Raw genomic sequence first — 56,569 nt, forward strand, 5'->3', positions numbered from 1 at the left:
AATTGGATTATCATCAACGAGTGCCCACACAGATTGATAGGTCTATATTGTTAAAGAGCTTTTCCTGATGAGCTTTGCTCAAAACAGGACGGCCATTCTAGCGAGTTAAAGTTTAGTGTCAATCACTTTTTTCAAACTTTCTTCAAGCGTTTCCGCTTGGCTAATTTGGCTTGCTAACCTCGACTTCGTTTCTTTCGAAGCGTTGCCGTGTCAGCGAGGTGGCATTATAGAGATTGCGATCACATTGGCAAGCCCTTTTTCACGTTTTTTTTGATTTTTTTATCGTTTGGGTGTTTTTTATTCTAAAAGGCGAGTTTTCACTACTATTCTACCTCCATGTCCCCTGTAATCGCCCCTAATAAGGAGAAAAGATGAGCTCAATTAGAAGCTACAAAGGTATAAAGCCTCAACTTGGTGAGCGTGTTTACGTTGACTCAACCTCAGTGTTAGTCGGAGATATCCGTATTGGGGACGATTCTAGCATTTGGCCATTAGTAGCGGCACGAGGCGATGTGAACCACATTCACATTGGTGATCGAACGAATATTCAAGATGGCAGTGTTTTGCATGTCACCCATAAGAACTCTGAAAACCCAAACGGCTATCCACTTATTATCGGCAATGACGTTACGATTGGCCACAAAGTGATGCTGCACGGTTGTGAGATACACGATCGTGTATTGGTTGGTATGGGGGCGATTGTTTTAGATGCTGTCGTTATTGAATCAGAGGTGATGATTGGAGCGGGCAGTTTAGTACCGCCAGGAAAGAGATTAGAAAGCGGTTATCTTTATGTCGGTAGTCCAGTGAAACAAGCTCGCCCTCTATCAGAAACAGAACGAGCTTTTTTACAAAAGTCAGCCAATAACTATGTTCAAAACAAAAACGACTACTTACATGAAGTAGAAGACTTGAACTAAAGGTCTGTTAGCCGATGATAATATGGCCTTCTTCGTTGAAGGCTTCATCTTCTATTAACTCTTCTGCTATTTCTTCCAGATCAAATCGGTAGTCAATAAAAGCGGCGATCACGGCCTGTTCCGTATCTAACTCTGAGCCAGATAACTTTTCTAACTTTTGTTTCGTCACAAAGCATTCTATTAGCGCACCAGATTGTTGCGCCGCAAAGTTTACTGATTGTGATACTTCATCCCATGATTGCATGTCTGGGAATAAGATGGATTGATTCATCGCTTATTGACCTTCAAGGTTCTTTCTTAATTCACGCAAAATCTGTTTGGCTCCAGGACGAAGACCGCGCCATAACATAAAACTCTCAGCAGCTTGGCCAACTAACATACCTAAACCATCATAAGCATGTGCCGCACCGTGTTGCTTAGCCCATTGGTTAAATGTGGTATCACCTTTGCCATACATCATGTCGTAGCTTGTACTATTGGCGGCGAACACCGAGGAAGAGATCGCAGGTAACTCACCACTCAATGATGCAGACGTAGAGTTGATTATGACATCGAACTCTTCAGCAATGGTATTCATCTCTTTTGCTGTAACAGGGCCATACGCAGAAAACAATTCTGCCAATTCTTCGGCTTTAGAAAATGTACGATTAGTTATCGTTAGAGATGTTGGTTTTTGATCGAGCAATGGTTTAATCACACCTCGAGCGGCACCACCAGCTCCTATGATCAGGATACGTGCACCTTCTAAAACGACTTGATGTTGCAACAAGTCTTGCACTAAGCCTGCACCATCGGTGTTATCACCAATGATTTCACCATCATCAAGCTTCTTAAGTGTATTCACTGCTCCAGCAAGCTGAGCACGCTCGGTCAAACGGCTGGCAAATTGATAGGCATCTTCTTTAAAAGGCAAGGTCACGTTACAGCCTTTGCCGTCGTCAGCAAAAAATGCTTTCGCCGCCTCGATAAATCCACCCACAGGCGCACACTCTGCGGTGTATGTAAGGGACTGATTCGTTTGACGAGCAAAGAGTGTATGGATAAATGGCGACTTGCTGTGCCCGATAGGGTTACCAAACACGGCGTAACGATCGATTTGCGGGGTCATGTCCTTACCTTTATTCCTTACTTAGATATAGAGAAAACAGGGCCATCTGATTACAGATGACCCTATCACTATCTATCTATATAGAAAAGGAGATTCCGTGCTTACCATTCGCGTGGTTTCAGGTATCGATCGTAAAGTTCGGCTTCAGGCGTTCCTGCTTCTGGTTCGTAGCGGTACTCCCAGCGCGCTAACGGCGGCATCGACATCAGAATCGACTCGGTACGCCCACCACTTTGTAAACCGAATAAAGTGCCACGGTCGTACACTAAGTTGAACTCAACATAACGACCACGACGGTAAAGTTGGAATTCACGTTCACGCTCGCCATATTCGATGTCTTTACGACGAGACACAATCGGCAAGTAAGCTTGGCAATAGCCTTCACCCACCGCTTTGATGTAATCATAACACTTATCAAACTCCCAGTGATTCAAATCATCAAAGAACAAACCACCGACACCACGAGTTTCGTTTCGATGTGGCAAGAAGAAGTACTTATCACACCACGCTTTGTGCTCGGCATACACGTCTTCACCAAATGGGGCACAGATTGCCTTAGCTGTATCGTGCCATGACTGACAATCTTCTTCGAAAGGATAGAAAGGAGTCAGGTCGAAACCACCACCAAACCACCAAATTGGGTCTTCACCCTCTTTCTCTGCGATAAAGAAACGCACATTCGCATGAGAAGTTGGGACGTAAGGGTTTTTGGGATGGATAACCAAAGAGACCCCCATCGCTTCAAAGCGGCGACCAGCTAGCTCCGGACGATGTGCCGTCGCAGATGCTGGCATTTCTTTCCCTTCCACATGCGAGAAGTTCACCCCACCTTGCTCGAAAACAATACCATCACGTAGAACACGTGAGCGCCCACCGCCACCAAGACGTTCGCCCGGTTCACGATGCCATGCATCTTCGACAAAGACGGCCTTTCCATCTTCTTGTTCTAACTGCTGACAAATGGAGTCCTGAAGTGACATCAGGAACTGCTTTACGGCGTACTTATCGATTGCTGACATACGTTATTACCTATTACGTGATACCTATTGATGGCTGGCAAGCAGGGTTAGCCCTGTCTTAATATTTGTGAAGTTTTGGCGTCACGAATCTCGCTGGGTTTATCACGACCGCTGGTTTCACCACGAAGAATGGCCACCAGCTTGTCACCCAATTGCTGCTCTACCTCTTCCGTGGTCATACACGGTGGCAAGCCGGAAAGATTCGCGCTGGTAGAGGTTAACGGCTTTCCGAATGCATTACACATCTTTTGAACCAAAGGATGATCAGTCACACGAACTGCAATTGAATCAAACTGTCCTGAAACCCAGTTGGATACTTTATCGCTCGCTGGCATGATCCAAGTGTATGGACCAGGCCAAGTTGCATGAACGGTCGCTAATTGTTCTGGAGTCAGTTGAGATTCATCAATATATGGCAAGAGCTGCTCATAACTTGCGGCGATAAGAATCAGCCCTTTTTCCACCGGACGCTGCTTGAGATCCAGCAGTTTTTGAATTGCTTCTGGGTTATCTGGATCGCATCCGACACCAAAAACCCCTTCTGTTGGGTAGGCAATCACTTCGCCTTGTTGTAGTGCGTTGAGCACTTGTTCAAAGTTATCCACCGAATACTTCCTGATTGTCTGACTGTATTATTTTCACTAAGTGTACAAATATTCATTCTCAGACACTAAAGCAATTTTTTTATAAAATGTATCAATAGCGTCAACAACAAGACGCAAACGTTTGCTTGAGATAAAAATCCCCGTATAATGCGCACAAATTTATCAGCTCACCTAATTTTGCAGCTTGAAGGAGTTTGAGATGAAAGTCGGTATCATCATGGGTTCTAAATCCGATTGGCCAACCATGAAACTAGCAGCAGACATGCTGGATCAATTTGGTGTGCCTTACGAAACAAAGGTGGTGTCAGCTCACCGTACTCCTCAACTATTAGCCGATTACGCTAGCAGCGCGAAAGAACGCGGCATCAAAGTGATCATCGCAGGTGCCGGTGGTGCAGCTCACCTACCGGGAATGGCGGCAGCCTTCACCAGTTTGCCTGTACTTGGCGTTCCGGTTCAATCTCGCGCTCTAAAAGGCATGGACTCTTTGCTATCTATTGTACAAATGCCAAAAGGCATTGCAGTCGGCACGTTAGCGATTGGCGAAGCGGGCGCTGCAAACGCGGGCATCTTAGCGGCACAAATCCTAGGCACTCATGACGAAAGCATCATGGCGAAGGTAGAAGCGTTCCGCAATGAACAGACGGAAACCGTACTGGCTAACCCAAATCCAGCTGAGGATTAATCAGATGCATGTACTGGTTCTCGGATCAGGTCAGTTGGCTCGCATGATGTCTCTGGCTGGTGCACCACTGAACATCCAAATCTCGGCTTACGATGTCGGCAGCGGTAACGTTGTCCATCCTCTTACCCAACAGGTGCTTGGTCATGGTTTGGAAAATGCCATTGAACAAGTGGATGCGATCACCGCAGAATTCGAACATATTCCTCACGATGTACTCGACATCTGTGAATTAAGTGGCAAGTTCCTCCCTAGTACCGAAGCCATCAAAGCAGGCGGTGACCGCCGTGTTGAAAAAGCGCTACTCGATAATGCTGGTGTGCGTAATGCAAAGTACTACGTGATTGAGACACGTGAAGATTTTGAACGCGCAATTGAACATGTTGGCATGCCTATGGTGCTGAAAAGTGCATTGGGTGGTTACGATGGTAAAGGCCAATGGCGCTTGAAAGAAGCGGCTCAGACCGAGACGATCTGGGCAGAAATGTCGGAGTGCATTGCAGCAACACCAACTCAAGCGATTGTGGCTGAAGAGTTTGTGCCATTTAACCGTGAAGTCTCTTTAGTTGGTGCGCGTGGCAAAGACGGCAGTGTTGAAGTTTACCCTCTAGCAGAAAACGTTCATACCAATGGCGTATTGAGCTTATCCACCGCGATTGATGCGCCAGAGCTGCAAGCCCAAGCCAAGCAGATGTTCACGGCCGTCGCAGATAGCCTGGATTACGTTGGCGTATTGGCACTCGAGTTCTTTGATGTCGATGGCACACTGTTAGTCAATGAGATTGCCCCACGCGTGCACAACTCCGGTCACTGGACACAGCAAGGTGCGGAAACTTGTCAGTTTGAAAACCATCTGCGCGCCGTGTGCGGCTTGCCGTTAGGCAGCACCAAACTGATTCGCGAAACCTCAATGGTGAATATTCTTGGTGAAGATACGTTACCAGAAGCATTGCTCGCAATGGATGGTTGTCACATCCATTGGTACGGCAAAGAGAAACGTGAAGGACGCAAAATGGGTCACATCAACGTATGCGGTGACTACCCAGGAGAATTGTACCGTAGATTGTGCGCTCTCGCGGATGTTTTAGATCCAATGGCATTCCCAGCCGTGCACGAGTTTGCGAAACAAGCATAACGCTAAAATCTAGCCCCAAAAACCACAAAGGGTCGCACGATGCGACCCTTTTTAATTCCTTTGATGTATTTACCCTTGTTGGGTGTGCTGGCACTTACGGTTGGCACATTGCAATTTCACACCACTGGCGAGTTTCTTCTCCACCAACAAAGTAAAACCACATTCTTCGCATCTCCCTTTAACCGGAGGGAGATTCACTGCAAATTTGCATTTAGGGTAGTTATCACATGCGTAGAAAGTTTTACCAAAGCGCGTTTTACGCTCAACTAAATGACCTTTACCACATTCAGGACACGCGTGTTGCTCTTGCGGCTGCTTTTCTGGCTCAGGTTGATTAATCGACTCAATATGATGGCACGCCGGATAGTTACAGCAACCAACAAACATGCCATAACGCCCTTGGCGTAATACCAACTCGTTACCACAATCTGGACAAGGAACGCCAAGCTCTTTGACGATGTGTCCATCATTGTTGTGCAGGGCTTTGATGTAATCACAGCTTGGGTAGTGGCTACAGCCAAGAAAGGGACCGTGTTTGCCATGTTTGAGGGTCAAGTCGCTGCCACATTTAGGACACGGCTCGTGTTCCAATGCGTGTTCATGGGCAGAGAAAAGGGTGTTGTCGATTTTACTACTCATACTTACCGTTTCGTGAAAAACACACCAAAAGACAAGCTCGCGTTCTTGCTAGCTAAACTCGAACTTGCCTAGATTGGGTTAGTGAAGAATCCCTTGTTCCTTGGTATACAACAGCTCTTCCATTAGCGTATAAGCGTTTTCATTGCCAGGCACATTAAACAGCACCATCAAAATGATCCATTTGAGGTCTTCAAGCTCAAACTCGCTCGTTTCTAGACCCATCACTCGGTCAATCACCATTTCACGAGTTTCTGTCGTCAACACATTGATTTGCTCAAGGAACAATAAAAAGCCTCGGCACTCCAAATCCAAACGCTGCATCTCTTTCGCAGTGTAGATACGAGTCGATGATGACGCGATACAAGCCGAAATCGCAGAAGATGTATCACTTTGCTGCAGCGCTGCGAGCTCTTCTAACCAGACAAGGGCTTTATAGATATCTTTTTGTTGGAAGCCAGCGCGAAGCAATTCTTCTTCCAACTCGTCTTGTTCGACCTGTAACTCTGCATCGCTATGGATGTAGGTTTCGAATAGATACATCAGTATATCCATCATCATAGCTAGCCCCTCCCCTTTCGAATATAGCCACCTGAAACCGCAACAACATGCCCAGAGAGCTCAAGCTCTAAGAGCTGCATCATGACTTCTTGGACAGGTATATTGGTCCTGTTTGCAAGAATATCAACCGGTGTAGCTTCACTTCCTACGTTAGCTAACAGCTGAGGAAATGGCAATTCTTCTTCATCATTTAACGTAGAAAATAAATCGATACTTTGATTAACAGACCAATCGAGTAAAGACTGTATTTCATCGAGGATATCTTGGGTTTTCTCTACGAGGCAGGCACCGTTGCGAATCAATTGGTTACCACCACTAGCATTGCGAGCATTAATTGAGGCCGGCAGCGCAAACACTTCTCGCCCTTGCTCAAGGGCATAACGCGCGGTAATAAGCGAGCCACTTTTCTCGGCCGCTTCCACCACTAACACACCTAACGATAAGCCGCTAATGATACGGTTTCGACGCGGAAAGTTTTCTGCTCGAGGCTTGGCATTGGGACGAAACTCAGAAACCAGTGCTCCATTCTCTGTTACTCGCTGCGCTAAACTACGATGACGAGCAGGATAAATATGTTCTAAACCAGACCCCAGCACAGCTATCGTCTTACCTCCCGCTTGTAGCGCACCATCATGAGCATGGCCATCAATCCCAAGCGCTAAGCCGCTAGTGACAATCAATTCTTGCTGAGCCAACTCTGCCGCAAATTGACGAGCATGGTGTAAACCATCAAAACTGGCGTTACGGCTGCCCACCATGGCTATTTGTGGTTGCGATAAAAAGGTAGGATTCCCCTCGACAAATAACAACGGAGGCGGAGCGACAACTTGCTTGAGTAAAGGGGGATATAAAGGATCGGCCAGCGTCAGGATGTGATGATTTGTAGAAGTGGCTAGCCACATTAAACAAGCATCGACCTCTTTATCGGCCGAAGCCCAAGCTTGCAACTGTTTGTTCGTCAAACCCAATTGATAGAGCTGATCAGAAGAGGAATTGATGATATTGCGAGGCGTATCTTTGGCGAGCAGCTTATTCATTTTGACCCCACCGATGCCTGGCAAGCAACTCAGCTTAAGCCAGGCAGCAAGGTCACTGTCGTTATTGCGTGGTTTCATTGGTGGTCGGCTCTTGCGTCAGAGGCGAAACCACAGAGACCTCTTTATTGATGGGTTTAGTGCTGGTTGTGATCAACGCCAAGCTAAAGTACTCATAAGGACGAATGACCAGCAACTCGCCAACCTTGCTTTGAGGTAAGGTTATTTTCTTATCGAGGACACCAAACTCTTTCTTGAATTCATCGCCATCTTTGTAAACCGGATGCGCGTCTTCTTTTAAATCAAACACACTGCCTTGTTTCAGACTGTCAGACGTCCCTTTATCAATCACCACAACTTGGTTGGTTGAGCTAAAGCGAATACCTTCGATATTGCCTAGCAACTTTGCAGAACTGCCTTGTGGCGACGGCATAGGGTAGAACGTTGTTGTGAAGTCAGTGTTCTCAACCGATTGATTTGGCAAAGCGATATCGTTGCGCAGGATTTCTTGCAATTGAGACGTGATCTTCACACCAGAATAATCGCTCGAAGCTTCAACGAGTTCGCCTTTGGCAATCAAACGCAGCGCAGTGATCTCTTTAGACACATCGTCACGCGAAAAGGTTTCTACCGGTCGGTAAATAGCCCAGCCTGTAGCGGTCTGCTTGCCATCGATGTACAGCACATCTTCTGCCGTCAGATACTTACTGCCTTTGCTGCTGCCCATCACTTTTGCAGCATTGTTCAACGCACCTTGATCCAGCAACCGATCCGATTTGAGATACGGCATCACCAAACTTTCCGCTACCGTTGGTACGGCTTTCTTTTCTGTGATGCGTGCTTTCGGGCTCAGCTTCTTAACCGGTTTTAGGCTCAACACGGGCTGACCGTTAATCCACACCAAAGACAGCTTATCTCCGGGATAAATTAAATGAGGGTTATCGATGTCTGGATTGACTTGCCACAAACGAGGCCACAACCACGGGCTATCTAAGTACATGGCCGAAATATCCCATAGCGTATCGCCCTTCACGACTACATACGTTTGTGGCGCATCATCTTTAACAGTCAGTGGTTTAGCATCCACATTTGCTACAGCGTTGAAAGAGAAAAGTAACGGCAACGTAACACTGGCAACGTTGCGGAAAATTCGATTCATGACCCTCGTCCTTGGTCTGTTAAGCAGGAACCAGAATGGAAATTGGTGCAAGGATGCTGTCATTTAGGCTATAAAATGTCTAGAATTGAGCCAACAAGGTTTGTGCTGTTTCGGCACAGTTCAATATTTCGAGTGAATATGTCTGTATTACAAGTATTAACATTCCCAGATGATCGCCTGCGCACGGTCGCGAAGCCTGTTGACGCGGTGACTCCTGAGATTCAAAAAATCGTCGATGACATGATTGAAACCATGTACGACGAAGAAGGTATTGGCCTTGCTGCAACGCAGGTTGATATCCACAAACGTATCGTAGTGATTGATATTTCAGAAACTCGCGATGAGCCGATGGTGCTAATCAACCCTGAGATTCTGGAAAAGCGTGGCGAAGATGGCATCGAAGAAGGCTGTCTGTCGGTACCAGGTGCACGCGCACTTGTGCCTCGCGCTGCAGAAGTTACCGTTAAAGCACTGGATCGTGATGGCAAAGAGTTCACCTTTGAAGCCGACGACCTGCTAGCGATTTGTGTTCAACACGAGCTTGATCACCTACAAGGTAAGCTATTCGTGGATTACCTATCACCACTGAAACGCAAACGCATTCAGGACAAGCTAGCAAAAATCAAACGCTTTAACGAGAAGCAGCAAAACGCTTAATCTCGAACCATACCAATTAGAAGGAAGTCTACCTTGAGTCAGTCTTTACGTATTGTCTTTGCAGGTACTCCGGATTTCGCCGCCCGTCACTTGGCGGCGTTGTTGTCTTCGGAGCATGAAGTAATCGCGGTTTACACAAACCCAGATCGTCCAGCGGGTCGTGGCAAGAAATTGGCTGCGCCACCGGTAAAACAACTGGCGCTGGAACACAACATCCCGGTTTACCAACCTGAAAGCTTTAAGTCCGACGAAGCGAAACAAGAACTTGCCGACCTGAACGCCGATCTCATGGTTGTCGTGGCGTACGGTATGCTCCTGCCACAAGCGGTTCTTGATACCCCTAAACTGGGTTGTATCAACGTACATGGTTCTATCCTACCTCGTTGGCGTGGTGCGGCTCCAATCCAACGCTCTATTTGGGCGGGCGATGCAGAAACTGGCGTGACCATTATGCAGATGGACATCGGTCTCGACACTGGTGATATGCTGAAGATTGCAACTCTGCCAATCGAAGCGACAGATACCAGCGCTTCAATGTACGAAAAATTGGCTGAGCTTGGCCCAGAAGCCCTGATCAACTGCCTAGCAGACATTGCTGCGGGTAAAGCAGTGCCAGTGAAGCAAGACGATGAGCTAGCGAACTATGCGAAAAAACTCAGCAAAGAAGAAGCACGCATCAACTGGAACGACGATGCGGCGCACATTGAGCGCTGCGTTCGTGCATTTAACCCATGGCCAATGAGCCACTTTGAGGCAGCAGAAAACAGCATCAAAGTATGGCAAAGCCGTGTGGCAGAGCAAACCAGTGACAAGCCAGCCGGCACCATCGTGCAAGCAGATAAAACCGGTATCTATGTTGTGACAGGCAACGGTGTACTGGTGCTAGAGCAACTGCAAGTTCCTGGCAAAAAAGCCATGTCAGTTCAGGATATTCTGAACTCACGTGCTGCTTGGTTTGAAGTCGGCACTCTGCTGGTTTAAGCCATACTAGGGGTTATCATCCCCAATAATACGAACTTTTAGAGGGCAGAGATGCCCTCCTTTACTTTAAGGTACTCATCATGAATGTTCGCGCTGCGGCTGCTAACGTCCTGTATCTTGTCGTCGACAAGGGCCACTCACTTTCAAGCGCTCTTCCAGCGGCTCAACAAACGGTACGACCTCGTGACCACGCTCTGCTACAAGAGATCTGTTACGGTGCGCTACGTTACCTACCTCGCCTAGAAATGATCGCAAACCAATTGATGGATAAGCCGCTCAAAGGCAAACAACGTGTATTCCATCACCTAATTCTGGTTGGTATTTACCAACTGAGCTTCATGCGCATTCCTGCGCACGCAGCTGTCGGTGAAACGGTTGAAGGCACTAAAGAGCTGAAAGGTCCTCGTCTGCGTGGTTTGATTAACGCTGTATTGCGTAACTACCAACGCAACCAAGAAGAACTCGACCAAATGGCCGTCAGCAACAACGCTGGCAAGTACGGTCACCCAAGCTGGTTACTAAAACTGCTGCAAGAGGCCTATCCACAGCAATGGGAAAGCATTGTTGAAGCGAACAACCAAAAAGCACCAATGTGGCTGCGTGTGAACCATCAACACCACACTCGTGATGAATACCTTGCGCTACTCAAAAATGAAAACATTGATAGCACGCCACACACAGAAGCAATGGACGCCATAAAATTGGCCGCACCATGTGACGTGATGAAGCTACCTGGTTTTGATAAAGGTTGGGTTTCGGTACAAGATGCGGCGGCGCAGCTTTCGATCAACTACCTAAAACCACAAGACGGCGAACTGATTTTAGATTGCTGTGCTGCGCCAGGTGGCAAGACTGCGCACATTCTAGAGCGCACGTCGGGCAGTGAAGTAGTCGCGATTGATTGTGACGACACACGCTTGAAACGTGTGCATGAAAACCTGAAGCGTCTCAACCTTCAGGCAAAAGTGGTTTGCGGTGATGCGCGTAATCCACAAGAATGGTGGCAAGGCGAGCAATTTGATCGCATTTTGCTGGATGCCCCATGTTCTGCGACTGGCGTGATTCGTCGTCACCCAGACATCAAATGGCTACGTCGTGCAGACGACATCGCCGCATTAGCAGAGCTGCAAAGTGAAATTTTTGATGCCATGTGGACGCAACTGAAACCCGGCGGCACAATGGTTTACGCGACTTGTTCAATCACACCGCAAGAAAACGTGGAGCAAGTAAAAGCGTTTTTAGCACGTACCGCGGATGCGCAACTGCTGGATTCTGATCCCGACCAGCCTGGTCGTCAAATTCTACCAGGCGAAGAAGATATGGATGGTTTCTACTACGCAGTGCTAACAAAAACACGCGCGTAACAGCATGCTAAATAGGGCGATTGGAGTGATTTCAATCGCCTTTTTCAGATAACGAGAAAAGAGTATGAAGATCATTATTCTTGGTGCAGGTCAGGTTGGCGGCACACTGGCAGAAAACCTAGTGGGTGAAAACAACGACATCACCATCGTCGACAACAATGCCGACCGACTGCGTGAATTGCAGGACAAATACGACCTGCGTGTGGTCAATGGCCATGCGAGCCACCCAGACGTGCTGCACGAAGCTGGCGCGCAAGACGCCGATATGCTCGTCGCAGTAACCAACACTGATGAAACCAACATGGCCGCCTGTCAGGTCGCGTTCACTCTATTCAACACCCCAAACCGCGTTGCACGTATTCGCTCTCCAGAATACTTGGCAGAAAAAGAAGCCCTGTTTAAATCTGGCGCCATTCCTGTCGATCACCTTATCGCCCCAGAAGAACTCGTTACGAGCTACATCGAACGTCTGATCCAATACCCAGGCGCGCTGCAAGTGGTGAGCTTTGCTGAACAGAAAGTCAGCCTAGTGGCGGTAAAAGCCTACTACGGTGGCCCGTTGGTGGGTAACGCGCTGTCTGCTTTGCGTGAGCACATGCCGCACATCGATACCCGTGTGGCAGCGATTTTCCGTCAAGGCCGTCCGATTCGCCCGCAAGGCACCACCATTATTGAAGCCGATGATGAAGTGTTCTTCGTCGCCGCAAGCAACCACATTCGCTCTGTAATGAGTGAACTACAGCGCCTAGAAAAACCTTACCGCCGCATCATGATTGTTGGCGGGGGTAACATCGGCGCAAGCTTGGCAAAACGCCTAGAGCAAACTTACAGCGTGAAGCTGATTGAGCGCGACTATCAGCGTGCAGAAAAGCTGTCTGAACAATTAGAGAACACCATCGTGTTCTGTGGCGATGCCGCAGACCAAGAACTGCTGACTGAAGAAAACATCGACCAAGTTGACGTATTCATCGCTCTCACCAACGAAGATGAAACCAACATCATGTCCGCTATGCTGGCAAAACGCATGGGCGCGAAGAAGGTGATGGTACTGATCCAACGCGGCGCGTACGTTGACTTAGTCCAAGGCGGCGTGATTGATGTGGCCATCTCACCACAGCAAGCAACCATTTCCGCCTTGCTGACGCACGTTCGCCGTGCAGACATCGTAAACGTATCGTCTCTGCGTCGCGGTGCGGCGGAAGCTATCGAAGCCGTAGCGCACGGTGACGAAACCACATCCAAAGTGGTTGGCCGAGCGATTGGCGACATTAAACTGCCACCGGGAACCACCATTGGTGCTGTCGTTCGTGGCGAAGAAGTTCTTATCGCACACGATCGTACCGTCATCGAGCAAGATGACCACGTCGTGATGTTCTTGGTCGACAAAAAGTACGTACCAGACGTCGAAGCGCTGTTCCAGCCGAGCCCATTCTTCCTCTAGGATTTTCCTATGGTCAACTTACGTCCCGTACTGTTTGTTATCGGGCTGGTTTTATCCAAACTGGCCCTTTTTATGTACGTGCCGACTTTGGTCGCTTTCTTCACAGGTACGGGCGGTTTCCTCGATTTCGCCCAAGCCGTTGTGATCACGCACCTTGCCGCCTTCATCTGTTTGACGATTGGCCGAACCGCCAAGTTCAAACTCAGTGTGCGCGACATGTTCCTCATCACCAGTTTGGTCTGGACCATCGCCAGCGCGTTCGCCGCGTTGCCATTTGTGTTCATTAACCACATCAGCTTCACCGATGCCTACTTCGAAACCATGTCGGGGATCACCACCACGGGCTCCACAGTGCTCAGTGGCTTGGACAACATGGCGCCGAGCATTTTGTTATGGCGCTCCATCTTGCAATGGCTGGGTGGCATTGGCTTTATCGTAATGGCGGTGGCAATCCTACCCATGTTGAACGTCGGTGGTATGAAGCTGTTCCAAACAGAGTCGTCCGACTGGTCAGATAAAAGCAGCCCAAGAGCCAAAACCGTAGCGAAGAACATCGTGTTGGTGTATCTGATCTTAACGGGCATGTGCATTGGTGGTTATGTTCTGACGGGCATGAACCTGTTTGAAGCGATCAACCACGCCTTTACCACCCTATCTACCGGCGGTTACTCGACCTCCGATAGCTCAATGAACAACTTCTCCAACGGCGCGCACTGGGTCGCGACCACTTTCATGTTCTTGGGCGGTCTGCCATTTCTATTGTTTGTTGCCGCTCTACGCAAACGCAGCATCGATATTCTGGTCAAAGATGCACAGGTACGAGGCTTTGCATACTTATTCTTGTTCTCAAGCTTGGTGGTTGCCGCTTGGCTAGTGATTCGCGATGGTTACACCATTTTGGATGCCCTGCGAGTGTCGATGTTCAACATCGTTTCTGTGGTGACAACCACTGGGTTCGGCTTGGAAGATTTCACCGCTTGGGGCGCTCTGCCAACCACGCTCTTTGCCTTCTTAATGATGGCTGGGGCATGTTCTGGCTCAACCGCAGGCGGGATTAAAATCTTCCGTTTCCAAATTGCTATGACGCTGTTGAACAAACAGATCATGAAACTGATTCATCCATCCGGCGTTTTCGTGCAACGTTACAACCAACGTCCTGTGAACGACGACATCGTGCGCTCTGTGGTGGCGTTTGGGTTGATGTTCTTTATCACCATAATCTTTATCGCTGGCTGTTTAAGTGCCCTTGGTCTTGATCCCGTGACCAGCATTTCTGGCTCAATCACCGCCGTTGCCAACGTGGGTCCTGGCATGGGTAGCGTGATCGGCCCAACCGGTAACTTCGCGCCACTACCAGATGCCGCTAAATGGCTTCTAAGCTTTGGTATGTTGATGGGCCGCTTGGAGATTCTGACTATTCTTGTACTGTTCTTCCCTGCGTTTTGGCGCCGTTAAGCAGACACAAATAAAAGGTATGACAATGAAAACATGGATCACTCTGGCGACCCTACTCGCCACCTCATCCGCCTACGCAGCTGAAGTCGTCACTTTAGCCGACGGTCGAGAAGTGAAGTTGAACGATGACTTTACTTGGGAATACGTGATGACAAGTTCTGCGCCAAAAGAGGCCGTAGCCCAAACCACAACAAGCGCGGTTGAAACTGTCGCAGCTCCTGCGATTGCGACAATTCCGGTCGTAACAAAAACCGTCGGTACAACCGTGGTTGTGAACGCGAAAAAGCCAACCATGCAGTTGTCTGACTCAGGGGTCGACGTACTGATTGGCTCTGCGAGCTACGAAGGTGATGAACTGGTACTGCCAACGTCTATCACCAACCAAAGCTCTCAATCTGTCATTCAGGTGGAAGTGGAGGTACAAGTGTTTGATATGTCTGGCAAGCAACTGGCGAAAGAAAAGGTCACGGTTTGGCAATCCATCAAACGAATGGCGGATACCTACCTGCGACCACAGCAAGCAGAACAAGGTAAGAGCATTAAACTGGCCGTGCCGCAATCTCAGCAGTACCAGTTTTCTGCCAAAGTGTTAGAAGTGAAAACTCGCTAATACGGGTCTGATATTCTTTGTCGAGCGTATCTTGCCACGCTGACGCGTGAGGCTTAGGTCGCGAAATTTAGATAGGCTCGACAAAGTAATAAATCGCGAAGAAGTGACACACACAACCCGCTAAAACGAAGCCGTGCCAAATCGCATGGTTAAAGGGGATACGCTTCGCAACGTAGAAAATCACCCCTAGCGAGTACACCAAACCGCCCACCGCAAGCAGCGTAAGTCCACCGATATCCAGATTGATCGCCAGCTGATAAATCACAATCAACGACAGCCATCCCATCACCAAATAAGTCATCAGCGACAACTTCTTAAAGCGATAAACAAACGCGACCTTCATGATGATGCCGAGCAGAGCAATGCTCCAGATAACTATCATCAAGCCAAACGCAAGTGGCGTGCGTAAACTCACCAACAAAAATGGCGTGTAACTGCCAGCAATAAGCAGATAAATAGCGCAATGGTCGAAGGTTTTCAGCCAGCGTTTCGCTTTAGGATGAGGGATCGCGTGGTACAGCGTTGAGGCTAAAAACAGCACAATAATACTGGAGCCGTAGATCGCCATGCTTGTCACGGTCAATGTGTCAGCTTGGTGGTTTGTCGCTTTGATTAACAACAGGATTAACCCGACAATGCCGAAAATCATCCCAATACCGTGCGTGATGGTGTTGGCGAGCTCTTCACTTTGACTGTATTGAGGTTTCTGCGGTGAGGACATCAATGCGCCTATACTAGAGTTTGGAATATTCGCTCTAGTATGGCACATTAAGCGTACACGTGTAAGCTAAAATTAAGGCTCGTGAATCGCGGTCGTTTGGTCGAGGTAATTGAGGACAAGCTCACCCACTTCTTCCAGGTTTGTTGTCACCGGAATACACAGTTCGCGCTTGAGTTTTCCACTGCCGAGCAAGCTGGCAAGCATACCGCGAGAGCCACTGCGAGTGCGGTCAATCTCAAACCAAAGCTTGAGGTTTTGCTCATCACGATGCGCGACAAACTCTAACTCGCGCCATACGCCATGATACGGGCCATCAGTGGGCACCATTTCAAACTCTTGTACAAATGGCAGTTCGAAACCTTTTACCTCTTCACATTCGACTTGGCGAATACGCAAGCCTTGGGCTTCAAACGCTGACAATATGGCATCCATAAGTGGGTCGGGTCTAACGGTGAGAATGTCTTTGTCGGTAGGGTCAAGCGCCATCGCCACATCTAAGCCGGTTTCTAGCCAGACTTTTGCATCGCCGATGGTCACTGGTGTGTTCCAAGGCACGTCGAGTTTGACGTCGAAGGTGCGCTCTTCACCAGGATGAATCGTAAAGGCGTACGGGAGATTCCATTTCGCCAAGACATGCGTTTGCGGTACTCGACGCATGCTGTGCCCTTCTCGCGCACCACGGTCGTCCGGAGCCTCTGCGATGTAACGGCAACAAAGCTTCATATCGATATTATCGATCGCTTGTTCTGTCGCGCCACCATAAACGTGAATAGAAACATCCACACTTTGACCGGGATAAAGCACATCCTGATTTAGAATCGAATCTACCTTAGCGCTGCCGATCCCAAAGCTCGCAAGTGTCTTCTTCAAAAATGACATATGCACCTCCTTTGTCGAGATCTCATACTACTACTGCTGATCATGGGATCAAAACAAATTTTTGCGTCGATCCGAGCGACAAAATAACAAAATCGAGAGAATTCAATTGCTCAACTATCGACCAATTATAACAAGGGTGCTAACCTATACATGATATGCATGCATATCGGTATTCCTGACTCATTTATTGGACTGGCGAAAGCCAAAAGAGCCACCCTTCAAGCAGTTGAAGCTCAACTCATAATGAATCAGGCCATTACATCGGCAATGGATATGCCTGGCAGTTAGGTAATCGAATGCGCCCAACTACAGTCAGGTTCGCACACACCAATACAAGTGCAATGCGCCGCCGCAGTGGCTTCACTACTGCATCTAAGGCAAAACAAGTTGCGCCAGCTATGACACTGGTTGAGAAGACAGCAATAGTGTCGAGTGTTACAACCAAAGTTATCAAAGCAGCTTAACCAAAAGCGCGGCGCCAGCTGCGCTTTTTCTTTTCCTTCCTTTTCTATTTGTCTTCGCGATGCAATTTGATACCTTAAGCGCAAATACTTATAAATATTGTGGAGAAAGAAATGAAGTGTCATCGCATAGAAGAGCTACTTGAGCTATTAGAGCCTGAGTGGCAAAAAGACCAAGAAATGAACCTGCTGCAATTCATCGTCAAACTGGCGCAAGAGGCAGGCTACGAAGGCAAGTTGGAAGATCTCTCCGACGACGTACTGATCTACCATCTTAAAATGCGCAACAGCAGCAAAGACGAAATGATCCCGGGCCTGAAGAAAGACCAAGAAGATGACTTCAAAACCGCCATCTTACGTGCTCGCGGCATCATCAAATAAACACGTCTCACGACTTTCGAAGCGACTCCTCAGAGTCGCTTTTTTTATAACTAAATCAAATAGATTTTTAATACAGTTATAACTGTTCAGCCGTTTATTAGGTTAACTGTACTGACTTTTGTTGTTAAACGTAGACTGCGTTAAAGAAAAGGAATTGTTATTGCTTGTATAATCGCCGTTTATCAGTATTAACTAAAATAATTAATAGCAATGTCACAGAGCGACATCACCAGAAATGCCGCCGTACATTATAAAAAAGCCTAAGAAGGATGAGTGCATGAGTCAGGATAAGATCGATATCAAAGATGTGACTCCCAAGACTTTTAACCCGAAAACCCACAAAGGAAACGGGGATCGTTTTAACCCAAGTAATCGCATCTACGTTCGAGAAAGTAAAGGGACTTACCAAAAACTGCGTCGCTACGGTGGTTGGTTCTTACTGCTACTGTTTGCTTTGGTACCGTGGATCCCATACGGCGAGCGACAAGCGATCTTGCTTGATATCGGCAACCAGCAGTTCAACTTTTTCGGCACCACGCTTTATCCGCAAGATCTGACCCTACTCGCTCTGCTCTTTGTGATCGCCGCGTTTGGCCTGTTCTTCATTACCACCTTTTTAGGCCGAGTCTGGTGTGGCTATCTCTGCCCGCAAACCGTGTGGACCTTCATGTACATCTGGTTTGAAGAAAAACTCGAAGGCAGCGCGAATAAACGTCGCAAACAAGACGCCAATAAACTCACCGCCAACTTAGCCATGCGTAAAACACTCAAGCACATCGCTTGGTTTGCTATCGCACTCGCCACAGGCTTCACCTTTGTTGGTTACTTTGTACCGATGAAACAGCTGGTGATTGATTTCTTCACCTTCAACGCGAACTTCTGGCCAGTATTCTGGGTCATGTTCTTTGCCATCTGTACTTACGGCAACGCAGGTTGGATGCGCTCAATCATGTGTATTCACATGTGTCCTTACGCGCGTTTTCAATCAGCGATGTTCGACAAAGACACGTTCATCGTCGGTTACGATACCAAACGTGGTGAAAAGCGCGGTCCGCGTTCACGTAAAGCCGATCCAAAACAACTGGGCTTAGGTGACTGTATTGACTGTGACCTATGTGTGCAGGTGTGTCCAACTGGCATCGATATCCGTGACGGCTTGCAGTATGAATGTATCAACTGTGGCGCTTGTATTGATGCGTGTGACAACACTATGGATCGCATGGGCTACGAAAAAGGCTTAATCAGCTACACCACCGAACACCGTCTATCGGGCAAACACACCAAAGTGATGCGACCTAAGCTACTGGGCTATGGCGCGGTACTCTTGGTGATGATTGGTCTGTTCTTCGCTCAAATCGCCGCCGTCGATCCTGCGGGCATGAGCGTGATTCGCGACCGTAACCAACTGTTCCGCGTGAACAACGCTGGCGAAGTAGAAAACACCTACACCCTAAAAGTGATCAACAAAACTCAACAAGTCCAAGAATACAATCTGGATGTAAAAGGATTGAACGATGTGAGTTGGTACGGCAAACAAACAATTCAAGTTGAGCCAGGGGAAGTGTTGAACTTGCCAATGAGCCTTGGTGCCGATCCTGACAAGCTAAACTCTGCGATCACCACAATTCAGTTTATACTCACCGATAAGAGCAACGAATTCACTATCGAAGTTGAAAGTCGGTTTATCAAAAAGCTGTAACGACAACGTCGATAATTAATGGAAAAAGGCTCAGTAATGAGCCTTTTTATTTATATGTCCCAAAGTATGTTTAACTTTGACGCCCTCACCCCTGATTTCATGTGGTACGCGTTAGAAAGCATTGGCATTCGTGCTGAATCGGGCTTTCTGCCTCTCAACAGTTACGAAAACCGAGTGTACCAATTTACCGATGAAGAGCGCCGTCGCTACGTCGTGAAGTTCTATCGTCCGGAACGTTGGAGCAACGAGCAGATTCAAGAAGAGCACGATTTCACGCTTGAGCTGATTGATAACGAAATCCCCGTCGCCCCACCCGTACGCATCAATGGCAACACCCTGCACCACTATCAAGGCTATGGGTTCGCTCTCTTCGAAAGCGTGGGCGGTCGTCAGTTTGAAGTCGATAACTTAGAGCAACTTGAAGGAGTTGGTCGCTTTTTAGGACGCATCCATAAAGTCGGCAGCCGACAAGCTTTTCAACATCGCCCTACCATTGGTTTGCAAGAGTATCTCTACCAACCACGTGAGATTTTGCAAAACGCCAATATGATCCCGATGCATTTAGAAAACAGCTTTTTCAATGACTTGGACATGCTCATCAAAGCCATCGAAAACCACTGGCAAGGCAGCTTCGCAACGATTCGTCTGCATGGCGATTGCCATCCGGGTAACATCTTGTGGCGCGACGGCCCAATGTTTGTCGATTTAGATGACTCGCGCAACGGCCCTGCCGTACAAGATTTGTGGATGCTACTTAACGGCGAACGCCAAGATAAGCTGATGCAACTGGACATCATTTTAGAGGCGTATCAAGAGTTTTGCGATTTTAACGCTGCGGAATTGAAACTAATCGAGCCGCTTCGCGGTCTACGAATGGTGCACTATATGGCATGGCTAGCAAAACGTTGGCATGACCCGGCATTTCCACTCGCTTTTCCATGGTTTAATGAGCCAAAATACTGGGAAGGTCAGGTCCTTGCATTTAAAGAGCAGATTGCCAGCTTAGAAGAAGCACCACTGTCTTTAATGCCTCAATGGTAAGTCAGGCCGAACAATTCAAAATGGAGATATTTAGATGAAAAAACTGTTCGCACTGTTTTCTATGCTGATGCTAAGCCTGTCGGCACATGCAGCGCAATTCAAAGAAGGTGAACATTACAAAGTATTGGATCTTGAGGTATCAAAGAAGCCTTTAGTGACTGAGTTCTTCTCATTCTACTGCCCACACTGTAATACCTTTGAACCAGTTATCCAGCAGCTTAAAAAGCAGCTACCTGAAGGCACCAAACTGCAAAAGAACCACGTGTCGTTCATGGGTGGCAACATGGGCCCTTCAATGAGCAAAGCATTCGCCACGATGGTCGCAATGAAGGTTGAAGATCAAATGGTGCCAGTGATGTTTAACCGCATCCACAACATGCGCAAACCACCTCGTGACGACGCTGAACTTCGCCAAATCTTCCTAGATGAAGGCATAGATGCGAAGAAATTTGATGCGGCTTACAACGGCTTCGCGGTTGATTCAATGGTTCGTCGTATGGACAAGCAGTTCGAAAACAGCGGTTTGACAGGCGTTCCTGCGGTTATCGTAAATAACAAATACCTAGTTCAAGCACAAAGCATTAAATCAATGGATGAGTACTTTGCACTGGTGAACTACTTGCTAACGCTAAAATAAGCGCAACGCACAGAAAACAGGGGAGCACATGGCTCCCCTTTTTATTTGTGAATCTCTTGTAGCAGTTGGTCTTTCTCTTGCCACACGTCCCCTAACCATTGCTGAAATTGGCGCTTGTACGGCTTGTCGTTGAAGTAATCCCCTAACACCTGCTCATCAACTGGCAACACTTTCACATGGACCACGATCTTAGTCATGCGCCCCATCAGCATGTCTTTAAAAGGTTTGTCCGTATTCTCTGGATACGCGAGGGTCACATCAATGATGTTCTCAAACTGCTCGCCCATTGCCGCCAATGTGTAAGCAATACCGCCTGACTTGGGTTGCAACAGGTATTGGTAGCCCGCTTTGCTTTTACGCTGCTTCTCTTCAGTAAAGCGTGTACCTTCCACGTAGTTCACAACCGTGGTTGGAGTATGCTTGAACTTGGCACACGAACGACGTGTGGTTGCCAAATCTTGGCCACGTTTGTGAGGGTTACGAATTAAATACTCACGAGAGTAACGACGCATGAAAGGCATGTCTAACGCCCAACATGCCATACCAATAAACGGCACATACAGCAGTTGTTGTTTGAGGAAAAACTTCGGCATTGGAATGCGATCTTTAAATACGCAGCACAGCACAACAATATCTGTCCAACTGAGGTGATTGCTGATCAGCAAATACCAACCATCTTTTTTCAGATTCTCGATGCCTTGAACGTCCCACTCCACACGGTTAGACAAGGCAAGAATCCCCGCATTGACGGTCGCCCAAATCCACATCACTTTGTTGGCTGCTTCCGTCCCTTTAGCTTTTAACTGCGCGGTCGGAAGTAGGATCTTAAAAATAGCGATAACACAAATTACGAGTGAACAAATCGCAGAATTGAGGATCACAAAAGAAGCGTTAAAAAAAAATAACAAATATGCCAACATGATAACCAAACAACAGTGATAAGGTGTGAGTAATAAAACAGCGTGTAATTATACTGCTCCGTTGCCACATTGGAACATTTGTGAGAATGGTCAGATTTGTTTTATGTAAAACCAAACTCATATCAAAATCACAATATTCATTCGACAACAAGGAGATAACGAATGAAACCAAGGCTAACCCTTTTGCCTTTGGCCTTTGTCGTCAGTGCTGCTCAGGCTCAACTCGCTGAAACTGCAGGGTTCAGCGGCGAAATCTCAATCAATGCTGGTGTGATTTCATCGGAATCGAACTTTAATACCGACAACAGCAAAACCATCGACTCGTTAAACCAAAGCGCTGAAAGCGACACAACCGTCATCGCAGCGCCACTCGGAAGTATCGCCTACACGTTTGGTCACCAGCTCAACCACCAAGTGTATGCTGGTACAACGCGTTCCGATGTGGCAGTCGGTACGCTGGCTTTTCAATTAGGCTATCAGTACGAACTGCCGTCAGGCACAGTATTGGATGTCTCTTACCTTCCGACCGTCCTCAAAGGCGAAACGTGGCGTAATCCTTATCAAGTAGGTACGGCTCGTAAAACAACGGATGAAGGTGGTAACGCCTATCGATTTCAAATCAAAGGTTTGGTCGATAGAAACTTCACCCTCGATTTAGCTTATGCCGATAAAGATGTCGAACAAGATGAAGTCACCGATCGTTCACTCGCGCGTGATGCCAGTATTTATTACGTAAAAGGCGAATATCGTATTTCACTAGACCAAACATCGCTACTGCAACCCGCGTTCACCTACATCAACCAAGATGCGGATGGAAAAGCAGAATCGTATGACTCTTATGCCTTTGACGTAAGTTGGTTTAAGTTCATCAACCGTCATCGTTTAGCCTTAACCGCAGGCTATGCACTCAAAGATTATCAATCGGCGAGCCAAACTTTTGCGAAAACGCGCAGTGATGACACCTTGAGCTTGTTTGCCGCTTACGAATACCAAAACGTGTTTGATTGGCAAAACTGGTCGTTCATTTCCTTCGCGGGTTATAGCCAAACCGATTCAAACATCACCTTTTATGACGAAAATGAATACCTTTTGTCGTTAGGCTTTAACTACAGCTTCTAACATGGTTCTCGCGGCGAACATGTGAATACTCGCCGCGAACTCCTCTCAAATGACCACTATACGGCTTGAGCCGTGAGTTGTTTCAGCAATCGGTCCATCGCGCGATACCCGAGCGCTTCCGCCAAATGAGAACGCTTAATCTGCTCAGCACCTTCTAAATCCGCTATCGTGCGAGCCACTTTAATGATGCGATGATAGGCACGAATCGATAACCCCAGCCGATGGAGTGCAGTTTCGAGAAATTCCGCATCGCTTTTTTGCAACGGGCAAAATGCCTCAATCTCACGGCTGCCGAGCAGTGCGTTGACTTTGCCGTTTCGATTGAGCATGCTCTCGCGAGCAAGACTGACGCGCTCTTTGACGAGTTCCGTGGGTTCACCTCGGTCACCACCTTCCGCCAACGTGCCTTTCGGTAAGGATGGAATTTCTAACGACATATCAAAACGGTCGAGAAGCGGTCCCGATAAACGACCTAAGTAACGCAAAATAGCTTGAGGGTTAGTGCGAGCTTGATTCCCTTCGTAATAGCCAGTTGGGCTTGGATTCAACGCGCCCACCAGCTGAAAACGAGCAGGAAAACGCGTTTTTCCTTGTGCGCGCGAAATGATGATCTCACCCGATTCCAGTGGTTCTCGTAACGAGTCCAACACTTTACGGTCAAACTCCGGCATTTCATCAAGGAACAATAACCCATTGTGAGCCAAAGAAATCTCTCCCGGTCTTGGCACCGAGCCACCACCAACTAATGCAGCCATCGAACTGGAATGGTGCGGCGCACGAAACGGACGCGACTTCCAGTTGTGCTCATTAATCTCACTTTGCGTCAGTGATGCGACTGAAGCCGTTTCCATCGCTTCTTCGTCGCTCATCTCCGGCAGTAAGTCGCATAAACGCGATGCCAACATGGTTTTTCCTGTACCAGGAGGACCAAGAAAAAGTAGGTTGTGGTTTCCAGCCGCCGCAATTTCTAGAGCACGCTTGCCTTGTTGCTGGCCAATGATGTCTTGTAGATCTCGACCATGTTTTTCAACCGTTTTTCGCTTCGGAGTTTGATAAAGATTGAGACGATGCTGGCCACATAACTCCGCACACACCTCAAGTAAGGATTGCGCTGACTTATGTTGCTCTTTGCCCACCAACGCTGCTTGATCGCCATTGACATGAGGCACCACCAAATGACGTCCTACTTTACTTGCCGCCAATGCGGCAGGAAGCACGCCTTTGACAGGTCTTAATCCTCCAGACAGAGCTAATTCGCCAACAAATTCGTAGTTTTTGAGCCTATCTGTCGCGATTTGCTCTGAAGCCGCCAAAATACCCAATGCGATAGGCAAATCAAAACGACCGCCTTCTTTAGGTAAATCTGCCGGGGCCAAATTGACCGTAATGCGCTTGGCTGGAAACTGGAAATTTGAATTGATGATCGCACTGCGTACACGATCTTTGGATTCCTTTACCGTAGTCTCCGGCAACCCAACGAGAGTAAAGCCGGGCATGCCATTACTGATATGCACTTCCACACTAACTGACGGCGCTTGCACCCCGACACTTGCCCGACTATGAATGATTGCCAGCCCCATAAACTCCCCAATCTATTGAACACTATATAAACAAATGTTTTATCTATGTGGTTATGTTATATACCGCGTCCAAATTGAGAGTTAATGTGAAAAAAGAATGACTTTTTGCTTGTCATGCAGCGGATTTGTGTGATACCACTAATGACGCAAACATTTTCGTAGAACATTACACAATACTATTTAACGAAAAAAGAACGACAGACAGATGAACCTATTCGCTCACATCAACACACTGCTAGCCCTGATTATCGTGGTCATTATTGGCACCGCGCGGGGGCTTGTGGGCGAAAGGTAACCACAAATTACAAAAAACCCCCGCGCTGAAAAGTCCGGGGGTTTTTTTACAACTACAAGTTGTCATCTGTCTAACCCTCGGACAGTTTAACGGGAAGAATGGGAGCGCACATGAAGTGCAACACACATGGCAATCGCTACGAGCCACAACGTAGCAAAGGAGGTTTACGATGACTGGTGCACAACTTGTCGTAGCCGCTTTAAGACAGCAAGGCATCAAGACGGTGTTTGGTTATCCCGGTGGAGCCATCATGCCAATCTATGATGCCTTGTATGACGGAGGTGTCGAGCACATCTTATGCCGTCATGAACAAGGGGCCGCCATGGCCGCCATCGGTATGGCTCGATCCACTCAAGATGTTGCCGTGTGCATGGCAACTTCCGGCCCTGGGGCCACCAACCTTGTTACCGGCCTAGCCGACGCTTTCCTTGATTCCGTTCCTTTGGTAGCCATCACAGGTCAGGTTGCCAGCTCTCATATCGGTACCGATGCGTTCCAAGAAATGGATGTGATTGGTATGTCTCTCGCCTGTACTAAGCATAGTTATCTCGTTACTGACATTGAAGATCTTGCCCCTACGCTAGCCGAAGCGTTTGAAGTGGCCAAAACGGGTCGTCCGGGCCCGGTCATTGTCGATATTGCGAAAGATGTTCAGCTTGCTCAAGCCCCAACAGAATTACTGCCACCTTACGTTGCACCTGAAATCGAAGACGTCAGCGCTGAAGACATTAAACGCGCGCAAGACGTACTGGCGGCATCCACTCGCCCGGTATTGTATGTCGGCGGCGGTGTGCAGCTAGCGAAAGCAACAGATGCAGTGAGAGAGTTCTTACGTCTGAATCCGATGCCAGCGGTAAGCACTCTGAAAGGCTTAGGTACGATTGAACGCCATGACCCTCACTACTTAGGCATGTTGGGTATGCACGGAACCAAAGCGGCCAACCTTGTGGTTCAAGAAGCGGATCTGTTGATTGTCGTAGGTGCGCGTTTTGATGACCGTGTGACGGGCAAACTCGATACCTTTGCGCCGCACGCCAAAGTCATCCATATCGACATCGATGCGGCAGAAATCCATAAGCTTCGCCACGCAAACGCACCACTGCGAGGCGACATCAATACCATTCTTCCTCAATTGGAGCTGACTCAAGATATCTCATCGTGGGTTCACCACAGTGAAAGTCTGCGTAGCGGCTTTAAGTGGCGTTACGACCACCCTGGCGATCTTATCTACGCGCCGCTGCTGCTTAAGCAGTTATCTGACATGATGCCAGACAGCGCCATCGTCTCGACTGACGTAGGCCAGCACCAAATGTGGGCAGCTCAGCATATTCAGCCACGCGATCCGCAAAACTTCATTACTTCCGCAGGCTTAGGCACCATGGGTTTTGGTTTGCCAGCAGCAATGGGCGCATCAGTCGCACGTCCGGATGATCAGTCTATCCTTATTACAGGTGACGGTTCATTCATGATGAACGTACAGGAGCTAGGCACGCTAAAACGTCGCCAAATTCCAGTGAAGATTGTTCTCCTAAACAACCAACGTCTTGGCATGGTTCGCCAATGGCAATCACTGTTTTTCGACGGTCGCCACAGTGAAACCATTCTTGATGACAACCCAGATTTCGTGATGTTGGCAAAAGCCTTCGACATTCCGGGCAAAACCATCACCAAGAAAGAAGAAGTCGAACCAGCACTTAAAGAGATGCTAGCGAGCGAAACTTCTTACATGCTTCACGTTTTAATTGATGAAGAAGAAAACGTGTGGCCACTTGTACCACCTGGTGCGTCAAACAGTGATATGTTGGAAAACACGTAGGAGACATCACATGGACAGATATTTACTCGACATCAAAGCCGACGACAAACCGGTACTGTTAGAGCGCGTTCTACGTGTGATTCGTCACCGAGGCTTTGTGATCAAACAGGTGGCCGCTACTCAAAACCACGAAAGTAAAGTAGCCAGCGTAGAGATCATCGTCGACAGCGATCGACCAATCTCGTTTTTGATCAATCAAATTGAGAAGTTGTGGGACGTTCGTAAAGTTGAGGTGCTGAAAATCCGCAACGATGAACTGCCAAATCACAACTTACAACAACACGTAAGTGCATAAGGAAGGCAACAAATGGCAACGAAAACTGCAGATTTCATTTGGTTTAATGGTGATATGGTTCCATGGGCAGAGGCGAACGTGCACGTTCTCACTCACGCCATGCATTACGGCACCTCGGTATTTGAAGGGGTACGCTGCTACAACACACCAAAAGGCCCAATTGTCTTCCGTCACCGTGAGCATGCACAGCGTTTAAAAGATTCCGCCAAAATTTACCGCTTCCCTATTCCATACTCTGTTGAAGAAATCATGGAAGCAACGCGTGAAACTCTGCGTCAAAACAAACTCGACAGCGCTTACATTCGTCCATTGGGATTTGTGGGCAATGTCGGTTTAGGTGTTTGTCCTCCAGTAGGCACCGAAATGGAGCTGATCATCGCGGCGTTCCCATGGGGCTCGTACCTTGGTGAAGAAGCACTAGAAAAAGGCGTGGATGCGATGATTTCAAGCTGGAATCGCGCGGCACCTAACACCATCCCTACCGCTGCAAAAGCGGGTGGTAACTACCTTTCTTCACTACTCGTTGGTGGTGAAGCACGTCGTCATGGTTACGACGAAGGTATCGCACTGAGTGTTGACGGTTACTTGTCAGAAGGCGCGGGCGAGAACATCTTTGTCATCAAAGATCGCGTGATCACCACACCACCAGCAACCAGCGCTATCCTACCGGGCATCACTCGTGACTCGATCATGACCATTGCTCGCGATAAAGGTTACGAAGTCCGTGAAGCTAACATTGCCCGCGAAGCGCTATACCTTGCGGATGAAGTATTCATGACCGGTACCGCAGCAGAAGTTGTGCCTGTGGCAACCATCGACAAAATTGAAGTGGGCAGCGGTAAACGCGGTCCGATTACCAAAGAATTGCAAGAAGCCTACTTTGGCCTATTTAACGGCACCACGGAAGATAAGTGGGGCTGGTTAGACTATGTGTACCCAGAGCAGCAGTAAGAAGGATTTAAGAAATGCCAAAATATAGATCAGCAACCACCACACATGGTCGTAACATGGCGGGAGCTCGTGCGCTCTGGCGTGCAACCGGTGTAAAAGACGAAGATTTCGGTAAGCCAATCATCGCCGTGGTGAACTCATTCACTCAGTTCGTACCAGGCCACGTACACCTTAAAGATTTGGGCCAACTTGTTGCTCAAGAGATTGAAGCGGCAGGCGGCATCGCAAAAGAATTCAATACCATCGCCGTCGATGATGGCATCGCAATGGGTCACGGCGGCATGCTTTACTCGCTGCCATCACGTGAATTGATTGCCGACTCAGTAGAATACATGGTTAATGCGCACTGTGCAGATGCCATGGTGTGTATCTCTAACTGTGACAAAATCACTCCAGGGATGCTGATGGCGTCAATGCGTCTCAACATTCCAGTTATTTTCGTATCTGGCGGCCCAATGGAAGCGGGCAAAACCAAGCTTTCAGACCAGATCATCAAGTTAGACCTTGTCGATGCCATGATCCAAGGCGCCGATCCTAAAGTGTCAGACGAACAAAGCGAACAGATCGAACGCAGTGCATGCCCAACGTGTGGATCGTGTTCAGGCATGTTCACCGCAAACTCAATGAACTGTCTGACAGAAGCTCTGGGTCTGTCTCAGCCAGGCAACGGCTCGCTGTTGGCAACGCATGCCGATCGTAAAGAGCTGTTTATCAATGCAGGTAAACGCATCGTTGAACTCACCAAACGCTACTACGAGCAAGATGACGAAACGGCTCTACCACGCAATATCGCGACCAAAGCCGCATTTGAAAACGCGATGGCACTCGACATCGCAATGGGCGGTTCGACCAATACGGTGTTGCACCTTTTAGCTGCAGCGCAAGAAGGTGAAGTCGATTTTGATATGACGGACATCGACCGCATGTCTCGCCAAGTACCCCACCTGTGTAAAGTGGCTCCTTCAACGCAGAAATACCACATGGAAGATGTACACCGTGCGGGTGGCGTTGTCGGTATCCTTGGTGAACTGAACCGTGCAGGTCTGCTGCACAATCAGTCTAAGACTGTCCTAGGACTGACTTGGGAAGAACAGCTAGCCAAATACGACATCATGCTGACCGATTCAGAAGAAGTGAAATCATTCTACCGTGCTGGCCCTGCGGGTATCCGCACCACACAAGCATTCTCGCAAGATTGTCGCTGGGATACCCTCGATAATGACCGTGCGGAAGGCTGTATCCGCACCAAAGAAAACGCGTTTAGCCAAGATGGCGGCCTTGCCGTTCTGAAAGGCAACATCGCGCTGGATGGTTGTATTGTGAAGACTGCTGGTGTGGACGAAAGCATCCTGAAATTTACTGGCCCTGCGGTAGTGTTTGAAAGCCAGGAAGATGCGGTAGACGGCATCCTTGGCGGCAAAGTGAAAGCGGGCGATGTAGTTGTGATTCGCTACGAAGGTCCAAAAGGTGGCCCGGGCATGCAAGAAATGCTCTACCCAACCACTTATCTAAAATCGATGGGCTTAGGTAAAGAGTGTGCGTTATTAACTGACGGCCGCTTCTCTGGTGGTACCTCTGGTCTGTCTATCGGCCATGCTTCTCCAGAAGCCGCCAATGGCGGTGCGATCGGCTTGGTTCAAAACGGCGATTTGATTGCGATTGATATTCCAAATCGCAGCATCTCTCTTGAGATCTCTGAACAGGAACTTGCAGAGCGCCGCGTAAAACAAGACGAACTGGGTTGGAAACCAGCAAATCGTCAACGTGAAGTGTCTTTCGCCCTAAAAGCGTACGCCAGCATGGCAACCAGTGCTGACAAAGGTGCAGTACGAGATAAATCGAAGCTAGAGGGCTAGCCATGATGGAATCTCAACCCGAAAAAAAAGCGAATCAATCTGGCGCAGACTATCTGCGCCAAATCCTTCGCGCACCGGTTTATGAAGTCGCAACAGTAACGCCACTGCAAGAAATGCCTCGTTTATCTGCACGTATCGGGAATAACGTGCAGATCAAGCGTGAAGACCGCCAACCCGTACACTCGTTCAAACTGCGCGGTGCCTACAACATGGTGGCAAGCCTAACTGAAGCACAGAAAGCCGCAGGCGTGATTGCAGCATCGGCTGGTAACCACGCTCAAGGCATGGCACTGTCTGGCACCAAACTCGGAATCAAAACCACGATTGTTATGCCAAAAACCACACCAGACATCAAAGTCGATGCGGTACGCAGTTTCGGTGGCAATGTGGTGCTGCACGGCAACAACTTTGATGAAGCCAAAGCCGAGGCCGAACGCTTGTCAGAGCAACACGGTTATACGTTCGTGCCTCCTTTCGACCACCCGTTGGTGATCGCAGGCCAAGGCACCATCGGCATGGAAATGCTGCAGCAAAATGGTCATCTCGACTACATCTTCGTGCCAGTTGGAGGCGGTGGCTTGGCGGCTGGTGTAGCGGTTCTGGTCAAGCAACTGATGCCAGAAATCAAAGTCATCGCCGTCGAACCGGAAGACTCGTCTTGTTTGAAAGCGGCACTAGATGCAGGTGAACCTGTGGTACTCGACCAAGTCAGCATGTTTGCTGATGGTGTGGCGGTAAAACGCATCGGTGAAGAAACGTTCCGCTTGTGTCAGAAATACATTGATGGTCATGTGGCGGTTTCAAGCGATGAAATCTGCGCTGCCGTAAAAGACATTTTTGAGGATACTCGCGCGATTGCTGAACCATCCGGGGCGCTTGCGCTTGCTGGCTTGAAGAAGTTTGTTGAGCAAAACCAACTGGAAAACAAAAACCTTGCCACGGTGCTGTCTGGCGCAAATACCAACTTCCATGGTTTACGTTATGTTTCAGAGCGTTGTGAATTAGGTGAGAAGCGTGAAGGTCTATTGGCCGTGACGATTCCAGAACGCCAAGGCGCTTTCTTTGAATTCTGTAATCTGATTGGCGGCCGCGCTGTCACCGAGTTTAACTACCGTTACAACGATGATGAACTGGCGAATATCTTTGTTGGTGTACGCCTGCAAGGCGGTCAGGAAGAGCTGGATAACATCATTCGCGATCTACGCGAAGGTGGCTACCCAGTCGTGGATTTGTCCGACGATGAAATGGCCAAACTGCACATTCGTTACATGATCGGTGGCAAGCCCTCTAAACAGCTGAAAGAGCGTCTCTATAGCTTTGAATTTCCTGAGTATCCAGGCGCACTATTGAAGTTCTTAAGCACGCTTGGCACCCATTGGAACATCAGCCTATTCAACTACCGCAACCACGGTGCCGACTACGGACGCGTTCTGTGTGGTTTCGAGTTAGATGAAAGCGATTTAGCCCAATTTTCAGCGCATTTACGAGAACTTGGCTACCAATGTAAGGATGAAACCGATAATCCATCCTACAAGTTTTTCTTGTCTTAATTCGCCTTATCAACACCTCGCTGCGGCGAGGTGTTTTGTTTCCAATTTACGGTTTCATGGACCAAGTGATGAGCTAATACTGAGATCGGATGATTCTTTTGACTAACACTGCAACCAATCTTGATGCAACTGATTCGGTGATCCCAAATAATCCACCATCCATTGGATCAACTTATGATCGTCATCTTTACGCCATACCAAACAGCATCGGCTCAATGGCTTGTCATCTTGCAGCAGTTTCTCCACCAGCACACCTTCATGAATAAGTGGCATCGCAATATGACGCGGCATATACCCGACTCCAACGCCATTTTTTAAACATTCAATCGCACTGTACCAATTGGGCAATAATAAACGACGCTGCTTGGCATAGTGACCTGTGTGTCGTTTTGGCAGTACGTTCGATGTGTCATCCAGACAAATCGCGGGGAACTGGCTAACAAACTCTTCGGTGAGAACCTGCTGACGTACACAAGGATGAGCAGGCGACATGACAAACGCCCAATCCAACACACCCATGTCTTTCACTTCGAAATCCCCGCCGACCGGAACTGCTGAAGTGGCTCCGACTACGATGTCGGCACGACCTTGAGCGATCGCCTCCCAAGAGCCGTTAAAGACTTCCATATTGATTTGCAGTTCCGCAAATTCAAACTCTCGATAAAAATCTTCCACTAGCGGCTTGAGCTTTTCGAGCTTCACTACGTTATCCAGCGTCAGTTTCAGCGTTGTTTTCCAGCCGTGCGCAGCTCGACGAGTTTGTGCTTTCACCTCTTCCATCTGACGCAGTAACGAGCGAGCTTCAGCCATGAATAGCTCACCCGCTGGTGTTAATTCAACTTTTCTTGGTAAGCGGCGAAATAGCACGACGTCCAAATCCTGCTCTACCTGTCGCACGCCATAGCTGATCGCCGAAGGAACTTTGTGAAGCACTTCAGCAGCGGCCGTGAAACTGCCTAACCGAGCAACCGTATCGAGCATTTCCAATGATGCTTTGGAGAACATGATTTCTGACCTTTCAAAAAATTTGATTGATAACCAACAATTTTAGCGTTTTATTTTCTCAAAATCGAAAAATAGAATAATAAGGTAAATAAATCAGGGTTGGCGCCAACTGATATTGATTAAAAAATGATTAAATAATTTGATTGGTTGAATCATGAAAATATCAAAACTACAGCTCGTTTATCTTGCAGCTTTATCTATGCTTGGCTTTGTTGCCACTGACATGTACTTACCTGCGTTCAAAGCGATGGAAATCGACTTTGCTACAGGTCCCGAACAAATCGCACTTTCTCTGACCGTATTTCTTGTAGGTATGGCTTTTGGTCAGTTGATGTGGGGATTGGCATCGGATAAATTTGGTCACCGCAATACGCTGGCCGCAGGTCTGGTACTCTTTACCATTGCCTCATTCGGCTTAGCATTCTGCGATGAAGTTTGGCAGCTACTGACACTGCGCTTTGTGCAAGCAATCGGCGTGTGTGCTCCTGCGGTTATCTGGCAAGCGATGGTAATCAAGCGTTACTCCAGCAGTAGCCAGCAAATTTTTGCCACCATCATGCCGTTGGTAGCACTATCACCAGCACTTGCACCTCAACTGGGTGTGGTTTTAGCGGATAGCTTTGGTTGGCACAGTATTTTTATCGCATTAACGCTTGTTGGTGTGGTGCTCGTTGCTGCCACCATGGCACAAAAGAACGAACAAGCCGAAATCAAACAAACCAGCATGTCTGCGGATATTAAAGCGTTACTAGGTTCAAAAACTTACCTAGGTAACGTGTTTATGTTCGCAACCGCATCGGCAGCGTTCTTTGCTTACCTTACTGGTATGCCAGAAATCATGTCTCAACTCGGCTACGAAGCAAAAGACATCGGTTTGAGCTTTATTCCACAAACCATTGCTTTCATGGTGGGTGGTTACCTAGGTAAAGTTGGTGTTCGCAAATTTGGTGATGAAAAAATTCTACGTCAGTTGATCGGTTTATTCAGTGTTGCCGCGTTGCTTATCTTTGTAGCTTCGCAGTGGGAATTGACCTCCATCTGGCCAATCCTAGCGCCTTTCTGTCTGATTGCGGTAGCGAATGGTGCGTTGTACCCAATCGTAGTAAACCGTGCATTGGCAAGTGCGAAGCAAAGCCCTGCAACCGCAGCTGGTTTGCAAAACAGCCTGCAAATTACCGTGAGCAGCCTATCAAGCGCACTAGTAGCAGCGATGGCAAGCCAAGCTCAAATGGTTACGGGCGTGGCAATCGTCATTTGTATGGGTGGCTTGTGGATGGGTTACATTCTGTCGAATCGTGAACTCTCTAAGCATTTCACTACACCTGACAACGCTCGCGTCGTCAGCGAAGATGAACTTTAAGTCTGTACTTCAGTCCATCCGATCATAATAAGAGCCGCGTAATGCGGCTCTTTTCATTTATAAACTTTTCAGTCCCCACTTCTGAGCAGTCTGCTTAAAGAAGCCTTGTGTTTTTTTCAACTCCACCCAGTGGTTGATGTAGTTAATCCAGACTTGGTCGTCTTGTGGCAACAACATGGCAATTGGAGTTGGTCTGCGAGGTGCTTTCACAGGCACAATCGCCAACTGTTTGAACTTGTCCACCAGCGTCGCCGCTTCCACATTGGAAGTCACAGACACGTCCGCTCTGCGAGCCAACAGCTCTTGGAAATCACGCGCGGGGGCTTCAATCACAATATGCTGCGCCGATGGAAAGAACTCTTTCACCATTTTCTCTTGTACCGTACCTAACGTCGCAGCCACTTTCACATCGGGTTTATTAAAATCCTCCCAATCAGAGAATTTGGCGAGGTCTTTTTTCTGTACCACTGGCACAAACACCAAGTAGAAATAGGGTTGGCTATAACCAGCCACCTTCGCACGCGACATGTTTAAAGACGCACTGCCAGTGATGTCGTACTTGTTGGCCGTAATACCATTAACCAGCGTTTTCCAATCGGTGGCAACGTACTCCACTTTGACACCCAAATCTTTAGCAAGCTCGGTTGTGACATCAATATCAAAACCACGATAACTGTTCGTGGCTGGATCTTTCATTGTCATTGGATTCCAGTCCCCAGTCGTCCCTACTCTCAACACGCCTTTATCCAGAATCTCTTGAAGACGGCTCTGAGCATGAACAACTTGAGTGACCATAAGCAGACATATTCCTAGCGCAAACAAAATCTTTTTCATTTTTATTCCCTTAAAAATAACGACCTTATACGGTTTAATTATTAACCTTTATTACAACCCCATTGATAACATAGCAGTAACAATGGAAGTTTTTTAGTTAATTCAGGGAGTAAATGTGACCTTTCGAACTCTATGGCTGATTTCGCTGCTGTTGTTAACGGGTTGCTCAGATTACCAATGGGGCTGGTATGTACTCGACCCGTCAACGGAACAAGGGATAACCAACCTAAAGTTTTTAGTCGCGGGGTTTAATGACACCATTCAAGTGTCACTCTTGAGTATGTGTTTTGCCATGACACTTGGGCTGCTGATTGCGTTGCCTGCACTTTCTCGCTCCCCAACGCTCAAATGGATGAATCGCATCTACGTTGAGGTGATCCGCTCAATCCCAGTATTGGTGTTGCTCTTGTGGGTTTACTACGGCATGCCAACGCTGCTCGATGTCTCTCTCAATAATTTTTGGGCGGGGGTAATTGCACTGACTATCGCTGAAAGTGCGTTTATGGCAGAAGTATTTCGCGGTGGGATTCAAGCGATCAACCGAGGTCAGCATGAAGCGGCAGAATCACTTGGTTTGAATTATTGGCAGAAGATGCGCTTGGTGATTCTTCCGCAAGCATTTCGACAAATTTTACCGCCGTTAGGGAATCAGTTTGTCTACATCCTCAAAATGAGTTCTCTGGTGAGCGTAATCGGTTTAAGTGACTTAACGAGACGTGCCAACGAGTTGGTGGTGAATGAGTACTTACCGTTAGAAATTTATACCTTCTTGGTTCTGGAGTACTTGTTGCTCATTCTATTCGTTTCTCAAGCAGTGCGTTGGTTAGAAAAGCGTATCGCGATTCCCAGTTACTGATACTTGCACTAAAAACGACAAAGCCGCTCTCACTGGAGCGGCTTTGATAATTTAGCTTTTAAGCTCAGGTAACGCTTACTTTTGCTTAACTGGACGTTGCCAACCAGTGATCTTACGCTCTTTAACGCGAGTGATCACTAACTCACCCTCTTCCACGTCTTTAGTTAGTGTGGTACCAGCGCCGATAGTGGCACCATCAGCAATAGTGACAGGTGCCACCAGCTGGCTATCAGAGCCAACAAACACATCGTTACCAATGATGGTCTTGAACTTATTTGCGCCATCGTAGTTACACGTAATCGTGCCCGCACCGATATTAGTGCGTTGGCCGATTTCCGCATCACCAAGGTAAGTCAGGTGGTTTGCTTTAGAGCCTTCACCAATGCGCGCATTTTTCACTTCCACGAAGTTACCGACGTGCGCGTCGTTACGTAGCTCAGCACCAGGACGCAGACGAGTGAATGGACCGACGGTACACTCTTCACCAACGGTTGCGCCTTCAATCACACTGTAAGGACGAACGATAGTGTTATCGTCGATTTCACAATCTTTCAGTACACAACCAGTGCCGATAATGACGTTATCACCCAGCGATACGTTACCTTCAATGATGACATTTGCATCGATTTCACAATCCATACCGCACTGAAGCTCACCGCGTAAGTCAAAACGCGCAGGGTCACGTAGCATCACACCTTGTTCAAGTAGTTTTTGTGCTTGCATCGATTGGAACGCGCGCTCTAGACGAGCAAGTTGAGCGCGATCATTAACACCTTCTACTTCAATGGCATTCACTGGGTGAACGGCTTCAACGGCACGCCCTTCGTCGTGCGCAGCAGCAATAACGTCTGTTAGGTAGTACTCACCTTGAGCATTGTTGTTGTTTAAGCCTGACAACCAACGCTTCAGATCACCACCAGTCGCAACCATTACGCCAGTGTTGATCTCTTTAATTTGCTTTTGTTCTTCGCTTGCGTCTTTTTGCTCAACGATAGCAACCACTGGACCATTTTTACGAATGATACGTCCGTAACCAGTCGGGTTATCGAGCATTACAGTAAGTAACGCGATGCCACCTGTTGGTTGTGCATCAAGTAGGTTTTCAATGGTTTCAGGAGAAATTAGTGGGACATCACCATAAAGAACTAGGATCTTTTCATCGTCTTCGAAACGTGGAGAAGCCTGATCCACCGCGTGGCCAGTACCAAGCTGATCCGCTTGAAGTACCCAGTTGACAGTCTCATCTGCAAGTGTGGTTTGCATTTGATCACCACCGTGACCAAAGACTAGGTGAATGTTTTGTGCGCCAAGGCCAGTACAAGTATCGATAACATGTTTAACCATTGGCTTCCCTGCCAAAGTGTGTAGCACTTTAGGCATATTTGAGTGCATACGAGTACCTTTACCCGCTGCAAGAATCACAGCACTGAATTTCATTGATAACCTATTGACGTTTTCTGTTAATTGGCCGTTATTTTAAACAGCTCTTTTTGAATAGTTAATGGAATTAAGTAAATTTCCAACTAAAAATAATCAAAAAGGCGACCTTTAAGGTCGCCTTTTGTCATGCAACGTTGCTAATTGAGCTTAGCGACGCTTTTTGGTCAGCTCGATAACTCGAAGCTGAGCAATGGCTTTAGCCAGTTCGCTGGCCGCTTGTGCGAAGTCCATGTCACCATGCTGATTCTGGATTTTCTCCTCAGCGCGGCGCTTGGCTTCTTCTGCCTTCGCTGCGTCTAGATCTTCACCACGAATCGCTGTATCAGCCAGTACTGTAGCAGTACCAGGCTGAACTTCGACCATACCACCAGAGACATAAATGAACTCTTCGTGGCCGTGCTGTTTCACAATACGCACCATACCAGGCTTAATAGCGGACAGCAGCGGAGTGTGGCCGTGGAAAATACCCAGCTCACCTTCGCTACCGGTCACCTGAAACGTTTCTACGCGACCAGAGAAAATACGTTTCTCAGCGCTCACCACGTCTAGGTGAAAGGTTATTGGTGCCATATCGCCTCCTAGTTAGCCTTATAGCTTCTTCGCATTCTCGATAGCATCGTCAATCGTACCGCAGTACATGAACGCTTGCTCTGGAATGTCATCGTACTCACCAGCTAGTAGACCTTTGAAGCCACGTAGAGTCTCTTTAAGAGGTACGTAAACACCAGGGTCGCCTGTAAATACTTCTGCTACGTGGTAAGGCTGAGTTAGGAAACGCTCAATCTTACGTGCACGAGATACAACTTGCTTATCTGACTCAGATAGCTCGTCCATACCTAGAATCGCAATGATGTCTTTCAGCTCTTTGTAGCGCTGAAGTGTCTGCTGAACGCCACGAGCGATGTCGTAGTGATCTTGACCAACAACTAGTGGGTCTAGCTGACGAGACGTAGAATCTAGTGGGTCGATCGCTGGGTATAGACCCATTGCTGCGATGTTACGGTTAAGTACAACCGTTGCATCCAAGTGCGCGAATGTTGTTGCTGGAGACGGGTCAGTCAAGTCATCCGCAGGTACGTATACCGCCTGTACAGACGTGATAGAACCTTGCTTAGTTGACGTGATACGCTCCTGTAGTACACCCATCTCTTCTGCAAGAGTTGGCTGGTAACCTACCGCTGAAGGCATACGACCTAGAAGTGCTGATACCTCAGTACCTGCAAGCGTGTAACGGTAGATGTTATCAACGAACAGTAGTACGTCACGACCTTCGTCACGGAAACGCTCTGCCATTGTTAGACCAGTCAGAGCAACACGTAGACGGTTGCCCGGTGGCTCGTTCATCTGACCGTAAACCATCGCTACTTTAGATTCTTCAGGATTCTCAACGTTTACAACGCCCGCTTCCTGCATCTCGAAGTAGAAATCGTTACCTTCACGAGTACGTTCACCAACACCAGCAAATACTGATAGACCTGAGTGTTGAAGTGCGATGTTGTTGATAAGTTCCATCATGTTAACGGTCTTACCTACACCAGCACCACCGAATAGACCGATTTTACCACCCTTAGCGAATGGACAAACCAAGTCGATTACTTTAACACCAGTTTCTAGAAGTGCTGTTTCGTTTGATTGCTCTTCGTAGCTTGGTGCTTCACGGTGGATAGAGTAAACCTCTTCTGCACCGATCTCACCACGCTCATCAATCGCGTCACCTAGGACGTTCATGATACGACCTAGAGTTTTAGTACCTACTGGTACTGAAATTGGAGCGCCAGTGTTAACCACTTCAACTCCACGACGTAAACCATCAGAGCTACCCATTACGATACAACGAACTACGCCACCGCCTAGCTGTTGTTGAACTTCAAGAACTAGACGCTCTTTTGAGTCCGTTACGTTTAGAGCGTCATATACACTAGGTACTTCGCTCTGTGGGAACTCTACGTCGACTACCGCACCGATGATCTGTACGATCTTACCTGTAGCCATCGTTAATCCTCTAAACTATTTCGTTTTACCTAAGCTTAAACCGCAGATGCACCACCAACGATTTCCGACAGTTCTTGTGTGATCGCAGCCTGACGGGCTTTGTTGTACACAAGTTCCAGATCTTCAATCAAGTTGGTTGCGTTATCCGTTGCAGCCTTCATCGCAATCATTCGAGCCGCTTGCTCACAAGCAAGGTTCTCAACCACACCTTGGTATACCTGAGACTCTACGTAACGCACTAATAGCGTATCCAGTAGAGGCTTTGGCTCAGGCTCATAGATGTAGTCCCATGAGTGCTCACGCTGCATCTCTTTGCTGTCCGATTTAGGCAAAGGTAGCAATTGATCGATCGTTGGTTGCTGAACCATAGTGTTCACAAACTTGTTGAACACTACGTATAGACGGTCCAGTTCACCTTCATCGTATTTCTTAAGCATTACGCCAACAGAACCGATTAGGTCTTCTAGGCTAGGGCTGTCGCCAAGGCCAGAAACCTGTGCCGCAACTTTTGCGCCACCATGTTTAAAGAAAGCTGTTGCTTTCGAGCCAATCACTGCTAGCTCAATTTCAGCGCCTTTCTCTTTCCATGTTTGGATGTCTGTAACGGCTTTTTTGAACACGTTGATGTTCAAACCACCACACAGACCACGGTCTGTCGAAACGATGATGTAACCAACACGTTTCGCTTCACGCTCTTCTAGGTACGGATGACGGTACTCTAGATTTGCGTTTGCCACGTGACCGATCACTTTACGCATTGTTTCAGCGTATGGACGAGAAGCTTCCATTGCATCTTGAGAGCGACGCATTTTTGAAGCTGCTACCATTTCCATCGCTTTCGTAATTTTCTGCGTGCTTTTAACACTACCGATTTTATTACGTATCTCTTTTGCGCCGGCCATCGTTACTCTCCGTTAGTTGGTGGCAGAAACTGCCACCGACCTAATTACCAAGTTTGGGTTGCTTTGAAGTCGTCAGTCAGTTTCTTCAACTGAGCTTCGATTTCATCGTTGTAAGCACCAGACTTGTCGATCTCAGCTGCTAATTCAGCGTATTGACCGCGAGCGTACGATAGTAGAGCCGCCTCGAAATCTAGAACTTTGTTCAGTTCTACATCATCAAGGTAACCGCGCTCTGCCGCGAAGATAACTAGTGCTTGGTCAAATACAGACATTGGAGCGTACTGCTTCTGCTTCATTAGTTCTGTAACTTTTTGACCATGGTCTAGCTGTTTCTTCGTTGCTTCATCAAGGTCAGAAGAGAACTGAGCAAATGCTGCTAGTTCGCGGTATGCAGCTAGTGCTGTACGAATACCACCTGATAGTTTCTTGATGATTTTTGTCTGAGCTGAACCACCTACACGAGATACTGAGATACCTGGGTCAACCGCTGGACGTACACCTGCGTTGAATAGCTCAGTTTGTAGGAAGATCTGACCATCGGTAATCGAGATTACGTTAGTCGGTACGAATGCTGAAACGTCACCTGCTTGAGTTTCGATGATAGGAAGAGCAGTCAAAGAACCAGTCTTACCTTTCACTTCACCGTTAGTGAAACGCTCTACGTACTCTTCGTTTACACGAGCTGCACGCTCTAGTAGACGTGAGTGTAAGTAGAATACGTCACCTGGGAATGCCTCACGGCCTGGTGGACGTTTTAGTAGTAGAGAGATCTGACGGTAAGCTACCGCTTGTTTAGATAGATCATCGTAAACAATCAGTGCGTCTTCGCCGCGATCGCGGAAGTATTCGCCCATCGCACAACCTGCATATGGCGCTAGGTATTGTAGCGCTGCAGATTCAGAAGCAGATGCAACAACAACGATAGTGTTTGCTAGCGCGCCGTGCTCTTCTAGTTTGCGAACTACGTTAGCGATAGTCGATGCTTTCTGACCGATTGCTACGTAGATTGAGAAAATACCAGAGTTTTTCTGGTTGATGATCGCATCGATCGCCATTGCTGTTTTACCAGTCTGACGGTCACCGATTACAAGCTCACGCTGACCACGACCGATAGGGATCATTGAGTCAACTGATTTGTAGCCAGTTTGTACAGGTTGGTCTACCGATTTACGGTCGATTACACCTGGTGCGATAACTTCTACAGGTGAAGTCAATTTCGCTTCGATTGGACCTTTACCATCGATAGGCTCACCCAGCGTGTTTACTACGCGGCCTAGTAGTTCTGGACCAACTGGCACTTCAAGAATGCGGCCAGTACCTGTAACTTTCATGCCTTCCTTAAGGTCAGCATATGGGCCCATTACTACCGCACCAACCGAGTCACGCTCAAGGTTAAGTGCCAGTGCATAACGGCCACCCGGTAATTCAATCATTTCACCTTGCATCACGTCCGCTAGGCCGTGGATGCGGATGATACCATCGCTTACCGATACGATAGTACCCTCGTTGCGAGCTTCACTAACAACTTCGAAAGATTCGATACGCTGTTTGATCAGATCGCTAATTTCCGTGGAATTAAGTTGCATGCTCCAATCCCCATTAAGACTGCAATGCATCGCTCAGGCGGTTCAAACGACCACGCGCTGAGTCATCGATGACTAGGTCTCCGGCTCGAATAATAACCCCACCAAGTAGGGTCTCATCTACACTGCAATTCAGCTTCACTTTGCGTTCAAGACGCGCTTCAAGTTTGCTGCCAATATTTGCAAGTTGTTCATCAGAAAGTTCTGATGCTGAAATGACTTCAACATCGATTTCTTTCTCATGCTCTTTCTTCAGAATGAAGAATTGCTCACAAACATCAGGAAGGGCCGCTAAACGACCATTCTCAGCCATCACCTTAAGAAGGTTTTGACCGTGCGCATCAACTTGTTCACCACAAACTGCAACAAAGATTTCTGCCATTTTTTCAGCAGAGAATGAACTGGTTAGAAGCTCATTCATTTGTTCGTTTTTGGCAACTTCAGCAGCAAAAGACAGCATTTGACCCCATTGGTCTAGCTGGCCCTTATCTACCGCAAAGTCGAAGGCTGCTTTAGCATAGGGGCGTGCGATTGTAGTCAAATCAGACATATGCGCCCCCAGACTTAAAGTTTTGCAGTAATGTTGTCGAGAATATCTTTTTGCGCATCTTTATCGATTGTACGCTCAAGGATTTTCTCAGCACCAGCTACAGCCAGAGTAGCAACTTGTTTGCGCAGCTCATCGCGTGCACGATTACGTTCAGCTTCAAGTTCTGCTTCCGCTTGCGCTAGGATTTTCTGGCGTTCTGCCTGAGCTTCCTCGCGAGCTTCATCAATAATTTGAGACTTACGCTTGTTCGCTTGTTCGATGATCTCAGTTGCTGTGCGCTTCGCTTCTTTCAACTGATCAGAAGCGTTGGCTTGTGCTAGATCCAAGTCTTTAGCAGCACGTTCAGCTGCTTGAAGGCCATCAGCGATTTTTTTCTGACGTTCTTCAATCGCTTGCATCAATGGTGGCCATACATACTTCATGCAGAACCACACAAATAGTGCGAACGAGATTGCTTGACCTAGCAGAGTTGCGTTTATGTTCACAACAGCTACCCCTCTATTTGGACTTAGTGTTAATCAGTGACAAGCTAAAGCTTGTCCCGAGTTAAAGGTGATTAACCTAGTTGACCAACGAATGGGTTTGCAAATGTGAATAGTAGCGCGATTACGATACCGATCATTGGAACCGCATCAAGTAGACCTGCGATGATGAACATCTTAACTTGTAGCATAGGAGCCATTTCTGGTTGACGTGCTGCACCTTCTAGGAATTTACCACCTAGTAGTGCGAAACCAATCGCTGTACCAAGAGAAGCAAGACCGACGATAATACCTACGGCGATTGCAGAAAAGCTCAGTAAAGTTTCCATTACTATCTCCAATTTATAGTTGTTGGCTTAGTGCCCAAATAAAAAGCTTAAAAAATTAATGATCAGAGTCTTCGTGTGCCATTGACAGGTAAACAATTGTCAACATCATAAATACGAAGGCTTGAATCGTAATAACCAAGATATGGAAGATTGCCCACGGTAGTGAACCCATCCATTGTAAGTACCATGGTAGCATTGCCGCACAAAGAATGAATACAACCTCACCCGCAAACATGTTACCGAATAGACGCATACCAAGTGAAAGAGGTTTCGCAAGTAGCGATACCACTTCGATCAGTAGGTTAAACGGAATCATCAGTGGGTGATTGAATGGATGTAGAGCAAGTTCTTTTGCGAATCCACCTAGACCTTTCACTTTGATGCTGTAGTAGATCATCAATGCGAAAACGCCTAGAGCCATAGCCATGGTGATATTCACATCAGCAGAAGGTACGACCTTAAGGTAAGGAATACCTAGCCAATGCTCTGCTGGGTATGGTAAGAAGTCGATCGGGACTAAGTCCATCACGTTCATCAAAAATACCCAACAAAAGATAGTCAGTGCTAAAGGCGCGATCAGTGGGTTGCGTCCATGGAACGTGTCTTTGACGTTATCGGCGACAAATTCAACGATCATTTCTACAGCACACTGAAGCTTACCCGGTACACCCGCTGTTGTTCTCTTTGCTACTTTGTAAAAAATTCCGAGGAAGATTAAACCAGTAAACCAAGAAAAAAACAGGCTATCGATATGTACGTTCCAGAAACTTGTCTCCGACCCTACTAAGCCTAACTTATACAGCGATAGGTTAGAAAGGTGGTGGGCAATGTATCCGGACGATGTTAGCGCTTCACCTGGCGCAGCCATAACTCATCCTATTTTTTGTTGTTAATGAATAGCACTGGTGCACAGATATTAATACCTAGTACCAGCAAATAGGTTAGTTTGAGGGGAACGAGTTCCACCTGCATATACATGTAGGCAACGTAGAACAGTGCAACCGTGATGAGAATTTTCAGTACTTCGCCCGTGTAGAAGGACGCAGCGATGCGCTTGGCAGCGCGAGCCCCACTAAACATAAAAGCACATAGCGCGAATACTGCATTGGCGACAACAAAGATGCCACCACCAATCAACGCTGAAATTCCCCATTCAGGATTTACGGCTACCGCCATTCCTGCTGCCACAAAAATAACCGCGCCAGACTGGATCATTAACAATTGCCTTGCGAGCTCTCGTCCTGGTCTAGCTAACGCAGCTACCATGTATTCGTACCTCTAGTAATATCCACTTCGCACTAATTCTCTATGTGCAGGGAAATTGGCGAAAATTATACGTTCAGTCGGAGTTAATGCAATTATATTGCATCAAAAACTTACAGTTTTGTTTACAAAACGACAACTTTCGCACAAAATTCGATTAATTAGATTAATTGACCTAAATCAATTATCTCATCTAGGCCTCTAGCTTGGCAATTAGTTGGTCTAATTTGTGAGGCTCATCAATACTTATCGTCAACTTCGCTTTTCCGTTTGCAGAACGGCTTAAGGAAACCTTCGCATCAAGTAGTTGACTCAATTTATGCGACATTTGCTCGGCTTCGGTATCTTCTTGTTGAGCTTTTTGCTCATTTTGTGGGGCTAAGCACTTTTTTACTAACTGTTCGGTTTGTCGAACCGTCATTTGCTTTTTTGCCACCATTTGAGCCACTTCGACTTGCTGTTCACCTTCCAGTGCCAGCAGCGCACGAGCATGACCCATTTCAAGTTGTTTCTCCGCCACCAAGCGTTTGACGTCGGTATCCAATTGGTTGAGACGCAACAAGTTACTCACGGTAGTTCTTGACTTACCAATCACATCCGCCACTTGCTGATGCGTTAGCATGAACTCATCTTGCAGGCGCTCCAATGCTTGCGCCTCTTCAATCACATTCAAGTCTTCACGCTGAATGTTTTCGATCAAAGCCATAGCAATAGCTGCGCGGTCTTCAACTTTCTTAACCAAGCAAGGCACGCGTTTCAGGCCAGCTTGTTTCGCGGCACGCCAGCGACGTTCGCCAGCGATGATCTCAAACTGTCCGCCAACAACCTGACGAACCACGATCGGCTGGATAATGCCTTGCGATTGAATAGAAGCCGCTAATTCTTCAAGCGCTTCAGGTGCCATATCTTTACGCGGTTGGTAGATCCCCGGCTGTAATTGGCCAATGGCTAATTCAGTGAGTTCACCGTCTGCTGACAAGGCTTGGCTTTGCGATGCAATTTGCTGTTTTTCACGAGCAAACGAACTGGTCGACAACAACGCATCCAGTCCTTTTCCTAGACCACGCTTAGACATGGATTGAATTCCTTAGGTTAGAGTTAAACTGGGATTTCTTCGCGGCGGAGCATTTCGCCCGCTAGAGCAAGATACGCTTTGGCGCCGGCTGAGTACTTGTCGTAGTACATCGCTGGTTTACCGTGACTTGGGGCTTCTGCCAAACGCACATTACGCGGGATGACAGTACGGTAGACTTTATTGCCAAAGTGCTTTTTAAGTTGGTCGGATACTTCATTAGACAGGCGGTTGCGCGGGTCGTACATCGTACGCAGTAAACCTTCAATCTTGAGGTTTTCGTTTACCACAGCCGCTAACTTGCTGATCGTATCCATAAGAGCAGTTAAACCTTCTAACGCAAAGTATTCACATTGCATCGGCACCAGCACAGAGTCGGCTGCAGCCATAGCATTGATTGTAAGAAGGTTTAGAGAAGGAGGACAATCAATAAAGATGAAATCATAGTTATCGCGAACTGTCGACAGTGCGTTTTTCAAACGAACTTCTCGCGCGAACACTTCCATCAATTTGATCTCAGCTGCCGTTACGTCTCCGTTGGCAGCAATTAGATCGTACTTCCCTGTCGTTTGAGTACAGACCACTTGATCAAATGGGGTTTCCTCCACCAAAAGATCGTATGCGGTGGCGTCAACCATGTATTTGTCGACACCACTGGCCATCGTAGCATTGCCTTGAGGGTCGAGATCGATCACCAAAACCTTGCGCTTTGTTGCCGCCATCGAAGCCGCTAAGTTAATGCACGTTGTTGTTTTGCCGACCCCACCTTTCTGGTTGGCGATTGCTACAATTTTACCCACGACTACCTCGCTAATTTTCCTTGCGCGATAAGATTACTAGATGACGATCGCCTTCCAACTCAGGAACAGCTAAAGATATGATCTCGGTCACACTACACCATTCAGGAAGCAGATCCATTTCATCTTTAGGGTGCTGTCCTTTCAACGCAAGAAAGACGCCGTCTTGTTCTTTCGGCAAATGGTGGCACCATTCCACCATGTCCGTCATTGAAGCAAAAGCTCGACTCAAAACGCCATCAAATTTTTCTTCCGGTTGGAATTCTTCGACGCGACTTTGAATTGGTGTCACGTTTTTCAAACCTAACGTGTGGACAACTTGCTTGATAAAACGGATGCGCTTACCGAGGCTATCGAGCAGAAAGAACGTTTTCTCCGGATGCATGATCGCCAAAGGAATACCTGGCAATCCTGGGCCAGTGCCCACATCGATAAAACGTTCACCTTGCAGATGCGTGCCGACCACGATGCTATCAAGGATATGTTTCACTAACATCTCTAAAGGATCGCGAACCGAAGTTAGGTTGTACGCTTTGTTCCACTTATCGAGCAGCTCAACGTAACCGACTAACTGCTCTCGTTGTTTTTCTGAAACGTCTAAATCGGTCTGTGCAATCAGTGAATCAAGCTTGGTTCGTAGTGCACTCATTACTCTTCCTCGCCTTTTTTCAGCAAGCCGTGCTTCTTCAGATGCACAAGAAGAATTGAAATCGCTGCAGGCGTAATGCCGGAAATACGCGAAGCAATGCCAATACTTTCCGGTTTGGCTTCGCTCAGTTTCGCAACCACTTCGTTCGACAAACCTTTTACGTCTTTGTAATCCAAATCCGCAGGCAGTTTTGTGTGTTCGTGGCGAAGTGATTTTTCGATCTCTTCTTGCTGACGCTTGATGTAACCGTCGTATTTCACCTGAATTTCTACTTGTTCTGCCGCTTGTTGATCTTCAAGAGCAGGAGCAAAGGCATCAAGTTGAGTCAATTGTGAGTATGAGATCTCTGGACGACGCAAAAGATCCTCACCACTTGCTTCACGCGCCATTGGCGTTTTCAGCAGTTTGTTCAGTTCATCAATGCCCGCCGAGTTTGGGTTTACCCAAGTAGACTTCAGACGCTGACGCTCGGTTTCCATGTTCTCGATTTTTTCGTTGAAACGCGCCCAACGAACATCATCAATCAAGCCAAGTTCACGAGCTTTTTCTGTCAAACGAAGGTCGGCGTTGTCTTCTCGAAGCAATAGGCGGTATTCCGCGCGAGAAGTGAACATGCGGTACGGTTCTTTGGTACCCATGGTCGACAAATCATCAATCAGAACGCCCATGTATGCTTGGTCACGGCGCGGGCTCCAGCCTTCTTTGCCTTGGCTGTACAAGCTTGCGTTCAAGCCCGCCATTAAGCCTTGTGCCGCAGCTTCTTCGTAGCCTGTTGTACCGTTGATTTGGCCAGCAAAGAATAGACCACTGATGAATTTAGTCTCGTAAGTTTGCTTCAAATCACGTGGATCGAAGAAATCGTACTCAATCGCGTAACCAGGACGAACAATGTGTGCGTTCTCGAAGCCTTTCATTGAACGAACGATTTGAACTTGAACATCAAACGGCAAGCTGGTGGAGATACCATTCGGGTATAACTCGTGCGTGGTAAGACCTTCAGGTTCAATGAAAATTTGGTGGCTGTTCTTATCCGCAAAGCGCATCACTTTGTCTTCGATAGACGGACAGTAACGCGGGCCAATTCCTTCGATCACACCTGCGTACATTGGGCTACGATCTAAGTTATTGCGGATCACTTCATGAGTTTGTTCATTGGTATGCGTAATGAAACAAGGAATTTGACGCGGATGGTGTTCGCGCTTACCCATGAATGAGAAAACTGGTGTTGGGTTGTCACCGTGTTGCGCTTCTAGCACTGAGAAATCAACCGTGCGAGCATCAATACGTGGTGGTGTCCCCGTTTTTAGACGATCCACTCGGAATGGCAATTCACGTAAGCGAGCCGCCAATGCGATTGATGGTGGATCCCCAGCGCGACCGCCTGAAGAACTTTCCATACCAATGTGGATCTTACCACCAAGGAAGGTACCTACGGTCAGCACAACCGCTTTGGCATGGAATTTAAGACCCATTTGAGTCACAACGCCAACAACGCGATCTTGTTCAACAATCAGATCATCAACCGATTGCTGGAACAGAGTTAGGTTTGGCGCGTTTTCTAATGCGTTGCGTACGTACGCTTTGTATAGAGCGCGATCAGCTTGAGCTCGAGTAGCTCGTACTGCAGGACCTTTCGAAGCATTTAGTGTACGAAATTGAATACCTGCATGGTCGATAGCTTCTGCCATCAAACCGCCCATAGCATCCACTTCTTTTACTAAGTGGCCTTTACCGATACCACCAATCGCCGGATTACAAGACATCTGGCCTAATGTATCGATGTTATGGGTAAGGAGAAGAGTTTTTTGTCCTGTGCGTGCAGATGCGAGCGCGGCTTCCGTTCCTGCGTGTCCGCCACCGACAACAATGACGTCAAAGTTTTCGTGATAAAGCATGAACTGACCTCAGGTATTCAAAGGATTTAATGGACAGATAAAGGAGCAGTATTTTACCTGCTTTATGCCAGAGAGAAAATCGTTTTCTCGTTTTTCCGTTTTAGGCTTCAAGATAAATATATATAAGATCTATATATATGATCTTTTATTGGATCTATTATTAGGATCGACGACTTCTGTGGATAAGTGAAAAATGATCAACAAGATCATGGATCTTCTTTGGATCATATCTTGTGATCATGGTTGGATCTGATCGAGGATTACCTGGGATCAAAAATGGGGTTTATACACAGGGGCTAAAATAGATCAAAGTTGTTATTTGGATAACTAAAGGAAAACCACTGGATCTTACCTGACTTATCCACAGACGGTTTGGGTGTTTTTTGTTCAGTTGAAAAGATTTTTTCTACGGAAGGTTATTCACAGAGGGGAAATCAGAGCCGCATCGCGACTCTGTAGGAGATGAGTATGGGGTTAAAAGCGCTCGATATTCTCTTTTAACCATGCTTCTGCAGCATCTTCTGGGACGTCATGAGCCAGTACATCAATCAACAAGCAATCTGTAATCGGCGTTGCGCCAATATCTTCTAACAAGTTGTAAGCGTGCTTACCGGCAGCGCAGAACGTATCGTAGCTCGAATCACCAATCGCAATGACTGCAAACTTCACGTCGGCCATCTTAGGTGGCGTATTTTGTAATGCTGCGATGAAAGGTTGAATATTGTCTGGATATTCCCCCGCACCGTGGGTGGAGGTGATCACAAGCCAAGTCCCTTGGTTATCGATCTCGTCTAATGACGGTTGGTTGTGGATCGTGGTTTCAAATCCTTGTTCAACGAGCAGATCGCTCAGGTGATCACCAACGTATTCCGCACCACCAAGAGTGCTACCTGTAATAATGTGGATCATACTTCTTCCTTTTGAATGCAATGGACACGATGTGAGTCGCGAATGGATGTGTCCATATAAAAAGAAACGCGGCACTAAAACAAGGTTTTGTGCCGCGTATTGGATTATTTACCGATACAGAATGAAGAGAAGATACGCCCGAGTAGGTCGTCAGAGCTGAACTCCCCGGTTATCTCATTCAGATGCTGCTGAGTAATGCGTAGCTCTTCGGCAAGGATTTCACCTGCCATATAGCCTTCAAGCTGCTCTTGGCCGATTTGCAGATGTTGAGCTGCACGTTCTAGTGCGTCCAAGTGACGACGGCGCGCCATAAAGCCACCCTCAGTATTACCTGAGAAACCCATGCACTCTTTTAGGTGGTTACGCAGCGCATCGACACCCGCCCCGGTTTTTGCTGAAAGGCGAATCAGAGTAGGATCGTTCACATGACAGATCCCCATATCTTCACCTGTTTGATCCGCTTTGTTGCGGATCACCGTCATGCCAATGCTTTCTGGCAGGCGATCGACAAAATCGGGCCAAATTTCTTTTGGATCGGTGGCATCGGTCGTGGTGCCATCAACCATAAATAGGACACGGTCTGCTTGGGCGATTTCATCCCAGGCGCGTTCGATACCAATTTTTTCTACTTCGTCAGAAGCGTCACGCAAACCTGCCGTATCGATGATGTGCAGCGGCATACCATCGATATGAATGTGCTCGCGCAGCACGTCACGCGTGGTACCTGCGATGTCTGTTACGATTGCGGACTCTTTGCCCGACAGCGCGTTCAGTAGGCTTGATTTACCCGCATTTGGACGACCAGCAATCACGACTTTCATGCCTTCGCGCATGATCGCGCCTTGGTTCGCTTCTTTGCGTACCGCATCGAGGTTATCGATGATAGCTTGCAGATCTCCTGCAACTTTACCATCGGCAAGAAAATCGATTTCTTCTTCAGGGAAGTCGATGGCCGCTTCCACATAGATGCGAAGATGAATCAGTGATTCCACCAGCGTTTGAATACGCTGCGAGAACTGGCCTTGTAGCGATTGTAGCGCCGATTTCGCTGCTTCTTCAGAGCTAGCATCAATCAGGTCGGCAATCGCTTCTGCCTGAGTCAAGTCCATCTTGTCGTTCAAGAACGCACGTTCCGAGAACTCACCAGGACGGGCTGCTCGTACGCCAGCTATGCCCAGAATACGTTTAATCAGCATATCCATGACCACAGGGCCACCGTGACCTTGCAGTTCTAATACGTCTTCGCCCGTGAACGAGTGCGGGTTAGGGAAGTACAGTGCAATGCCTTGGTCGAGCACGGTGCCATCTTCGGCTTGAAACGGCAGGTATTCAGCGTAACGCGGTTTTAGAGTTTTCCCTGTGACTTCCAATGCCACTTGGTTGGCCTTAGGGCCTGAAACACGAATAATGCCGACACCACCACGACCGGGTGCAGTAGCTTGAGCGACAATCGTATCTGTAGTCATAATCTTGCCTTTTGAGCTGGGCTCGGTGGAGCCATCACTATTAATTAGCTGAATTGTAATCAGCCAAAAACAAAAAGGCGACCTTTTGGCCGCCTTTCTTATTCTTTTGTTAAAGGTTACTTAGTGTGTAAGCCTTTTTTCTCCAGCGCTTTGTAAATCAAGGTTTGCTGGATCAGAGTAACGATGTTCGACACCAACCAGTACAGAACTAGGCCTGATGGGAAGAACAAGAAGAAGAAGGTAAACATAACCGGCATGAAGGTCATGATCTTCTGCTGCATTGGATCCGTTACGGTTGTTGGGCTCATCTTCTGGATTAGGAACATTGAAGCACCCATCAGTAATGGCAGGATGTAGTAAGGGTCCTGCGCTGAAAGGTCATGAATCCAACCGAAGAATGGAGAGTGACGAAGCTCAACCGATTCCATTAGTGCCCAGTATAGAGCGATGAAGATAGGCATCTGTAGAACAAGAGGAAGACAGCCACCCAGTGGGTTTACTTTCTCTTTCTTGTACAGTTCCATCATCTCTTGGCTCATGCGTTGACGGTCGTCGCCAATACGCTCACGCATAGCTTGCAGCTTAGGCTGTAGCATGCGCATTTTCGCCATAGACGTGTATTGCGCTTTCGTTAGTGGGTACATTGCACCACGAACGATGAAGGTCAAACAGATGATTGCCACACCCCAGTTACCCACGAAGCTTTGGATGAAAGCAAGCAGTGAGTGAAGTGGTTTAGCGATGAACCATAGCCAGCCGTAGTCCACTACTAGGTCTAGGTTTGGTGCCACTGCTGCCATTTCTTGTTGTAGCTTAGGACCAACCCAAAGTGTTGCTTCAAACTTCGCTTGGTCACCCGTCGCGATCGTTTTGTTCGGCATACGTACGCCGATATCGCCTAGGTTGCCAATTACGCGAGTGTAAAGGTTAGTACCTGGTTCGTTACGAGGGATCCAAGCAGCTGCGAAGTAGTGTTGGATCATTGCTGCCCAACCTTGGCCATCTGCTAGGTTGATAGACAGGTTACGATCCTGCATATCTTCAAAGCTGTATTTTTTGTAACGAGTATCTTCAGTTGAGTAAGCACCGCCACGGTAGGTTGGCATTGTGATGCTACCACCAGCGTCCATTAGGTTTTGACGTAGGTGTGCGTACATACCGAAGGTTGCGTTGTTACCAGAGTTGTTCGCTACATCGTATTCAACGTTCAGCGCGTAGCTGCCGCGTTTTAATACGTAAGTTTTTGTGTATTCGATGCCGTTTGCAGTAAATGTCATCGGAACGCGTAGTTCGTCTTGACCGTCAGCTAGAGTGAAGCTGTCTGCGCTCACATTGTAGTGAGGACGGTTAGAGCTGCTTAGATCGATACCTTGAGGACCAACAAGACCGCTTTGTGCGATGAATTGATGACCTTGTGTGTCTTTTAGCAGAACGAATGGGTCTGATGAATCAAGTTCAGCAGAGTATTGGTTTAGGTCGGCATGTACCACATCGCCACCAACGGTGTCGATCGACAGAGTTAAAACATCAGTCGTTACTGTGATAGTTTTTGCAGAAGCTTGCTGTTGACCAGGAACTGGGTCCAGCTCATCAGCAAAAGATGGTGCAGGTAGAGTGCTGCTTGATTGAGCCTGTTCAACCGCTTGAGGTGCTGGATTCTTTGCGACTTGCCATTGTTGAAATAGCAAGAAAGAAACCAGTGCCAGAGCGATGAGCAGGATATTACGTTGAGAATCCATCGTTAGTTATCTCTGTCTTGTTTTTGGACTGGTGGAACGGGGTCATACCCCCCTTCATTCAAAGGGTGGCATTTTAATAGACGTTTGCCTGATAACCAACATCCTTTTACAAAACCGTGAGCTCTCAAAGCTTCTAGCGCGTAAGTGGAACAAGTTGGTGTGAACCGGCAACGAGGACCAATCAGAGGGCTGATAAACCAGCGATAAAGATAAACGAGCCCAATGGCTATCCACGTGAAGGGCGAGACAGGCGTTGCCATAGCTTATCAAACAACTTAAAAATTTCCTCATTGCTTAAATCTTGCGCGCTTTTCTTCGCGATCACAACAAAATCTTTGTTTGGAAGTTGATGTTGAGAGTTACGAAAGCTTTCACGAGCCAAACGCTTAAAGCGGTTACGACCGACAGCAGTTTTGATTTGCTTTTTCGGAACAGCTAAACCTAATCGTGGATGAGAAAGTTTGTTATTACGAGCAATGATGGTGAAATGAGGCGAGCCAGCTCGGTGAGCTTGCTGGAAGACGTTTTGATAATGCTCGGGAGTTAACAAGCGTAACTCCCGATTAAACGCGTACGTGTTCAAAATAAACTAGCGATTATTTTGATAGGCGCGCACGGCCTTTTGCACGACGTGCGTTGATAACTTTACGACCGTTCTTAGTTGCCATGCGAGCACGGAAGCCGTGAGTACGCTTGCGCTTTAGAACTGTAGGTTGAAAAGTGCGTTTCATGATAATTACCTTTACTGATCAGTAGTTTTAGGTTCTTGTTAAACCCGGCGTGGGCATCTGTTTTCTTTATAAAGAAGCTCTTTATATAGAGAAGAACAACCGACGCCTCTCAACAAAGAGGCGGAATTGTAATCACACTCACATAATGTGTCAATGACTCAATGAGTACGAAATTCCGGCCGGGCGATTATACGTAGTGTGAGTAAAATCTCAAGGATCAATCGATCCTGTTGCTTGATCGTTACTCTATTCCTACTTGGTTAAGGAATTTTTTCAAACGAGGATCTTGTGGATTATCGAAAATATCCTGTGGAGAACCTTGTTCGACGATGTTGCCTTCCGCCATAAAGATCACCCGATCGGCGACTTCTTTAGCAAATTGCATCTCGTGTGTTACCACCAGCATGGTTTGATGCTGATTGGCTAACTTCTTCATTAATGAGAGAACTTCACCGACCCATTCCGGATCCAGCGCGGAAGTTGGCTCATCAAAAAGTAATAGTTCTGGCTGTAACGCCATAGCGCGGCCGATGCCGACACGCTGCTGCTGGCCACCAGATAGAGCTGCCGGGTAGCTGTCACCTTTCTCGCCAAGGCCAATATCATCCAGAATCTGCTGTGCACGAGTCAGAGCTTCCTGTTTCTTCCAGCCACGCACGGTAATCAAACCTTCGGCAATATTCTGGCGAGCCGTCATGTGCGCAAAAAGGGCATAGTTTTGGAAAACAAACCCAGTACGGCGACGCAGCGCCAAGACTTCGGCTTTCGTGTGCTTTTGTGTATCGACAGAGATGTCGTCGATAGTGATACGACCTTCGTCGGCTTGCTCAAGGAAGTTAACGGTGCGCAACAGGGTCGACTTACCCGTACCGCTAGAGCCGATAATCACGATGATCTCACCCTGTTTGATATCGAGGTCAATGCCTTTCAGGACTTCAGTATCGCCAAAGCGCTTGTGGATATTTTCTAATTTGATCATCGTACGTACGCCTTATTCAGTTTCGCTTCAGCCCAAATTTGTACTCGAGTCAGAATCACCACCACGCCCCAGTAAATCAGAGCAACGGCTAGGAATGCTTCAAAGAAACGGAAGCTTGAAGAGGCTTCCATCTGAGCTTTAGCCATGATTTCTGCCACGCCAAGCGTAAAGGCTAGGGAAGTCGACTTAATCATATCAATGAAGTAGTTCATCAATGAGGGCAGTGCTACTCGTGTTGCTTGTGGCAGAATCACGCGACGCATCGCTTGTGGCGTTGTCATGCCGACCGATAGGCTCGCTTCCATTTGGCTACGATCAATACCGATGATTGCAGCACGAATACTCTCGGCCATATAAGCGGCAAAGTGCAACGTTAAACCAATCACTGCGGCAGAAAATGCATCGATACCCACCATCACAGGGAAGATTTGTGGCAAGCCGTAATAAAGCAGGAAAAGTTGTACTAACAGTGGGGTACCACGGAAGAAGCTGATGTACAGTTGACTCAATTGGTCGAGAACTGGCAGCTTAAATACGCGAATGTTCGCCAAAATTACGGCTAAAATCAGTGAAAAGACCAAGCCCCATGTGGCCATTTCCATGGTTGTGCCAAGATATTTGAGCAATATCGGCAGCAGTTCCAACATGTAATTAAAATCAAATCCCATACGGCTTACCTAAAGGCTAGAGAAAAGAAAAGGTGGAAAACAATGTTCCACCTTCACATGAGTTTATTTTAGGTCGAGAGTTGCGATTGTTCGCATTCTCGAAAGCAAAGTAGCATTACTTCGTGATGTCAGCACCAAACCACTTCACTGAAATCTTTTCTACTGTACCATCTGCACGCATCTCTGCTAGTGCTTTATTCACTTCCGCTTGTAGCTTCTGACCTTTTTCATTGTTGACGAAAGGCCATGCGTTTTGAATGGTTTCAAACGGTTCACCAGCCAGTTCCAGTGGCAGACCTGTTTTCTTGATCAGTTCTAGCGCGGACAAACGGTCCATCACGAAAGCGTCTGCACGGCCAAGCGCAACATCATGCTCGATACCAGTGTCGTAAGTTTTGATGTTGATTTTGCCATCTTTGTCGTATTGGCGTAGTAGCTGCTCAAAGTTAGAACCTAGGTTAACCGCAACGGTTTTGCCTGCTAGATCGTCTACACCTTTGATGCTGTCGTTGCCTTTACGTACCGTGATTTGCGCGCCGTCGATCACATAAGGGTCTGCAAACAGGTATTTCGCTTTGCGCTCATCTGTCATGGTGATTTGGTTTGAGATTGTATCGATGCGGCCAGTTTCTAAAAGACCAAACAAACCTGAGAAGTTCGACGTCACGTATTCGATCTTGTAGTCGTTACGCTTACCGATCTCATCCCACATATCCACCTCAAAGCCTTGTAGCTTGTCTTGCTTCACGAAAGTGAATGGGAAGTAACGGCCAGACATGCCCACCTTGACTTCAGTTGCGGCAGTGTCGACTGCCGCTTGAACTGTCGCGGCAGATAGTGCGATGGCTGCAACGGCAACCTTAACCCAGTTTTTCATAATACATCTCCATATTTTTATAGTTGGAAATACTACTGTTAGTTAGCTCAATTAAATAAATAACCAAGAGCAATAACCTAGACCAGAGAGTAATAAGTTCTCATTTGGTTTAGATAATAGACAATTTGGCAAGGAGGCGATGGAAAAACGATCGAATCAAAGCGAAAGGATCGAAAAAAGAGGCGCTGGAAAGAAAATAATACACAGAGTTATCACCAATCTGTCGATCTCGCTAAATTTGCCCAAATGTGGATCAATGTGTGGGCAAATTTGGGGCAAGGTGTGTTGATCTCACCAAGTTTGGCGAAATAATTGTGAATAACTTAGATCTTATTCACTTGATCGTCGATCAATTGCTGGCGATCTTGGTTATCAACAGGTAAAATTGCCAGTCTTTTCCGATAATTCAATTACTCAGTGGGGGCACCGTGTCATCTTCGCTTTGGCTGCAATGTTTGCAGCAGCTTCAAGAAGAGCTACCAGCTACAGAATTCAGTATGTGGGTTCGTCCGTTACAAGCGGAGCTCAATGACAATACTCTCACTCTATTCGCGCCAAACCGCTTTGTGTTGGATTGGGTGCGTGATAAGTATCTGAACAGCATTACTCGTTTACTGCAGGAA

60 protein-coding genes (1 of these 60 cut by a window edge) are annotated in these 56,569 nt (G+C 47.5%); 23 read left to right on the forward strand and 37 right to left on the reverse strand.

The annotated features are described in order from the left end of the window. The first annotated feature begins 371 nt into the window (after positions 1-371). Positions 372-920: a gamma carbonic anhydrase family protein gene (locus ACF8CV_RS05660; protein ID WP_005461433.1), complete on the forward strand. Its 549-nt coding sequence runs from the start codon at positions 372-374 to the stop codon at positions 918-920. Positions 921-927: 7 nt separating this feature from the next. Here ACF8CV_RS05660 and ACF8CV_RS05665 read toward each other — a convergent pair whose 3' ends face one another. The 4 genes from ACF8CV_RS05665 to ACF8CV_RS05680 form a co-directional block, all read right to left on the reverse strand. Continuing rightward, complete coding sequence (locus tag ACF8CV_RS05665; protein WP_005497408.1) at positions 928-1,191, reverse strand: DUF1488 domain-containing protein; 264 nt, start codon at positions 1,189-1,191, stop codon at positions 928-930. A gap of 3 nt (positions 1,192-1,194) precedes the next feature. Next, complete coding sequence (aroE, locus tag ACF8CV_RS05670; protein WP_075984286.1) at positions 1,195-2,028, reverse strand: shikimate dehydrogenase; 834 nt, start codon at positions 2,026-2,028, stop codon at positions 1,195-1,197. A gap of 101 nt (positions 2,029-2,129) precedes the next feature. Continuing rightward, positions 2,130-3,047: an oxygen-dependent coproporphyrinogen oxidase gene (gene hemF, locus ACF8CV_RS05675; RefSeq protein ID WP_138938574.1), complete on the reverse strand. Its 918-nt coding sequence runs from the start codon at positions 3,045-3,047 to the stop codon at positions 2,130-2,132. 47 nt (positions 3,048-3,094) lie between these two features. Then, on the reverse strand, positions 3,095-3,652 hold the full coding sequence (locus tag ACF8CV_RS05680) for an L-threonylcarbamoyladenylate synthase (protein ID WP_015297509.1): 558 nt from the start codon (positions 3,650-3,652) through the stop codon (positions 3,095-3,097). 199 nt (positions 3,653-3,851) lie between these two features. Here ACF8CV_RS05680 and purE point away from each other — a divergent pair, with 199 nt between their 5' ends. Then, positions 3,852-4,337: a 5-(carboxyamino)imidazole ribonucleotide mutase gene (gene purE / locus ACF8CV_RS05685; protein WP_138938573.1), complete on the forward strand. Its 486-nt coding sequence runs from the start codon at positions 3,852-3,854 to the stop codon at positions 4,335-4,337. Between the two features lie 4 nt (positions 4,338-4,341). After that, positions 4,342-5,469 (forward strand): 5-(carboxyamino)imidazole ribonucleotide synthase, encoded by a 1,128-nt coding sequence (locus ACF8CV_RS05690; RefSeq protein ID WP_138938572.1) that lies wholly within the window; start codon positions 4,342-4,344, stop codon positions 5,467-5,469. 69 nt (positions 5,470-5,538) lie between these two features. Here ACF8CV_RS05690 and ACF8CV_RS05695 read toward each other — a convergent pair whose 3' ends face one another. The 4 genes from ACF8CV_RS05695 to ACF8CV_RS05710 form a co-directional block, all read right to left on the reverse strand. Beyond that, positions 5,539-6,108 carry a type I DNA topoisomerase gene (locus ACF8CV_RS05695; protein WP_138938571.1) on the reverse strand — a complete coding sequence of 190 codons (570 nt, stop codon included), beginning with the start codon at positions 6,106-6,108 and terminating at the stop codon, positions 5,539-5,541. Positions 6,109-6,186: 78 nt separating this feature from the next. Further along, the gene (locus tag ACF8CV_RS05700; protein ID WP_005461440.1) at positions 6,187-6,666 is read right to left on the reverse strand and encodes a DUF494 family protein; all 480 of its coding nucleotides are present in this window, start codon (positions 6,664-6,666) and stop codon (positions 6,187-6,189) included. A gap of 2 nt (positions 6,667-6,668) precedes the next feature. After that, positions 6,669-7,781 (reverse strand): DNA-processing protein DprA, encoded by a 1,113-nt coding sequence (gene dprA / locus ACF8CV_RS05705; protein ID WP_024703797.1) that lies wholly within the window; start codon positions 7,779-7,781, stop codon positions 6,669-6,671. After that, a complete protein-coding gene (locus tag ACF8CV_RS05710; RefSeq protein ID WP_138938570.1) occupies positions 7,765-8,859 on the reverse strand; it encodes a LysM peptidoglycan-binding domain-containing protein in 1,095 nt (364 codons plus the stop codon). Before ACF8CV_RS05710 ends, dprA begins: the two co-directional genes overlap by 17 nt. Positions 8,860-8,997: 138 nt before the next feature. On the opposite strand from ACF8CV_RS05710, the gene def reads away from it, so the two are divergent. The 6 genes from def (at position 8,998) to ACF8CV_RS05740 (ending at position 15,367) form a co-directional block, all read left to right on the forward strand. Continuing rightward, entirely contained in the window at positions 8,998-9,516 is a 519-nt protein-coding gene (gene def / locus ACF8CV_RS05715; protein ID WP_005461416.1) for a peptide deformylase, read from the forward strand. Between the two features lie 33 nt (positions 9,517-9,549). Further along, the gene (gene fmt / locus ACF8CV_RS05720) at positions 9,550-10,497 is read left to right on the forward strand and encodes a methionyl-tRNA formyltransferase (protein ID WP_138938569.1); all 948 of its coding nucleotides are present in this window, start codon (positions 9,550-9,552) and stop codon (positions 10,495-10,497) included. Positions 10,498-10,577: 80 nt separating this feature from the next. Beyond that, positions 10,578-11,861: a 16S rRNA (cytosine(967)-C(5))-methyltransferase RsmB gene (gene rsmB / locus ACF8CV_RS05725; protein ID WP_015297514.1), complete on the forward strand. Its 1,284-nt coding sequence runs from the start codon at positions 10,578-10,580 to the stop codon at positions 11,859-11,861. A 64-nt stretch (positions 11,862-11,925) separates the two neighbouring features. Continuing rightward, on the forward strand, positions 11,926-13,302 hold the full coding sequence (gene trkA / locus ACF8CV_RS05730; RefSeq protein WP_005461427.1) for a Trk system potassium transporter TrkA: 1,377 nt from the start codon (positions 11,926-11,928) through the stop codon (positions 13,300-13,302). A 9-nt stretch (positions 13,303-13,311) separates the two neighbouring features. After that, positions 13,312-14,757: a TrkH family potassium uptake protein gene (locus ACF8CV_RS05735; RefSeq protein WP_005481183.1), complete on the forward strand. Its 1,446-nt coding sequence runs from the start codon at positions 13,312-13,314 to the stop codon at positions 14,755-14,757. 25 nt (positions 14,758-14,782) lie between these two features. Beyond that, positions 14,783-15,367, forward strand: coding sequence for a DUF3157 family protein (locus tag ACF8CV_RS05740; RefSeq protein ID WP_025575074.1), 585 nt, complete (start codon positions 14,783-14,785; stop codon positions 15,365-15,367). A 67-nt stretch (positions 15,368-15,434) separates the two neighbouring features. Here ACF8CV_RS05740 and ACF8CV_RS05745 read toward each other — a convergent pair whose 3' ends face one another. Both ACF8CV_RS05745 and ACF8CV_RS05750 read right to left on the reverse strand, forming a co-directional pair. Continuing rightward, positions 15,435-16,088, reverse strand: coding sequence for a hemolysin III family protein (locus tag ACF8CV_RS05745; protein ID WP_005461458.1), 654 nt, complete (start codon positions 16,086-16,088; stop codon positions 15,435-15,437). A 72-nt stretch (positions 16,089-16,160) separates the two neighbouring features. Then, positions 16,161-16,967 carry a sporulation protein gene (locus ACF8CV_RS05750; protein ID WP_029833946.1) on the reverse strand — a complete coding sequence of 269 codons (807 nt, stop codon included), beginning with the start codon at positions 16,965-16,967 and terminating at the stop codon, positions 16,161-16,163. A 296-nt stretch (positions 16,968-17,263) separates the two neighbouring features. Here ACF8CV_RS05750 and ACF8CV_RS05755 point away from each other — a divergent pair, with 296 nt between their 5' ends. The 5 genes from ACF8CV_RS05755 to ACF8CV_RS05775 all read left to right on the forward strand — a co-directional run bounded on the left by ACF8CV_RS05755 (position 17,264) and on the right by ACF8CV_RS05775 (position 21,186). Continuing rightward, on the forward strand, positions 17,264-17,431 hold the full coding sequence (locus ACF8CV_RS05755) for a hypothetical protein (protein WP_011106137.1): 168 nt from the start codon (positions 17,264-17,266) through the stop codon (positions 17,429-17,431). Between the two features lie 111 nt (positions 17,432-17,542). Then, positions 17,543-17,809, forward strand: coding sequence for a YihD family protein (locus ACF8CV_RS05760; RefSeq protein ID WP_021449055.1), 267 nt, complete (start codon positions 17,543-17,545; stop codon positions 17,807-17,809). Positions 17,810-18,086: 277 nt separating this feature from the next. After that, positions 18,087-19,508 carry a cytochrome c oxidase accessory protein CcoG gene (gene ccoG, locus ACF8CV_RS05765; RefSeq protein WP_138938568.1) on the forward strand — a complete coding sequence of 474 codons (1,422 nt, stop codon included), beginning with the start codon at positions 18,087-18,089 and terminating at the stop codon, positions 19,506-19,508. Positions 19,509-19,562: 54 nt separating this feature from the next. Then, positions 19,563-20,549 carry a serine/threonine protein kinase gene (locus ACF8CV_RS05770; protein WP_020839880.1) on the forward strand — a complete coding sequence of 329 codons (987 nt, stop codon included), beginning with the start codon at positions 19,563-19,565 and terminating at the stop codon, positions 20,547-20,549. Between the two features lie 34 nt (positions 20,550-20,583). Then, positions 20,584-21,186: a thiol:disulfide interchange protein DsbA/DsbL gene (locus tag ACF8CV_RS05775; protein ID WP_005454748.1), complete on the forward strand. Its 603-nt coding sequence runs from the start codon at positions 20,584-20,586 to the stop codon at positions 21,184-21,186. Positions 21,187-21,227: 41 nt separating this feature from the next. Here the strand turns inward: ACF8CV_RS05775 and ACF8CV_RS05780 are convergent, their stop codons facing one another. Further along, positions 21,228-22,106 (reverse strand): acyltransferase, encoded by an 879-nt coding sequence (locus ACF8CV_RS05780; protein WP_020904428.1) that lies wholly within the window; start codon positions 22,104-22,106, stop codon positions 21,228-21,230. Positions 22,107-22,268: 162 nt separating this feature from the next. On the opposite strand from ACF8CV_RS05780, the gene ACF8CV_RS05785 reads away from it, so the two are divergent. Further along, positions 22,269-23,225: a DUF2860 domain-containing protein gene (locus tag ACF8CV_RS05785; RefSeq protein ID WP_020904427.1), complete on the forward strand. Its 957-nt coding sequence runs from the start codon at positions 22,269-22,271 to the stop codon at positions 23,223-23,225. Positions 23,226-23,281: 56 nt separating this feature from the next. Here ACF8CV_RS05785 and ACF8CV_RS05790 read toward each other — a convergent pair whose 3' ends face one another. After that, positions 23,282-24,805: a YifB family Mg chelatase-like AAA ATPase gene (locus ACF8CV_RS05790; RefSeq protein ID WP_025551218.1), complete on the reverse strand. Its 1,524-nt coding sequence runs from the start codon at positions 24,803-24,805 to the stop codon at positions 23,282-23,284. A gap of 464 nt (positions 24,806-25,269) precedes the next feature. Here ACF8CV_RS05790 and ilvG point away from each other — a divergent pair, with 464 nt between their 5' ends. The 5 genes from ilvG to ilvA are packed head-to-tail and all read left to right on the forward strand — an operon-like array spanning position 25,270 to position 31,568. Further along, on the forward strand, positions 25,270-26,916 hold the full coding sequence (ilvG, locus tag ACF8CV_RS05795; protein ID WP_005461385.1) for an acetolactate synthase 2 catalytic subunit: 1,647 nt from the start codon (positions 25,270-25,272) through the stop codon (positions 26,914-26,916). A gap of 10 nt (positions 26,917-26,926) precedes the next feature. After that, positions 26,927-27,211, forward strand: coding sequence for an acetolactate synthase 2 small subunit (ilvM, locus tag ACF8CV_RS05800; protein ID WP_005378958.1), 285 nt, complete (start codon positions 26,927-26,929; stop codon positions 27,209-27,211). Between the two features lie 12 nt (positions 27,212-27,223). Further along, positions 27,224-28,162, forward strand: coding sequence for a branched-chain-amino-acid transaminase (gene ilvE, locus ACF8CV_RS05805; RefSeq protein WP_005497442.1), 939 nt, complete (start codon positions 27,224-27,226; stop codon positions 28,160-28,162). A gap of 14 nt (positions 28,163-28,176) precedes the next feature. Beyond that, positions 28,177-30,018, forward strand: coding sequence for a dihydroxy-acid dehydratase (gene ilvD / locus ACF8CV_RS05810; RefSeq protein ID WP_020904424.1), 1,842 nt, complete (start codon positions 28,177-28,179; stop codon positions 30,016-30,018). 2 nt (positions 30,019-30,020) lie between these two features. Further along, positions 30,021-31,568 carry a threonine ammonia-lyase, biosynthetic gene (gene ilvA / locus ACF8CV_RS05815; RefSeq protein ID WP_017449317.1) on the forward strand — a complete coding sequence of 516 codons (1,548 nt, stop codon included), beginning with the start codon at positions 30,021-30,023 and terminating at the stop codon, positions 31,566-31,568. Positions 31,569-31,670: 102 nt separating this feature from the next. Here the strand turns inward: ilvA and punR are convergent, their stop codons facing one another. After that, positions 31,671-32,573, reverse strand: a complete 903-nt coding sequence (gene punR, locus ACF8CV_RS05820; RefSeq protein ID WP_005465352.1) for a DNA-binding transcriptional activator PunR — start codon at positions 32,571-32,573, stop codon at positions 31,671-31,673. A gap of 154 nt (positions 32,574-32,727) precedes the next feature. Here punR and punC point away from each other — a divergent pair, with 154 nt between their 5' ends. Next, complete coding sequence (punC, locus tag ACF8CV_RS05825) at positions 32,728-33,933, forward strand: purine nucleoside transporter PunC (RefSeq protein WP_020904422.1); 1,206 nt, start codon at positions 32,728-32,730, stop codon at positions 33,931-33,933. Between the two features lie 57 nt (positions 33,934-33,990). Here punC and ACF8CV_RS05830 read toward each other — a convergent pair whose 3' ends face one another. Then, positions 33,991-34,767, reverse strand: a complete 777-nt coding sequence (locus ACF8CV_RS05830) for a transporter substrate-binding domain-containing protein (RefSeq protein WP_025520901.1) — start codon at positions 34,765-34,767, stop codon at positions 33,991-33,993. Between the two features lie 115 nt (positions 34,768-34,882). Here ACF8CV_RS05830 and ACF8CV_RS05835 point away from each other — a divergent pair, with 115 nt between their 5' ends. Continuing rightward, positions 34,883-35,623 (forward strand): amino acid ABC transporter permease, encoded by a 741-nt coding sequence (locus ACF8CV_RS05835; protein ID WP_138938547.1) that lies wholly within the window; start codon positions 34,883-34,885, stop codon positions 35,621-35,623. 75 nt (positions 35,624-35,698) lie between these two features. On the opposite strand, the gene glmU is transcribed toward ACF8CV_RS05835, so the two are convergent. The 23 genes from glmU to ACF8CV_RS05950 form a co-directional block, all read right to left on the reverse strand. Then, positions 35,699-37,060: a bifunctional UDP-N-acetylglucosamine diphosphorylase/glucosamine-1-phosphate N-acetyltransferase GlmU gene (gene glmU, locus ACF8CV_RS05840; RefSeq protein ID WP_005497454.1), complete on the reverse strand. Its 1,362-nt coding sequence runs from the start codon at positions 37,058-37,060 to the stop codon at positions 35,699-35,701. Between the two features lie 150 nt (positions 37,061-37,210). Then, positions 37,211-37,633, reverse strand: a complete 423-nt coding sequence (locus ACF8CV_RS05845) for a F0F1 ATP synthase subunit epsilon (protein WP_005456027.1) — start codon at positions 37,631-37,633, stop codon at positions 37,211-37,213. Between the two features lie 18 nt (positions 37,634-37,651). Further along, positions 37,652-39,055, reverse strand: coding sequence for a F0F1 ATP synthase subunit beta (atpD, locus tag ACF8CV_RS05850; RefSeq protein ID WP_005481178.1), 1,404 nt, complete (start codon positions 39,053-39,055; stop codon positions 37,652-37,654). A 35-nt stretch (positions 39,056-39,090) separates the two neighbouring features. Further along, a complete protein-coding gene (gene atpG / locus ACF8CV_RS05855; protein ID WP_005457304.1) occupies positions 39,091-39,957 on the reverse strand; it encodes a F0F1 ATP synthase subunit gamma in 867 nt (288 codons plus the stop codon). Between the two features lie 44 nt (positions 39,958-40,001). After that, the gene (atpA, locus tag ACF8CV_RS05860) at positions 40,002-41,543 is read right to left on the reverse strand and encodes a F0F1 ATP synthase subunit alpha (protein ID WP_005457301.1); all 1,542 of its coding nucleotides are present in this window, start codon (positions 41,541-41,543) and stop codon (positions 40,002-40,004) included. A gap of 13 nt (positions 41,544-41,556) precedes the next feature. After that, positions 41,557-42,090, reverse strand: coding sequence for a F0F1 ATP synthase subunit delta (gene atpH / locus ACF8CV_RS05865; protein ID WP_005481164.1), 534 nt, complete (start codon positions 42,088-42,090; stop codon positions 41,557-41,559). Positions 42,091-42,104: 14 nt separating this feature from the next. Further along, a complete protein-coding gene (gene atpF / locus ACF8CV_RS05870; protein ID WP_005458451.1) occupies positions 42,105-42,575 on the reverse strand; it encodes a F0F1 ATP synthase subunit B in 471 nt (156 codons plus the stop codon). A gap of 71 nt (positions 42,576-42,646) precedes the next feature. Continuing rightward, entirely contained in the window at positions 42,647-42,901 is a 255-nt protein-coding gene (gene atpE / locus ACF8CV_RS05875; RefSeq protein WP_002540812.1) for a F0F1 ATP synthase subunit C, read from the reverse strand. Positions 42,902-42,956: 55 nt separating this feature from the next. After that, positions 42,957-43,769: a F0F1 ATP synthase subunit A gene (gene atpB / locus ACF8CV_RS05880; protein ID WP_005458499.1), complete on the reverse strand. Its 813-nt coding sequence runs from the start codon at positions 43,767-43,769 to the stop codon at positions 42,957-42,959. Positions 43,770-43,777: 8 nt separating this feature from the next. Next, positions 43,778-44,167, reverse strand: coding sequence for a F0F1 ATP synthase subunit I (locus tag ACF8CV_RS05885; protein WP_005458481.1), 390 nt, complete (start codon positions 44,165-44,167; stop codon positions 43,778-43,780). Positions 44,168-44,357: 190 nt separating this feature from the next. Next, on the reverse strand, positions 44,358-45,239 hold the full coding sequence (locus tag ACF8CV_RS05890) for a ParB/RepB/Spo0J family partition protein (protein ID WP_138938548.1): 882 nt from the start codon (positions 45,237-45,239) through the stop codon (positions 44,358-44,360). Positions 45,240-45,262: 23 nt separating this feature from the next. Beyond that, on the reverse strand, positions 45,263-46,036 hold the full coding sequence (locus tag ACF8CV_RS05895; RefSeq protein WP_005458453.1) for a ParA family protein: 774 nt from the start codon (positions 46,034-46,036) through the stop codon (positions 45,263-45,265). Between the two features lie 10 nt (positions 46,037-46,046). After that, positions 46,047-46,682 (reverse strand): 16S rRNA (guanine(527)-N(7))-methyltransferase RsmG, encoded by a 636-nt coding sequence (gene rsmG / locus ACF8CV_RS05900; RefSeq protein WP_005458456.1) that lies wholly within the window; start codon positions 46,680-46,682, stop codon positions 46,047-46,049. Continuing rightward, positions 46,682-48,577 (reverse strand): tRNA uridine-5-carboxymethylaminomethyl(34) synthesis enzyme MnmG, encoded by a 1,896-nt coding sequence (gene mnmG / locus ACF8CV_RS05905; protein WP_138938549.1) that lies wholly within the window; start codon positions 48,575-48,577, stop codon positions 46,682-46,684. The genes rsmG and mnmG overlap by 1 nt, the downstream gene beginning before the upstream one ends. A gap of 474 nt (positions 48,578-49,051) precedes the next feature. After that, positions 49,052-49,486: an FMN-binding protein MioC gene (gene mioC, locus ACF8CV_RS05910; protein ID WP_015296019.1), complete on the reverse strand. Its 435-nt coding sequence runs from the start codon at positions 49,484-49,486 to the stop codon at positions 49,052-49,054. Between the two features lie 104 nt (positions 49,487-49,590). After that, positions 49,591-50,952: a tRNA uridine-5-carboxymethylaminomethyl(34) synthesis GTPase MnmE gene (gene mnmE / locus ACF8CV_RS05915; protein WP_005458483.1), complete on the reverse strand. Its 1,362-nt coding sequence runs from the start codon at positions 50,950-50,952 to the stop codon at positions 49,591-49,593. Positions 50,953-51,068: 116 nt separating this feature from the next. Beyond that, positions 51,069-52,691, reverse strand: a complete 1,623-nt coding sequence (gene yidC, locus ACF8CV_RS05920; protein WP_005497514.1) for a membrane protein insertase YidC — start codon at positions 52,689-52,691, stop codon at positions 51,069-51,071. Between the two features lie 2 nt (positions 52,692-52,693). Further along, complete coding sequence (gene yidD, locus ACF8CV_RS05925; RefSeq protein ID WP_005378822.1) at positions 52,694-52,951, reverse strand: membrane protein insertion efficiency factor YidD; 258 nt, start codon at positions 52,949-52,951, stop codon at positions 52,694-52,696. Next, positions 52,918-53,241, reverse strand: a complete 324-nt coding sequence (gene rnpA / locus ACF8CV_RS05930) for a ribonuclease P protein component (RefSeq protein ID WP_015296021.1) — start codon at positions 53,239-53,241, stop codon at positions 52,918-52,920. The genes yidD and rnpA overlap by 34 nt, the downstream gene beginning before the upstream one ends. A 46-nt stretch (positions 53,242-53,287) precedes the next feature. Further along, a complete protein-coding gene (gene rpmH, locus ACF8CV_RS05935; RefSeq protein WP_005378825.1) occupies positions 53,288-53,422 on the reverse strand; it encodes a 50S ribosomal protein L34 in 135 nt (44 codons plus the stop codon). Between the two features lie 241 nt (positions 53,423-53,663). Beyond that, the gene (locus ACF8CV_RS05940) at positions 53,664-54,401 is read right to left on the reverse strand and encodes an amino acid ABC transporter ATP-binding protein (protein WP_005481188.1); all 738 of its coding nucleotides are present in this window, start codon (positions 54,399-54,401) and stop codon (positions 53,664-53,666) included. Further along, positions 54,398-55,069 (reverse strand): amino acid ABC transporter permease, encoded by a 672-nt coding sequence (locus ACF8CV_RS05945; RefSeq protein ID WP_005497519.1) that lies wholly within the window; start codon positions 55,067-55,069, stop codon positions 54,398-54,400. Before ACF8CV_RS05945 ends, ACF8CV_RS05940 begins: the two co-directional genes overlap by 4 nt. A gap of 115 nt (positions 55,070-55,184) precedes the next feature. Next, entirely contained in the window at positions 55,185-55,946 is a 762-nt protein-coding gene (locus tag ACF8CV_RS05950) for an amino acid ABC transporter substrate-binding protein (protein WP_020904417.1), read from the reverse strand. 428 nt (positions 55,947-56,374) lie between these two features. On the opposite strand from ACF8CV_RS05950, the gene dnaA reads away from it, so the two are divergent. Then, positions 56,375-56,569: the 5' end (the start) of a chromosomal replication initiator protein DnaA gene (gene dnaA, locus ACF8CV_RS05955; RefSeq protein WP_005488867.1), read on the forward strand. It continues 1,212 nt past the right edge of the window; the window shows 195 of its 1,407 coding nt (coding positions 1-195); the start codon lies at positions 56,375-56,377; its stop codon lies off the right edge, out of view.

It is taken from the genome of Vibrio sp. zbq_1 (genome assembly GCF_043102935.1).
Lineage (GTDB): Bacteria > Pseudomonadota > Gammaproteobacteria > Enterobacterales > Vibrionaceae > Vibrio > Vibrio parahaemolyticus.

What these genes read in the sequence shown, in the direction of transcription:
- ACF8CV_RS05660 (WP_005461433.1), top strand. Translation starts at nt 372, where the DNA reads ATGAGCTCAATTAGAAGCTACAAAGGTATAAAGCCTCAACTTGGTGAG.
- ACF8CV_RS05665 (WP_005497408.1), bottom strand. Translation starts at nt 1,191, where the DNA reads ATGAATCAATCCATCTTATTCCCAGACATGCAATCATGGGATGAAGTA.
- aroE (WP_075984286.1), bottom strand. Translation starts at nt 2,028, where the DNA reads ATGACCCCGCAAATCGATCGTTACGCCGTGTTTGGTAACCCTATCGGG.
- hemF (WP_138938574.1), bottom strand. Translation starts at nt 3,047, where the DNA reads ATGTCAGCAATCGATAAGTACGCCGTAAAGCAGTTCCTGATGTCACTT.
- purE (WP_138938573.1), top strand. Translation starts at nt 3,852, where the DNA reads ATGAAAGTCGGTATCATCATGGGTTCTAAATCCGATTGGCCAACCATG.
- ACF8CV_RS05690 (WP_138938572.1), top strand. Translation starts at nt 4,342, where the DNA reads ATGCATGTACTGGTTCTCGGATCAGGTCAGTTGGCTCGCATGATGTCT.
- ACF8CV_RS05695 (WP_138938571.1), bottom strand. Translation starts at nt 6,108, where the DNA reads ATGAGTAGTAAAATCGACAACACCCTTTTCTCTGCCCATGAACACGCA.
- ACF8CV_RS05700 (WP_005461440.1), bottom strand. Translation starts at nt 6,666, where the DNA reads ATGATGATGGATATACTGATGTATCTATTCGAAACCTACATCCATAGC.
- dprA (WP_024703797.1), bottom strand. Translation starts at nt 7,781, where the DNA reads ATGAAACCACGCAATAACGACAGTGACCTTGCTGCCTGGCTTAAGCTG.
- ACF8CV_RS05710 (WP_138938570.1), bottom strand. Translation starts at nt 8,859, where the DNA reads ATGAATCGAATTTTCCGCAACGTTGCCAGTGTTACGTTGCCGTTACTT.
- def (WP_005461416.1), top strand. Translation starts at nt 8,998, where the DNA reads ATGTCTGTATTACAAGTATTAACATTCCCAGATGATCGCCTGCGCACG.
- rsmB (WP_015297514.1), top strand. Translation starts at nt 10,578, where the DNA reads ATGAATGTTCGCGCTGCGGCTGCTAACGTCCTGTATCTTGTCGTCGAC.
- trkA (WP_005461427.1), top strand. Translation starts at nt 11,926, where the DNA reads ATGAAGATCATTATTCTTGGTGCAGGTCAGGTTGGCGGCACACTGGCA.
- ACF8CV_RS05735 (WP_005481183.1), top strand. Translation starts at nt 13,312, where the DNA reads ATGGTCAACTTACGTCCCGTACTGTTTGTTATCGGGCTGGTTTTATCC.
- ACF8CV_RS05740 (WP_025575074.1), top strand. Translation starts at nt 14,783, where the DNA reads ATGAAAACATGGATCACTCTGGCGACCCTACTCGCCACCTCATCCGCC.
- ACF8CV_RS05745 (WP_005461458.1), bottom strand. Translation starts at nt 16,088, where the DNA reads ATGTCCTCACCGCAGAAACCTCAATACAGTCAAAGTGAAGAGCTCGCC.
- ACF8CV_RS05750 (WP_029833946.1), bottom strand. Translation starts at nt 16,967, where the DNA reads ATGTCATTTTTGAAGAAGACACTTGCGAGCTTTGGGATCGGCAGCGCT.
- ACF8CV_RS05755 (WP_011106137.1), top strand. Translation starts at nt 17,264, where the DNA reads ATGCGCCCAACTACAGTCAGGTTCGCACACACCAATACAAGTGCAATG.
- ACF8CV_RS05760 (WP_021449055.1), top strand. Translation starts at nt 17,543, where the DNA reads ATGAAGTGTCATCGCATAGAAGAGCTACTTGAGCTATTAGAGCCTGAG.
- ccoG (WP_138938568.1), top strand. Translation starts at nt 18,087, where the DNA reads ATGAGTCAGGATAAGATCGATATCAAAGATGTGACTCCCAAGACTTTT.
- ACF8CV_RS05770 (WP_020839880.1), top strand. Translation starts at nt 19,563, where the DNA reads ATGTCCCAAAGTATGTTTAACTTTGACGCCCTCACCCCTGATTTCATG.
- ACF8CV_RS05775 (WP_005454748.1), top strand. Translation starts at nt 20,584, where the DNA reads ATGAAAAAACTGTTCGCACTGTTTTCTATGCTGATGCTAAGCCTGTCG.
- ACF8CV_RS05780 (WP_020904428.1), bottom strand. Translation starts at nt 22,106, where the DNA reads ATGTTGGCATATTTGTTATTTTTTTTTAACGCTTCTTTTGTGATCCTC.
- ACF8CV_RS05785 (WP_020904427.1), top strand. Translation starts at nt 22,269, where the DNA reads ATGAAACCAAGGCTAACCCTTTTGCCTTTGGCCTTTGTCGTCAGTGCT.
- ACF8CV_RS05790 (WP_025551218.1), bottom strand. Translation starts at nt 24,805, where the DNA reads ATGGGGCTGGCAATCATTCATAGTCGGGCAAGTGTCGGGGTGCAAGCG.
- ilvG (WP_005461385.1), top strand. Translation starts at nt 25,270, where the DNA reads ATGACTGGTGCACAACTTGTCGTAGCCGCTTTAAGACAGCAAGGCATC.
- ilvM (WP_005378958.1), top strand. Translation starts at nt 26,927, where the DNA reads ATGGACAGATATTTACTCGACATCAAAGCCGACGACAAACCGGTACTG.
- ilvE (WP_005497442.1), top strand. Translation starts at nt 27,224, where the DNA reads ATGGCAACGAAAACTGCAGATTTCATTTGGTTTAATGGTGATATGGTT.
- ilvD (WP_020904424.1), top strand. Translation starts at nt 28,177, where the DNA reads ATGCCAAAATATAGATCAGCAACCACCACACATGGTCGTAACATGGCG.
- ilvA (WP_017449317.1), top strand. Translation starts at nt 30,021, where the DNA reads ATGATGGAATCTCAACCCGAAAAAAAAGCGAATCAATCTGGCGCAGAC.
- punR (WP_005465352.1), bottom strand. Translation starts at nt 32,573, where the DNA reads ATGTTCTCCAAAGCATCATTGGAAATGCTCGATACGGTTGCTCGGTTA.
- punC (WP_020904422.1), top strand. Translation starts at nt 32,728, where the DNA reads ATGAAAATATCAAAACTACAGCTCGTTTATCTTGCAGCTTTATCTATG.
- ACF8CV_RS05830 (WP_025520901.1), bottom strand. Translation starts at nt 34,767, where the DNA reads ATGAAAAAGATTTTGTTTGCGCTAGGAATATGTCTGCTTATGGTCACT.
- glmU (WP_005497454.1), bottom strand. Translation starts at nt 37,060, where the DNA reads ATGAAATTCAGTGCTGTGATTCTTGCAGCGGGTAAAGGTACTCGTATG.
- ACF8CV_RS05845 (WP_005456027.1), bottom strand. Translation starts at nt 37,633, where the DNA reads ATGGCACCAATAACCTTTCACCTAGACGTGGTGAGCGCTGAGAAACGT.
- atpD (WP_005481178.1), bottom strand. Translation starts at nt 39,055, where the DNA reads ATGGCTACAGGTAAGATCGTACAGATCATCGGTGCGGTAGTCGACGTA.
- atpG (WP_005457304.1), bottom strand. Translation starts at nt 39,957, where the DNA reads ATGGCCGGCGCAAAAGAGATACGTAATAAAATCGGTAGTGTTAAAAGC.
- atpA (WP_005457301.1), bottom strand. Translation starts at nt 41,543, where the DNA reads ATGCAACTTAATTCCACGGAAATTAGCGATCTGATCAAACAGCGTATC.
- atpH (WP_005481164.1), bottom strand. Translation starts at nt 42,090, where the DNA reads ATGTCTGATTTGACTACAATCGCACGCCCCTATGCTAAAGCAGCCTTC.
- atpE (WP_002540812.1), bottom strand. Translation starts at nt 42,901, where the DNA reads ATGGAAACTTTACTGAGCTTTTCTGCAATCGCCGTAGGTATTATCGTC.
- atpB (WP_005458499.1), bottom strand. Translation starts at nt 43,769, where the DNA reads ATGGCTGCGCCAGGTGAAGCGCTAACATCGTCCGGATACATTGCCCAC.
- ACF8CV_RS05885 (WP_005458481.1), bottom strand. Translation starts at nt 44,167, where the DNA reads ATGGTAGCTGCGTTAGCTAGACCAGGACGAGAGCTCGCAAGGCAATTG.
- ACF8CV_RS05890 (WP_138938548.1), bottom strand. Translation starts at nt 45,239, where the DNA reads ATGTCTAAGCGTGGTCTAGGAAAAGGACTGGATGCGTTGTTGTCGACC.
- rsmG (WP_005458456.1), bottom strand. Translation starts at nt 46,682, where the DNA reads ATGAGTGCACTACGAACCAAGCTTGATTCACTGATTGCACAGACCGAT.
- mnmG (WP_138938549.1), bottom strand. Translation starts at nt 48,577, where the DNA reads ATGCTTTATCACGAAAACTTTGACGTCATTGTTGTCGGTGGCGGACAC.
- mioC (WP_015296019.1), bottom strand. Translation starts at nt 49,486, where the DNA reads ATGATCCACATTATTACAGGTAGCACTCTTGGTGGTGCGGAATACGTT.
- mnmE (WP_005458483.1), bottom strand. Translation starts at nt 50,952, where the DNA reads ATGACTACAGATACGATTGTCGCTCAAGCTACTGCACCCGGTCGTGGT.
- yidC (WP_005497514.1), bottom strand. Translation starts at nt 52,691, where the DNA reads ATGGATTCTCAACGTAATATCCTGCTCATCGCTCTGGCACTGGTTTCT.
- yidD (WP_005378822.1), bottom strand. Translation starts at nt 52,951, where the DNA reads ATGGCAACGCCTGTCTCGCCCTTCACGTGGATAGCCATTGGGCTCGTT.
- rpmH (WP_005378825.1), bottom strand. Translation starts at nt 53,422, where the DNA reads ATGAAACGCACTTTTCAACCTACAGTTCTAAAGCGCAAGCGTACTCAC.
- ACF8CV_RS05940 (WP_005481188.1), bottom strand. Translation starts at nt 54,401, where the DNA reads ATGATCAAATTAGAAAATATCCACAAGCGCTTTGGCGATACTGAAGTC.
- ACF8CV_RS05945 (WP_005497519.1), bottom strand. Translation starts at nt 55,069, where the DNA reads ATGGGATTTGATTTTAATTACATGTTGGAACTGCTGCCGATATTGCTC.
- ACF8CV_RS05950 (WP_020904417.1), bottom strand. Translation starts at nt 55,946, where the DNA reads ATGAAAAACTGGGTTAAGGTTGCCGTTGCAGCCATCGCACTATCTGCC.